The sequence below is a fragment of the Gandjariella thermophila genome (assembly GCF_005405885.1).
Lineage (GTDB): Bacteria > Actinomycetota > Actinomycetes > Mycobacteriales > Pseudonocardiaceae > Gandjariella > Gandjariella thermophila.
Window position 1 is genome coordinate 1 of sequence record NZ_BJFL01000014.1, and the last position, 55935, is coordinate 55935.

Below are 55935 nucleotides of genomic sequence, written 5' to 3' on the forward strand. Positions count from 1 at the left end.
ATGCGGCTGCTGGCCGAGGCGGGCGCGCTCGTCTACACCTGCGCGCGGAACTACATCGAAGCTGGCGCTGCCAGCTTTGGCGAAGCCCTGCGAGCCGGGACGCCGGTCATCGCACTGGCCTGGGACCCAGGTACCTGCGCGGAGGCCGCCTTATGCGAACGGAGCGGGTTCGTGGTCCAACTCGATCACGACGACGATGACGAGATCGCGGCGAAAGCGCTCGCGGACGCGATCGAGCAGGTAACGCCCCTCCGTGCGGCCGAGGTACAGGAAATCGGACTTGCCCGGTTTGACCCCGTCCGGCATTTCCAGGCACTTGCCGCGCGGCCATGCTGACGGGACGCCCCTTCGAACTACTGGCCGCGCTCCGGCAAACCTTCCCCCGATGGGACTGCACCCTCGACGGTGACCACGTCACTCTCACCTATGGGCAAGCCTCCTCCGCCTATTACCCGCCGCGGTGCCCGCCATCGTGGTCCGAGATGATCACGACTCTGGCGGACGTCTGCGCCGCCCACGGCGTCCGACGAGGAAACCTGCTGCCCCTGCATGGCTTGGGCGACGCCGAGCTGACGTTCTCGGCTATCCAAGCCCTCGACCCGTACCTCAAGGACGGCCACCGCCACGTGCACGCGCACGGGTTCGTCCCGCAGCCGGTCGTGCGGTTCACAGGCCAGCGCGATGAGCACGGCACGTTGTTACCAGGCTTCGCCACATCGTTCGTCAACGTCTCAATCGTCGAGCCGATCAAGACCGTTCCCGAACATGCGGCCCTGATCGACACATGGATCAGCGCGCTCTCACGCCTCGGTTTCCACGCCCAGCACCTCACCATCAGCGGCAACCTGGTTGTCTGGCAACGCGCCCCAGTCGCGGGGATCACCCTGCGGTTTCATCACGAAGGCCGCGAACTTGGCGACGCCGTGCTGCTGTGGAACAACGAGGACCCATCGAAGCTAGCCACCGACATCGGTTCCGGCCTCGAACGGCTGGCCTGGCTACTCACGCGCCGAACATGGGCCAACGTCGTGTACGGCACCTTGGACGGGCAGGCAGATCTTCGCGTCCTCGACGCCGTACGCACCGCGACCCTCATCGTCGGCACCGGTATCCGCCCCGCACCACGCGGCCCCGGTCACGCCGTTCGCCGCCTGCTCCGTGCCGAAGCCCAGCGCACCGACGGCCTTGGACTCAGTCGGATCGTGCGGTGGGCACACGCCTACTGGAGCGGAATCGAACCGCTACTGGTGCCGTGGCCGGAAGTTTGTCGCATCCTCGACACGGAGGCCCTTGATCACAAGGAGTACACGGACCGCAAGTCCGTGGGCAACTCATGTCGGCAAGTCATCGGCAACTTATGAGTTGCCGACCGAGTTGCCGCGAACAAGGAACAACATCGCTGGTCACGCCGCTGTAAGGACGGAACGCTCGTCCCCCAACTTCCTGGGGATAACTACCCCTCGGGCCGAGAGAGGTGGGAGCGGGGCGAGTAGCGCGAGGCCCGGAGTCCCACGACGACGCGGGCGCACCGGGCTCACTTCCAGCCGTATCCGCAGATCGACCAGCACCGGCGAGCCTACCAAGCTGCGCTGCTCCGGCCGAGCGAACTTTCAAGCGTCGGTGTCCAAAATCGGTCGTCAATTGCCTCTCCTGTAGTGCTTGGGTTTCCTGGCACACTGGAGGAGGCCGGTGATCATGCTCGCGCGGCGGGCGATCGGCAGTCACCACACCATCAGACCCAAGTGTGTTATTGGTCACATTTTTCTTGATCGCTGTCCTATGAGGGCCGTTTTTCCGGACTTCAGGGGCGTCCAGGGTTCCTCTGACCGATGGGTGGTGTTGATGGCTGACCGCAGACACAACGAGGCTCACCGTCGCGCGGCTCGCGCGGCGGGTGGGGCTGCGGATGGGGCGACGGGTGCGGTGCGTCCCAGGGCCGCAGGGGCATCCGCAGGGGGCCTTGTCCCTCGCTCCGCAGGTCGGGGCGGGGACACGGCGCGCGGCGCGGGTGTCCGACTGATTGGTCACAATCAGTCTCCTTTCACGTCTGCCGCGCGGGGGCGTCGCCGCAGGGCGGCGGGCGGAGCACCGGACGGGGCGCTGTGGGCCACGCTGACGCCTCGGGATCGTCTGGTATTGGAACTGGTTGCTGAACATCATGTTCTGACCACGGAGCAGCTTCGTGCGCTGGTGTTTCCGTCGATCTCGCGCGCACAGCATCGCTTGCTGCACCTGGCTGATCTGGGCGTGTTGTGGCGCACGCAGCCGTATCGCGCCGAAGGTGGCTCGAAGCCGTTTCACTACCTGCTGGGCTATCGCGGCGTCGAGCTGCGCGCCGCCCACAACGGCACGAGTCCGCCGCGCCCAGCGGCGCACGCGGATCGGCTGCGCCGCATCCTCGAATCGCCCAGGCTGGGTCACCTGTTGGGGGTGAATCAGTTCTTCGCTGAGCTGGCCGACTACTCGCGTCGTGTCGGGCTTGGCGCGTTCGCCGCCGGTGAGCGGGGTTTCGCCCGCGAGGGCTTGCACACGTGGCGCTCCGAGGAGTCGATTACTGAGTTCTACGGCAACAAGATCACCCCGGACGGCTACGGCTGCTGGCACGAACACGGCCGGTGGCTGGGGTTCTTCCTGGAACACGACACCGGCACCGAACCACTGCGCCGTGTCGCGGACAAGATCGACCGCTACACCGGGTCCGGCAAGCCCTACACCGACCGTCTGGATGTGGCGCGGCGGTTGGCGGGCATGGTGCTGATCTGGACCAGCAGCGCCCGCCGCGAACAGGGCTTGCGGAAAGCCTTGCAGGCCAAGCATTCCTCCGTCCCGGTGGCGACCGCGTCCCGCGAGCATGGCCACCCGGACGGTCCGGCGGGCGAGGTGTGGTCCGTGGTCACCGTCGTGCCCGAGCAGGCCCGGCGGGTGCGGTTGGGCGAGCTGCCCACCGTGATCGGCGGCACCACCGACGACGGCACTCCCAGGGTGCTGGCCGAGTTGGCCACCCGTCCGCCGTCGCCGCTCGACGATGACGATGACGACGAGGGCGCCTACCTCGACGGCGTCACCGACGAGATGCGTGAGGCCAACCGGCGCGGGATCGACGTCGGCGACCTCGTGCTCACCGACCCCGATCCCGACGAGGACACCACGAGCCACGGGACGCCCGCGCGGCAACCGTGGCAGCGGCGGCGTCCCGCCTGACTCCTTGACAACTCGACACGATCGTCTGTGCTCTCTGGTCGACCCGCCCCATGTGTCTCGCCCCGCGCGAGACCCCAGCCGAGACCATGATCGAGACACCGAGACCGGGAAACCGAGACGAGACACCGAGTCTCGCCCCGGTCTCGCCGGTGGTCTCGCTGATCGTGGGCGGTGAGAGCCCAGAACTCCGGCCGGTGATCGCTGGCCCCGACGGGTGCCCGAGTGCAGTCGGGGAGTCGAAGCCCACCGGCCTTGTTCCAGCCTGGCACCGCCAGCCACCACAGCGCGCGTCATGGCGCGTGCCCGCACCCCTGGAAAGCCTGACACGGCACGGGGTTCGGGTGATCCGGCTGGCGTTGTGCCCGCTGCGTCGACGGTTGCCCATGCTGCCGACCAGCCGCCCGCGACCTCCCGCCCACGATGCGGGCTCGCGGGCACCCGGAGGTGCCTATGTGCCCCCACAACCCCGAAAACCGCCACGAGCACACCGACAACACAGGTGATGCCCACGGCAACGTCGTACCGCTTCACCACAGCACAGCCCGCGCCGGCGTTACGGTGGAACGGATCGAGACCGAGCCGATGACCGCCGAAGAATACCGCCGCGCGGTCATCGCACTCGCCGCTTTGATCAATGAATGGATACAACAGGAAGACACCCCGCCAGACGACGAAAAAGCCGCCTAAAACCAGAGAGCGTTATTCAGAGCCCTTACCAGCCAAGTCGGTAGAACTCCAGTGCGGTGACGATTCGGATGACATTCGGAAGCTCGGCGAGGCGCCCTCGAAAGCCGGTGGCAAGTATCTTCCAGTTCTTGACATGGGCGATGCATCGTTCGACGGCAGAGCGCAGTGAGGAGATCACCCTGTTGTTTGCCTTGTCGCCGATAGAGAGCTCGCCACCCTTGGGTTTCTTGCGAGGCGTGATTGCGTGAGTTCCCTGGTAGGCAGGGTCGGCGATGACTGGGACATCGGCCAGAAGATCTTCCCAGCCGCACTCAGTAAACGATTTTCGGTCATGCATTGCCCCAGGCAAGGGTATCGATATTCCCAACAGGCCTCCGTTGGTATCGGCGGCAACCTGAATGTTGAGTCCGGCCCGGCGGCGCTTGCCAGAGTAGTTGTCCTCGTGACCTGCGCGGTTGCCGGTGGGCACATCGGTTCCGTCGACCAGGACGAGTCGGCCGCGGATCGCCTCTTCGAGGTTCGGAACGTGCAGGCACAACGCCTGCCCGATCAGCGGAAGTATGGATCGATAAACTCTCGATACGGTCGACTGGCTGACTCCGAACAGGTCGCCCACAGCCGCCTGGTTCAGATTCTGCCGGACGTATACCAAGGTGAGTACGACAGCGCGATACAGTCCCACCACCGGAGGCCAGACTTGCTTTTTATTACAGGAGACGATCTGCCAAATGCGAGCAACAAGCTCCTCGATCTGGTCGGCAGCAAGTCCTGTAGTAGACTGGTAACGCAACGGCCCCGCCTGTAAGTCGTGTTCTGTGGTAGGAAAACGATCTTACCTGATCGGGGTCGTTGCCCTACTTTGAGGTGATCAAGCCGGCCTGAATAACGCTCAGACATATCACCTTCCCAAGATGACCACGACAAGGGATAATACAATCATGCGCGATACCCGCTGTGACCTGCGTTGTTAGTCGGTTCTTAGTCAGCTCTTGTCGCCACGAAAACAGTTTTGTTCACGGCCGATCCGGGCCAGCTAAAAATGGCCCGGATCGGGCATCGAAAAGGAACACTGAGGGAGTTTTTTCATGGGGCGATCGAGCACCGCGCGACGCACCAAGAATGCGGCGATGACGCTGGATGATCTCGACACGGTCCGGGTCGGGGTCTACATGCGGCGTTCCACCGACGACGAACACCAGCCCTACTCCATCGAGGCCCAAGACGAGCGATTGAAGTCCTATGTGGAGCCTCAGCCCGGTTGGCATGTGGCCATGCGGTTTTCCGACGACGCCTCGGGCGCGACCACCGAGCGGGATGACCTGCAACGGGCACTGGCCGCCGCGCGAGCGGGGTTGATCGATGTGCTGCTGGTCTACCGGGTGGACCGGTTCTCCCGGAACTTGCGGGACATGGTGACCCTGCTCGATGAACTCGACCAGTGCGGCGTGGTGTTCCGCTCCGCCACGGAGCCGTTCGACACCTCCACGCCGATGGGGCGGATGCTGGTGCAGATGCTGGGCATGTTCGCCCAGTTCGAACGCGACACCATCATCGACCGCGTGATCAATGGGATGGAACGTAAAGCCGCCAAGGGCCTGTGGAAGGGCGGCAGGCGGCCGTTCGGCTACACCGTCGCCCACGACACTCACCGGCTCGTGCCCCACACCGACGAGTCGCCGATCGTGCGGTTGATCTTCCGGCTGTACACCTACGACCGGTTGGGCTCGAAGGTCGTCGCTCGTGTGCTCAACGAGCGAGGTCACCGCACCACCACCGGCGGCACCTGGTCCGCCTACCAAATCCTGCGGGTCCTCTCGAACCGCGTCTATATCGGCGAACTGTCCTTCCGGGAGATCACCGTGAACGACTGCCACACACCCCTGATCGACACCGAGACCTTCGAAGAAGCACAACGCCTGCTCGCCGAACGCGGCGAGGACCACGCCCACCGCCGCGCCAACGGCTCCGACTACCAGCTCACCGGACTCATGCGCTGCCCGAAGTGCGGCAAAGCCATGATCGGCACCCGCGCGACCGGCAAGAACAAGGTCTACCGCTACTACACCTGCTTCACCCGCTCCCGCTACGACACCACCAAATGCGACGGGCACCGCATCAACGCCGACGCCGTCGAGCAAGCCGTGCTCGGCGCACTCGCGAGCTTCTACCGCGACCACCACGCGCTCATCGCCGACGCCGTAGCCGAAGCCCAGCGGCAACACCGCGCCGGGCACGACACACAACAAGCCGAACTCGCCAGCGTCGAAACCAAGATCACGGAGACCAACGGCAAGATCGACCGCTACCTCACCGCGTTCGAAAACGGCACCCTCGATGAGGAACTGGTCGGCCAACGCCTCGCCGAGCTGCGCGCCACCAGCAAGCAACTACACGCCCGCCGCGAAGAACTCGCCTCCGCTCTCGACGCCGAGCCCACCGTCCCCGAAGCGGCCACGCTCGCCAAGATCGCCGATCACATCACCAGGGTCATCGACCGGGGCAGCGACCAGACCCGCAAAGCTCTGATCGAAACCCTCATCGCCGAAGTCAAGATCACCAGCCCCAGCACCGTCATCCCCAGGTACCGCATCCTCCAACCCAGCACCGACCACGACACAGCAGCAGCCACAAACAAGGCCCTGACCAGCGACAACGCGCCAGCCAGGGCCTCGAAGGAAGGTGTTCGTGCAATGACTAATTTGGTGGGGCAGGTGGGACTCGAACCCACGACCTGACGGATTATGAGTCCGCTGCTCTAACCTGCTGAGCTACTGCCCCCCGGAGCGGGTCGCGTGACGATGACCGCGCTGGGCAGAGTACCGCCGTGGTGGGAGCGGCGTTCGCTCAGGGGCTCGATCGGCCGGTGGCGTCTCGACCGGCCAAGCCGGCCATCCCCGGCCGGTGAGGGGAGCCCGCAGATAGCGGCGAGGGCCCCGTCCGGAGTGGACGAGGCCCTCGCGCCCGGGCTCCTCCGAGTGGACTCGAACCACCAACCCTGCGGTTAACAGCCGCATGCTCTGCCAATTGAGCTACGGAGGAACGCTGCCGTTGCGGCCGGGCTCTCGGCCCGGCCGTGCACAACTATAGCGCACCCGTTACGGGGCTTCGTTCACCCCCCGGGCACCCGCGGGTGGACTGGGGGAGGATGGCCGTGGGTACACGTTGATCGGAGAAGGGAGGACCCATGAAGACCTTCCTGCTGGGCGCCGCCGTCGGCTACGTCCTCGGGACGCGGGCCGGCCGCGAGCGGTACGAGCAGATCGTCCGCGCCTACCGGGGCGTCGTGGACCACCCGGCGGTGCAGGGCTGGGCCGGCGTGGCCCGGGCCAAGGTGGGCGAGTGGATGGGCCGCCCGACCGAGAGTGCGCACGGGGACGCCGCGGCGCGTGCCCGGCGCCGGCCGACCACGCCGGAACCGGTCAGGTGACCCTCGCCACCACGAAGACTCGCCGGAACGGGAACCATGTGGTGCCGTCCGCCCTGGGCGGGTAGGCCGCCCGGAGCCGGGGCGCCAGCTCTGACTGGAAACGTTCCCAGCGCCGGTCGTCCAGGGCCGCGCGCACGGGGCGCAACGCGGTCCCGCTGATCCAGCGCAGCACGGGGTCGTCGCCGGAGAGCCGCTGCAGGTAGGTGGTCTCCCAGGCGTCGACCTCGCAGCCGGCGTCGGCGAGCAGGTTGGCGTACCCCTCCGGGTCGAGCACCGGGTCCGGGTCGCGCAGCACGGCACTGGCCAGCTCGGCGCTCCACTCGGGTGACGCGGCGAGTTCCCTGGTCAGGGCGTGCGAGGCGGCGTGGAAGTTGCCGGGCACCTGGATCGCCAGCCACGCCCCGGGCGGCAACGCGCCGGCCCACCCGGCGAGCAGCTCCTGATGCCCCGGCACCCACTGCAACACCGCGTTGCTGATCACCACGTCGGTGTCCGGGTCGGGGTGCCAGGAACGCAGGTCGGCCACCTCGGCGTCGATGCCGAGTTCGCGGGCCGCGGCCACCATGTCCGGCGACGAGTCCAGCGCGGTCAGCCGGGCCTTCGGCCAGCGCTCGGCGAGCAGCGCGGTGAGGTTCCCGGCGCCACAGCCGAGGTCGACCACGTGCCGGGGTGCCGGGGCGTCGATCCTGGCCAGCAGTTCGTGGAAGGGCCGGGCGCGCTGGTCGGCGAAGCGCAGGTAGGTGCTCGGGTCCCACATGGTGACCTCGCTGGTTCTTCCGGGGCGCGACGTGACGGCACCACTCAAACCGTACGTACGTACTTTAAACCGATTGGTCAGGGAACACTACTGGTGCCGGCGCTGCTCACGGGCGGCGCGGTTGATCGTGTCGCCCACCTCGCTGGCGATCCGGCGCACCAACTCCACGTCGGTGCCCTCGTCCACGCGCACTTGGAGCACGATCCCGTCCCGGCCGGGCACCCGGCGCTGCACGAACCACGCTCCCCCGCCGGGCAGTTCCTGGTGGTGCCGGGACCGGATGGACTCGGTCACCCGGCGCTGCACCACCTCGGGCACCCGTCCCGGCTCGGCCAGCACGAACCGGGCCACCGGCAGGTCGCGCAGCAGCACCGCGCTGCCCGCGGTACCGGTCTCCTCCGCCTCGGTGACCTCGAGCGCGCCACCACTCCAGGTGGCCTTGCTGATCAGGTGCCAGCCGAGCCGCCGGTAACCCTCGCCGTGCGGCAGCCACAGCCCGTGCGAGGTGGCCACCAGGTGCCCACCGCCGCGCAGGCCGGCCACCCCGATCACGTACTCCTCGGCGGCCAGCTCGCCGGTGAAACCCTCCGGGAGCGCCCGACCGGTGGCCCGGTCGACCAGCCGGCGCCACCACGAGATCACTCCAGGCCCCCCATGGCCTGCTCCAGCAGCGCCTTGCGGTACTGCTCGAGCGCGACCAGGTCGCCGAACAGCGTGTGGTACTCGTCCGCCTCGTCCAGCGGGGACATCCGCTGCAGCCGCGACTTCAGGTCGGCGATCTGCCGGGACACCAGGTTCTCCTGCAGCCGGGCCAGCACGCCAGCCACGTACCGGGCGTCCGGCTCCCGCTTGGCCTGCAACGGTTCCACGGCCAGCTCGGTGACCACGGAGCGCACCACGTCGTGCTGGCACCGCTGCGCCACGGCGTCCACAAAGGATGACCCGGCCAGGCCGCATGAGGTGCCGCCGGCGGCCAGCACCGCGCGGTGCACGGCCAGGTACGCGGGGTGCGTGAAGGCCTCCTCGGCCAGCGCGTCGTAGTACGGCCCGGCCAGGCCGGGCACCTGCAGCGCGGCCTTGAGCGCCTCACGCTGCGCCCACAGCCGCGGGTCGTCCCGCTGCGGCCGGGGCGGGCCGTTCACCTCGACGGACAGCGCGCCCTGGTTGGGGTCCTTGGGCTGGGCCTTCCGCCGGCGCGGCGTGGCCGGCGCGCCCCCGCCGGCGACCTCGCGGACCCGGCGCACCACGGTGGCGATGTCCTCCCAGCCCACCCAGCCAGCCAGTTGGCGGGCGTACTCGTCCCGCAGCGACACGTCCTTGATCTGCGCCACCAGCGGCACGGTGCGGCGCAGCGCCTCCACCCGGCCCTCAGCCGTGTCCAGGTCGTGCTCGGCGAGTTGGGCGCGCACCGCGAAGGCGAACAGCGGCTGCCGGCGGGCGACCAGGTCGGCGACCACCTGATCGCCCTTGGCCTGGCGCAGGTCGCAGGGGTCCATCCCACCGGGGGCGACCGCGATGTAGGTCTGCGCGACGAACTGCTGGTCGCCCTCGAACGCCTTGAGCGCGGCCTTCTGCCCCGCCGTGTCCCCGTCGAAGACGAAGATCACCTCGCCGCGGAAGAACGAGTCGTCCAGCAGCAGCCGGCGCAGCACCGCCATGTGCTCGTCGCCGAACGCGGTGCCGCACGAGGCGACCGCGGTGCGCACCCCGGCCGCGTGCATGGCCATCACGTCGGTGTAGCCCTCGACCACCACGGCCTGGCGCTTCTTGGCGATCTCCCGCTTGGCCATGTCGATGCCGAACAGCACCTGGGACTTCTTGAAGATCGGCGTCTCGGACGTGTTGACGTACTTGGCCTCGATCGGGTCGTCGTCGAAGATCCGCCGCGCGCCGAAGCCGACCACGTCGCCGCCGAGGTCCTTCAGCGGCCACAGCAGCCGGCGGTGGAACCGGTCGATCGGGCCCTGCCGGCCCTCGCGGGCGAGCCCCGCCTGGTACAGCTCGTCCAGCTCGAACCCGCGCCGGATCAGGTACTTGGTCAGCCGGTCCCAGCCGGACGGGGCGAAGCCGCAGCCGAACGTGGTCGCCGCGGCCTCGTCGAAGCCGCGCTCGGCGAGGAACTCCCGGGCCTTCACCGCCTCCGGGGTGCGCAACTGCTCGGCGTAGAACTCGGCGGCCGCCCGGTGCGCCTCCAGCAGCCGGGTGCGGGTGCCCCGGTCGCGCTGCACGGTGGTGCCGCCGCCCTCATAGGTGAGCCGGTAGGACACCCGGTCGGCGAGCCGCTCCACCGCCTCGACGAAGCCCATGTGCTCGATCTTCATCACGAAGGCGATCACGTCGCCGCCCTCGCCGCAGCCGAAGCAGTGGAAGGTGCCGTGGCTCGGCCGCACGTTGAACGACGGCGTCTTCTCGTCGTGGAACGGGCAGACGCCCTTCAGGGCGCCGCCGCCGGCCCGGCGCAGGGATACGTACTCGCCGACGACGTCGTCGATCCGGTTGCGTTCCCGCACCTCGGCGATGTCGCTCTCCCGGATCCGTCCAGCCACGTCGATCGAGTCTAGGCGGCACCGCCGACCGGCCGCGCGCGGCGTGCGCGACACTGGAGCGCGTGTCCGTCACCGACGACCTGCTGGCTCGGCGGTTCACCGAGCATCGGGCGCACCTGCTCGGCGTGGCCTACCGGCTCACCGGGACGCTGGCCGACGCCGAGGACGCGGTGCAGGAGGCGTGGCTGCGGCTGTCCGGCCTGGACCCCGCGGCCCGCGCCGAGATCCGCGAGCTGCGTGGCTGGCTGACCACCGTGGTCAGCCGGATCGCGCTGGACCGGCTGCGCTCGGCGGCCGCGCAGCGGGAGCGGTACGTCGGGCCGTGGCTGCCGGAGCCGGTGGTCACTCCGCTGCCCGGTCAGCCGGGCGAGGACCCGCTGGACGCGGTGGTGCGCGACGACGGGGTGCGGCTGGCCGCGCTGGTCGTGCTGGACCGGCTGACGCCGGAGCAGCGGGTGGCGTTCGTGCTGCACGACGCGTTCGGCCTGCCGTTCGCCGAGATCGCCGAGGTGCTGGGCTGCGAGGTGGCGACCGCGCGGCAGTACGCCTCGCGCGCCCGGCGCGCGGTCGCCGACGCCGACCCGCCGTCCCGGCAGTCGCTGCGGGACCAGCGGGCCGTGGTCGAGGAGTTCATCGCCGCGGTGAATGCCGGCGACGTGCCCGCCGTGGTCCGCCTGCTGCACCCGGACGTCGCGGTCGTCGGCGACGGCGGCGGCAAGGCCAAGACCGCGCTGCGGCCCCTCCACGGCGCCGACAAGGTGGCCCGCTTCCTGCTCGGCCTGGTCCGCAAGTACGGAGTGGTGCCGCACCTGGCCGGCCGCCCGGTGCTGGTCAACGGCGACATCGGGCTGGCGCTCCCCGGTACGCCTGGGGACGGCGAGCACCCACCGCTGACCAGCCGGGTCACCGCGTTCACCGTCCGGGACGGCCGGATCGCGGCGATCTACGACATCGCCAACCCGGACAAGCTCACCCGCGTGCGTTTCTAGCGGCGGGCCGGCCGGACGTCGCGGGCCGGGCGAGCGTTGCGGGCCGGCTGGACGTCGCGTAGCGGTGCGACGCCGCCGGTCGCGGGCCGTTCGGCGCACCGGACGAGCCGGCGGCCCGGGCGCGGGACAGCGCCGAGGGGTTAGGGTGCGACGACGCGGGCGAGGAAGTAGACGGCGCCGGTGCCGGCGTGCCGGACCAACACCAGGAACGGCCGGTCCACCCGGACCACCACGGGCGGTTCCTCGCGGATCACCGCGGCCATCCGGAACATCACCGCGGTGGCCGCGGCTCCCTCCAGGCCCTGCTCGTCGATCCGGAGCACCGCCTCGTGGAGCACCGCGTCCACGTACGCCCGCTCGCGGACGAACAGCCCGCCTAGGTCCGCGGCCTTGGTGAACAGCCGCCGCACCCCGAGCCGCCCCAGTGCCTCCTGCAGCGAGGCGCGCTCGGCGACCCGCAGCCGGGGCAGGGCGAGATCCACCCGGGCCGGGCTGGGCGCGTCCAGCAGGTCGGCCAGCCGGGCGGTGTCCAGTTCCGGCTCGGCGGTGGCCAGGTCGCCGTCCGGCAGCAGCACCACGGCGTCGACACCGCCCACCGCGGGCAGGGTGACGGCCTGCCAGCCGTGCCGGGCGGCGTAGCCGAGTTTGGCGGTGAGCCGCATGGTGGGCACGTCCCGGCGGCCGTCCGGCGCGTGGAACGGCTGCGGTGCGGTGGCGTGCTCGGGGAACCGGTTCCGCCAGCCGGTGCGCAGGTAGAGCGCGTTGACCAGGGCGGACAGCGTGTCCGGGCCGACGGCGCCGGGCGGGACGAGTTGCCGGATCAGGCCTCGGGTGGTTTCCGCCACCGAGTCGTTGATCAGCGCGCGGGCCGCCTCGGGGTCGTCGGCGAACGGGGCGGTGCGCGCCGCGCCGTTTGGCCATGCGGCGAGTTCGTCGCCGAATTCGGGGCGCACCGCCAGCCCCTGGGCCGCCCACAGCGTGTTGGCCACGGTCAGCGCCGGCGTCTCGGCGCCGTGCTCGCCGGGTAGCTCGGCGGCCGCGCTCAGCGCGTCGGCGAGGGCGCGCGGGTCCGCGCCGGGCTCGCCGAGCAGGGCGGTGACCAGCTCGTCGCGGGTGGCGCCGCGGGCGGCGAACGCGGTCAGCCCGAGGGCGCTGGCCACCGAGTACGGCGACCAGCACGCGGTGCGCGTGGGGTCGGGGGCGAGCGACCGGTGCAGCGCCAGCACGAAGGCGAGGTGTGCGCGTCCGGTGGTCTGCGCTGCTCGGGTCACTCCGGCTCCCCTCGTTCCTACCGGCTGGCGTCCGGTAGGTGCACGTGTTCCGGTGGCGGGGGTGGCTGCGCCGCTCCGGAGCCCTGCGGGCCGGACGGGCGGGGCCGTCGGGGTTCCCGCACCCCGGCGCCGCCGTCCTCGCCGTTCCAGCCGTCCCAGCCGTGCGGGAAGCCCGGTCCGCGCCTGCGCCGCCCACCGACTCCGGCCGGCACCCGCCGGCGTCGTAACACCCGCGCCAGCAGGCGCCTGAGCTTCCGGTCCACCCCGCCCATGTGTCGAGTGTGCCACCGATCACCCGGCCGGGCGCGGCGTTCACCACGGGCGGACAACGAGCGGTCAGCGGCCGACGAGGGCGGCGTGCCAGTTCACCGCCTGGGCGTCGGTGAGCAGCGCGACCTGGTCGATCACCACGCGCAGCCGGGCGGCGTCGTCCGCGGCAGCCTCCCACGCGGGCAGGAACGCCGGCTGCAACGCGTCCGGTGCGCGCCGGCACAGCGCCGCCACCAGTTCGGCGAGCAGTTCCCGCTGGCGTCGCTGGGCGGCCAGCCGGCGCTCGTCGCTCATCACGTAGCGCAGCGCCACCGCCTTGAGCAGGGCCACCTCGGCGGCCGCCTGCGCGGGTACCACGAGCCGCGCGGCGTAGCGGGTGAGCGGACCGTCGCCGAACGCCCGCCGGGTGCCGGTGACCGCCGCGGAGACGAACCGGCCGACCAGCTCGCTGGTCAGCCGCTTCAGCGCCACCTGCGCGCCCAGTGAGCCGTCGTACTCGGCGGCGGCCAGTTCGGCCACCACCGGCAGCCGGAGCAGGTCCAGCGCGGCGGCCTCCAGGCCGGCGGCCGCCTCGGTGGAGAAGTGCCGGGCGGCCAGTTCGGCCACCGCGGCGCGTTCCTCGGCGTCGGCGAGCATGTGCAGCGAGATGCGGCCGGCCAGCACGCCGTCCTCGACGTCGTGCACCGAGTACGCCACGTCGTCGGACCAGTCCATGACCTGGGCTTCCAGGCAGCAGCGGCGGTCCTCGGCACCGTCCCGCACCCAGGCGAAGATCTCCGCGTCGTCCGGGTAAACCCCGAACTTGACCATGCCCGGGGTGCGCGGCCACGGGTACTTGGTGGCCGCGTCCAGGCTGGCCCTGGTCAGGTTCAGCCCGTAGCCGCGGCCGTCCGGGCCGAGCACCTTGGGCTCCAGCCGGGTGAGGATGCGCAGCGTCTGCGCGTTGCCCTCGAACCCGCCGCACGGCTCGGCGGCCTCGTCGAGCGCGGCCTCGCCGTTGTGCCCGAAGGGCGGGTGGCCGATGTCGTGCGCCAGCCCGGCGGTGTCCACCACGTCCGGATCGCAGCCCAGCTCCGCGCCGATGCCCCGGCCGATCTGGGCCACCTCCAGGGAGTGGGTGAGCCTGGTCCGGGGCACGCCGCTGACCTCGGCCCCCTCCCCGGGGCCGACGACCTGGGTCTTGCCGGCCAGCCTGCGCAGCGCGGCCGAGTGCAGCACCCGGGCGCGGTCCCGGGCGAACGGGTTGCGCCAGTCGCTGGCGGTGCCCGGGAACGCGCCGGCCTTCGGCGGCTCGTCGAACCGCCGTTCCGCGTCGTGCTCGGTGTATCCGGTGCGCATCGGCTGCATCGGCTCAAGGGTAGGGAGCCGCACCGACGCCGGTGCCTGGTTCCACCGCACGGCGCCAGGCCGGACCGCTCAGCCGAGGCCGGTACCGATGTCGTCGGCGGGCGCCCGGGTGACCCGGTAGTACAGCAGCGCGGCGGTCTCCCGCAGGATGTAGCGCATCTGCGTGTCCCGGGTCTGCACGATCGGCCCGCTGTGCGTGGGCGAGGTCCACGCGACCAGCCCGGAGTCGTCGGCCATGGTGCGGGCGCGCAGCGAGTGCCACGGGTCGCTGACGAGCACGGTGGTGCGCCAGCCGCGCGGCCTCACCGCCGCGGCGACCGCGCGCAGGCTGCGCAGCGTGTCGCTGCCCTCCTCGACGGCCAGCACCCGGTCCTTGGGCACGCCCTGCGAGATTAGCCACCGCATGCCGGCCTCCGCCTCGGTGTAGGCGTCGCCCTGCTTGCGGCCGCCGACGGTGACCAGGTAGCGGACCACCCCGGTGTCGTAGAGTTGCTTGGCGTGCTGCAGCCGCGCCCGGAGCACGTCCGAGGGGCGGCCGTCGTACTGGGCGGCGCCGAGCACCACCGCGGTGTCGGCGCGCTGCCGGTCGTCGGTGCGGGCCACCTGCCAGACACGCACCGCCGTCCCGCCGACCACCACCGCGGCGACCAGCACGGAACCGAGCAGCAGGCGCAGCACGTACCGCCGTAACCGGAATCCGGGAGAGGGAGAGCGCTTGCTCACAGCACACCATCGTGGCAGAAGCGGTTCTCAGGCCGGCGAAACCTCCCCCGCCCGGGACACCTACAGCCAGCCGCGCTCCTCGGCCAGCCGGGCCGCCTCGGCCCGGGTGCGCGCGCCGGTCTTGCCGATCGCCGAGGACAGGTGGTTCCGCACCGTGCCCTCGGAGAGGTGCAGCAGCCTGGCCACGTCCGCCACGGTGCCGCCGTCCCGGGCGGCGAGCAGCACCTCCCGCTCCCGCTCGGTCAGCGGGCTCACACCGCTGGCCAGCGACTCGGCGGCGAGGGCGGGATCGACCACGCGCAGCCCGGCGTGCACCCGGCGCACCGCGTCCACCAACTGCTCGGGTGGCGCGTCCTTGACCACGAACCCGACCGCGCCGGCCGCCATGGCGCGCGCCAGGTAGCCGGGCCGGCCGAACGTGGTGCACACCACGACCCGGCAGGATGGCAGTGCGCGGTGCAACTCGGCGGCCGCCGCCAACCCGTCCTTGCCGGGCATCTGCACGTCCAGCAGTGCCACGTCCGGGTCGCTGCGCCGGGCCGCGTCCAGCACGTCCGACCCGGAGCCCACCTCGGCGACCACCTCGATGTCCGGTTCCAGGTTGAGCATCGCGGCCAGCGCGCCGCGCACCAGGGCCTGGTCGTCGGCGAGCAGGACGCGGATCATGCCAGGCCCAGCCGGGGCTCGGCGGCCGGCGCGGCCTCGCGCTCGGCGGCCGGCGGCACGCTGGCGCGTAACCGGAACCCGCCGGCCGGCAGGCGCCCGGCCTCCAGCGTGCCGCCCACCGCAGCCAGCCGCTCCCGCAACCCTTCGAGGCCGTGCCCGGCACCCAGCGAGTCCACTGTGGACGTCCCGCCGGGGCCGTTGTCCCGGATCTCCAGCCAGGTCCGGCCGAGCCGCACCTCGCAGCGCGTCGCGCCGCTGTGCCGCAACACGTTCGTCACTCCCTCGCGCAGCACGTAGCCGAACACCGGTTGCAGCGCGGCCGGCACGTCGTCCACCGCGTGCGGCAGCACCGGTTCGACGCCGGCCGCGCGCAGCGCCGCCCGCGCCCCGGCGACCTCGGCGACCAGCGACGCCTCCCGGTAGCCGGACACCGTGGCCCGCACCTCGGTGAGCGCCTGCCGGGCAAGCTGCTCCACCTCGCGGACCTCGGCCGCCGCCCGCTCGCGGTCGGCTCCGGCCTCCAGCAGCCGCCGGACCAGGCCGGCCTTGACGGTGATCGTGGTGAGGCTGTGCCCGAGCACGTCGTGCAGGTCCCTGGCGAACCGGGCGCGCTCCTCGGCGACCGCCAGCCGGGCCACCTCGTCCCGCGCCGCACGCAGCTCGACCACCGTCCGCACCAGCTCGCCCATGAACACCAGGGACACCGACACCGACAGCAGGGTCACCAGCTCACCGCCGTGCACCGCGAGCGTGTCGGTGGCCAGCGTCCAGCCGACCAGCGCGGCCAGCACGGCGCCGTCGACCAGGACCGCCCACGGGACCGGCAGCATCACCGCGGCGACACCCATGGCGTAGATCATCAGGATGAGGGAGTCCTGACCGAACAGCGCGAGTAGCCCGAAGCCGAGCGCCAGGTGCGCGACCGAGCCGACGATCTTGACCCACACCGGGCGGGGCCACAGCAGCGGTGGAGCCACCAGGTAGGCGGCCCCGTACCCGCCGAAGACGGCGCCGATCAGCACGGCCCGCGGCAGCGATCCGGCCTCGGTGACATGCTGCACCGCCGAGGGGACGAGGAAGAGCGAGAAGAACCCGCCGGGTATCAGCCAGCGGAGGCGGCCGCGCCGGGACGCCAGGCCGACGACCTGCCGGCATTGCTTGTCGGACACGGCACTCACCGTAGAACCTTTCTCCGACGCCTCCGGTGGGCGCGCGGCTGACGCGCGCCCACCGGGAAGGTCACACCCTGGCCGTGTCGGCGCGGTAGCGCCGGGCCGCGACCAGGGCCAGGCCGACCGTCCACACCCCCAGCACGAGCACGGTCTGCATGGTGACGCCCTGGTGGCCGACCGCGTCCCGCCCGATGCCGCCGTACCAGAAGCTGGGCAGCACGTGCGCGAGCCGGTTCAGCCAGGTCGGCATCAGCTCCGGCGGGAACCACAGCCCGCCCCCGATGCTGAGCAGCATGAACGTGGCGCTGCCTATCGGCTGCACGCTGTCCGGGGTGGACAGCTGGCCGATCAGCACGCCGAGCACGGCGAACGGGAGCAGGCCCAGCCAGGTGCCGATGACCAGTTGCGCCCATGCGGCGGCGTCCAGCCGCACCCCGGTGGCGGCCCCGACCGCGCAGACCAGCAGCAGCGGGCCGACCGAGACGAGCATGCCGACCAACGCCTTGGTGACCAGGTAGGCGCCGCCGGACAGCGGGGTCAGCCGCAGCTGCCGCTGCCAGCCGGCGCCGCGCTCGGTGGCGATCCGGGTGCCGGTGGACACCGCGGCGGTGAGCGCGCCGAACGCGGCCATCCCGGCCATGATCCACGCCCTGGTGGCGGCCTGCTCGGCCGCGCCGCCCTGGTTGCCGTAGAGGTTGGAGAACAGCAGGTAGAACACGACGGGAAAGCCAACCGTGAAGATCAGGAAGCGGGGTGCGCGGATCACCCGCCGGGTCTCCAGCGCGAGGTACTTGATGTTCACCGGTGCTCCTCCGGGTTACCGGTCAGCGCGAGGAAGGCGTCCTCCAGGCCGGCCGAGGTGATCTCGATGTCGTGCGCGTCCGGGTAGGCGGCGAGCAGCGCGCGCACCGTGGCGTCGGAGTCGGCGCAGTGCAGCACGGCGCGGCCGGCGCGCAGTTGGACGTTGGTCACCCCGGGCAGGCCGGCCAGCGCGGGCTCGGTGGCGCCGGGCACCACGGCGCGCACGGTGCGGCCGGAGACGGCGGCGCGGACCTGCGCCACCGAACCGTCGGCGACGATCCGGCCGGCGCGTATCAGCACCACGCGGTCGGCGTAGTTCTCGGCCTCCTCCAGGTAGTGCGTGGCGAACAGCACCGTGCGGCCGGTCTCGGTGTACGCGTGCATGGCCTGCCAGAAGCCGCGGCGGCCCGCCACGTCCATGGCCACCGTGGGCTCGTCCAGCACCAGCAGGTCGGGGTCGCAGACCAGCGCCACCGCGAAGCGGACCCGCTGCTTCTCGCCACCGGACAGCCTGCCGCACCGGCGCCGGGCCAGGTCGGCCACGCCCGCCCGGTCCAGCGCCTCGCCCACCGGCATCGGCGCCCGGTGCAGCGCCGCGACCAGGCCGACGGTCTCCGCCACGGTCGCGTCGTCGAGCAGCGCGCCGGCCTGCAGCATCGCGCCGACGGTGCCGCTGGTAACCGCGTCCCGGGGCTGCTGGCCGAACACCCGTACCTCGCCGGCGTCGGGCCTGGTCAGCCCGAGCATCATGTCGACGGTGGTGGACTTGCCGGCCCCGTTCGGGCCGAGCAGGGCGACCACCTCGCCCGGGCTGATCACCAGGTCGATCCCGGCCACGGCGCGAACCTCGCCGTAGTGCTTGCGCAGGCCGGCCAGCGCCACCGCGGCGCCGCTGGCCACCGCGCCGGGTGTGCCGGCCTGCTGGGTTCTCGTCGTCATGGCAGCAACGATGCCGCGCGGCCGTCGCCCGGTCGGAGATCAGTCGTCACGACTCGACCATGACAACTGTCATTCCACCTGACTCGGTGACACCGGGCCTGAGATGATCACGTCATGTCAGCCGACGAACCGACGATCCTGGCGACCTCCGGCGGGTGGCGGGCGGGCCGCTGGGTGCAGATGGAGTTCGGCCCGCTGATCCGCTACGCACTCCAACTGTCCGGTGTGGAGGGTCGAAGGCCGAGGCTCTGCCACGTCGGCACGGCCGGCGGCGACCAGCTCTCGACCAACGCCCGGGTGTCCGAGGCGGGCCGGGTCGCCGGGGTCGAGGTGAACCACCTGAACCTGTTCCCCATGCCGCCCACCGCCGACCTCGACGACTTCGTCGGCTCGCACGACGTGGTGTGGGTGAACGGCGGGTCGGTGGCCAACCTGCTCGCCGTGTGGCGGGTGCACGGGCTGGACGCCGTGCTGCGCCGGGCGTGGCGGGCCGGAGTGGTGCTGGGTGGGGTGTCCGCCGGCTCGATCTGCTGGCACGTCGGCGGCGCCACCGACTCCTTCGGCCCCGACCTGCGGGTGGTCACCAACGGGCTCGGGCTGCTGCCCTACGGCAACGGCGTGCACTACGACTCCGAGGCGGCCCGCCGGCCCACCGTGCACGCCGCGGTGGCCGCCGGTGAGCTGCCCCGCACGTACTGCACCGACGACGGCGCCGGCCTGCTCTACCGGGGCACCGAACTCGCCGAGGCGGTGGCCGAGCGGCCGGAAGCGGGCGCGTACCTGGTGGAGCGGGACGCGGCCACCGGCTCGGCCGTCGAGCACCGCCTCGACGTGCGCCGGCTGGCGTAGCTCAGCAGCCGAGCAGGCGGCCGGCCAGGTACTCCTCCAGCTTGTCCATGGCCACCCGCTCCTGGGTCATGCTGTCCCGCTCCCGCACGGTCACCGCCTGGTCGGACAGCGACTCGAAGTCGACGGTGACGCAGAACGGGGTGCCGATCTCGTCCTGGCGGCGGTACCGGCGGCCGATCGCGCCCGCGTCGTCGAACTCGACGTTCCAGTGCCTGCGCAGCGCGGCGGCCAGGTCGCGGGCCTTCGGCGACAGGTCGGCGTTGCGGGACAGCGGCAGTACCGCCGCCTTCACCGGGGCCAGCCGGCGGTCCAGCCGCAGCACGGTGCGCTTGTCCACCCCGCCCTTGGAGTTGGGTGCCTCGTCCTCGGCGTAGGCGTCCAGCAGGAACGCCATCATCGGCCGGCCCACGCCGGCGGCCGGCTCGATCACGTAGGGCCGGTACCGCTCGCCGGTGTTCTGGTCGAAGTAGCTGAGGTCGGCGCCGGAGTGCTCGCTGTGCGTGGTGAGGTCGAAGTCGGTGCGGTTGGCGATGCCCTCCAGCTCACCCCATTCCTGGCCGCCGAAGTGGAACCGGTACTCGATGTCCACGGTCCGCTTCGAGTAGTGCGACAGCTTCTCCTTGGGGTGCTCGTACAGCCGCAGGTTGTCCCGGTTGATGCCCAGGTCGGTGTACCAGGCCAGCCGCTCGTCGATCCAGTACTGGTGCCATTCCTCGTCGGTGCCCGGCACGACGAAGTACTCCATCTCCATCTGCTCGAACTCGCGGGTGCGGAAGATGAAGTTCCCCGGGGTGATCTCGTTGCGGAACGACTTGCCGATCTGGCCGATACCGAACGGCGGCTTCTTCCGCGCGGTGGTGAGCACGTTGACGAAGTTGGTGAAGATGCCCTGCGCGGTCTCCGGCCGCAGGTAGTGCAGACCCTCGTCGGACTCGACCGGCCCGAGATGGGTGCGCAGCAGCCCGTTGAACATCTTCGGCTCGGTGTACTGGCCGCGGGTGCCGCAGTTCGGACACGGCACCGGGCCCAGGTCACCCTCGGCGACCTCCTTGCCGGAACGCTCGGCGTACTCCTCGACAAGCTGGTCGGCGCGGAACCGCTTGTGGCAGGACACACACTCGACCAGGGGGTCGACGAAGGCGTCCACGTGGCCGGAGGCCACCCACACCTCGCGCGGCAGGATCACCGACGAGTCGATGCCGACGACGTCCTCGCGGCCCTGCACCACGGACTTCCACCACTGCCGCTTGATGTTGTCCTTCAACTCGACACCGAGCGGACCGTAGTCCCAGGCCGACCTGGTACCGCCATAGATCTCTCCGCAGGGGAACACGAAGCCGCGGCGCTTGCACAGGTTGACAACGGTCTCGATGCGATCGGCGGGCACAGAAGCTCCAGAGGACTAGTGCACGGTGTGGGAGGCTGTCAAGCCTAACCGGTCGCCCTCGTCACCCCCGGACGAGGGGATTCGCTCTTCCCGGCATACCCCCCGGTGGGGTGACGTGCGGGTGCGAGGATGGTACGTCGAGGCCGGCAGCGTCCTGGCTGGCCTGGAGGAGGGAGGCGGCGTGGCTCGCAGGCCGTTCCGGCGCACCCCGCTGCTGCCCGGGCACGGGCCGCTGGCGCGGGTTCCTCCCGTCGCCGCGTTCCTCGCCGTGCTGGTGCTGTTCGGCCTGGGAGTGTGGCTGCGGGGGCCGGTGGGCGCCGGCCTGCTCGGCGTGCTCGCCCTCGGTCTTTCGGGCATGCTCGTCACCACCTGGCGACTGCTCAGCCCCGCCCAGCGGGTGGCCAGGGTGTTCGTCCTGCTCGTCCTGCTCGTGGTCGCCGCCTCGCTGCTGCGCTGACCCGGGGCGAGGGCGCGAACGCCTAGGATGGGGGGGAACGACTCGGTCGCGCTGCCCGCGCAGCGGAGGTGCTGGAGAGGACGATGCGCATCGTGAACCCCGACGCCGCGCCGCCGGGCCACGATGAGCAGGTTCACCCGCCGGGCCGGCCCACGGCGAAACCCGCCCCGGCGCGCTCGCCCCGCACGCTGACCGCCGCCGGTGATCTGCTCCGCGCGCTCGCCGCGCCGGTGCGCATCGCCATCGTGCTGCAACTGCGCGAGGGTGAGCGGTGTGTCCACGACCTGGTGGACGCCCTCGCCGTGGCGCAGCCCCTGATCAGCCAGCATCTGCGAGTGTTGAAGGCGGCCGGCGTGGTGTACGGCGAGCGGCACGGCCGGGAGGTGTTCTACCGGCTGGTGGACGAGCACCTGGCGCATATCGTGCTGGACGCCGTGACGCACGCCGAGGAGGGTGGTTCGGCGACGCACCGGGCCCAGGCCGCGACCGCAGACCGAGTCGACCGGACGGAGGGAACGTGACCACCAGCGAGCGCCGTACTGCCGCGGTGCCCGGGGTACGGGCCACCCGGCAGCGCGCCGCCGTGTCCCGGCTGCTCGACCAGATCGACGACTTCCGCTCCGCCCAGGAGCTGCACGAGGAGCTGCGCCGGCGGGGCGAGGGCATCGGGCTGACCACCGTGTACCGGACGTTGCAGTCGCTGTCCGACGCCGGCGAGGTGGACGTGCTGCGCACCTCCTCCGGCGAGGCCATCTACCGCCGCTGCTCCAGCCACCACCACCATCACCTGGTCTGCCGTGGCTGCGGCAAGACGGTGGAGGTGGAGGGTCCCGCGGTGGAGCGCTGGGCCGACAAGGTCGCAGCGGAGCACGGGTTCTCCGAGGTCAGCCACACGCTGGAGATCTTCGGCCGGTGCGCCGACTGCGGCCCGGAGTAGCTAGTACTCGTACGGGTCGGCCGGAGCCGGCACCGGGTGCACGTCGGTCGCGGTCAGCGTGGGCACGTACTGGTTGCCCTGGGTGGCCGAGCCGGGCACCAGGGTGCCGACCACGTCCACCCACTCGTCGTTGCGCAGCACGGCGGTGTCCACCCCGGCCAGCCGCGCCTTGACCGGCCAGGCGTCCGCCGCGCAGCAGGTGATCACCAGGCGGGCCAGGTAGGCGGCGCCCGCCGGGTCGCGCACCACGAAGCCGGTGAGCCGCACGGCCCGGTTGTCCAGCGCGTTCGTGCCGTCCCACGCGCTGCGGGTGACGAAGTCGGTGATCTTCATCGGGACGACGTCGCCGGCCGGTAGCGGCGGGAACGCGGTGGACTTGGCCGGGTCGCCGGCGGCCGGCGGGCGAGGCGCCGCACGGTTCACCGTGTCCGCCCCCAGCGCGGGCGGGCTGACCAGGAAGATCGCCATCACCGGCAGCAGGAGCAGCCACGGGCTGCGCGGCGGCCGGCCGAGGTGCGCATTCCCGCCGTGTACACCGTGGTCGTGGTGCCCGTGGCCGGCTTCCGCCGGAACGGCCCCGCCGGCGCGGCGGGCGGTGCGGATGTCCCGGCCGATTGCCACCGCGGCGAGCACCAGCATCACCGTGCCCGCCGCGATCAGCCACGGCTGCAGCGCCGGCTTGACGTAGCGCAGGTAGGTGCCGTTGACCGCGATCTTCAGCAGCGCGCCGCCGAGCAGCACCAGCACGATGTTCTGCGTCTCCCGCCGCACCGCACCTCCCCGTGGACCGTCAGGACAGGAAAACCAGGCCGGCGGCGAGCGCGCAGCCCACCGCCACGACGAACACCAGCGGCGCGAATCGCACCGCGAACGACCGGCCGAAGGTGCCGGCGTGCAGGGCGATCAACTTGACGTCCACCGCCGGACCGACCACCAGGAACACCAGCCGGGGCAGCAGCGGCAGCGCGCCCAGCGAGGCGGCGACGAACGCGTCGGCCTCGCTGCACAGCGCGAGCACCACCGCCAGCAACGCCATGACGAGCACGCCCAGCGCCGCCTGGCCGCCCACCGCGGCCAGCCAACCGGACGGCACGAGCACGTTCAGCACGGCCGCGGTCAGCCCGCCGATCACCAGGTAGCCGCCCGACTCGACCAGGTCGTGCCGGGCCGTCTCGGCGAACACCGCCCAGCGGGACCCGCCCTCGGTGGCCGGCAGCCGGCGCAGCGCCCGCTCGGCGATCCACTCCGGCCGGCCCAGCCGGGCCCACAGCCAGCCGGTGACCACCGCGGTGGCCAGCGACCCGACGAACCGGGCGAGCACCATCTCCGGCCGCCCCGGGAACGCCACCGCCGTGGCGACCAGCACGATCGGGTTCACCGCGGGCGCCGCCAGCAGGAACGCGACGGCCACCGCGGGCGGCACGCCCTGCTGCATCAGCCGGCGGGCCACCGGCACCGAGGCGCACTCGCAGCCGGGCAGCGCCACCCCGGCGGCGCCGGCCACCGGTACCGCCAGCGCCGTGCGCCGCGGTAACACCCTGCGCAGCACCGCGGCCGGCATGAACGCCGCGATCGCCCCGCTGACCAGCACGCCGAGCACCAGGAACGGCATGGCCTGCACGCATACCGCGACGAACACCGTCGACCCGGTGCGCAGCGCGGGAACGTCGAGCACCCGGTTCAGCCAGCCCTGCAGGGCCAGAGCGAGCACCAGCAGCGCGCAGAGCACCTCCAGCGAGGTGATCCGCCGCCGCACCCGGCTCGGTTGGGCCCGCGTCGCGGTGGTCACGGCATCGATGGTGCCAGTACGGGCGGCCAGCCCGCCGGCACTCCGGCGGCGGGTCCCCGCCGGCCGCCGCATCGGGCGATGCGTACCACCGACCTTTTCGTCAGCCGCCGACGCCCTCGAGGAGTTCGGTGCGGAGCTGGGAGGCGTTGGACACCACCAGCATGAGCAGCGTGCCCAGCGCGGTGCTGTCCAACCCGTCGGCAGGGAACGCGTAGCGCAGGGTGACGTCCATCCCGTCCTCGGAGTGCACCACGCCGAGCGTGCCGAACAGGCCCTGCCCGGCGCGTTCCGCCGCCGAGGCGGCCAGCTTCGGGTCGTCCGGCAGGTCCCAGGCCACCACGCAGGTGAGGCTCAGCACGATCAGCCCCTCGGCGAGCTGCATGGCCTGCACCGCGCACGGCACCTCACCATGCCGGAAGGTGAGCGCGCCGTCGTCGTCGACGTGCACGTCGACGAAGCGTTCCAGCGCCTCGCGCGCCAGGGTGAGCAGGGTCGCCGTCCGCGCGGCCTCTTGCGTCATGGGGTTCCTCCAGCCGTGTCGGCACGCTCGGCGGCCCCGTCCGAGGACCGCTCGGTGGCCCGGTCGATGGCGCCGCCGAACCTGCGGTCCCGGCGGGCGTAGATCTCGCAGGCCTGCCACAGGTCCCGGCGGTCGAAGTCGGGCCACAGGATGTCCTGGAAGACCAGTTCCGCGTATGCGGCCTGCCACACCATGAAGTTCGACGTGCGCTGCTCGCCGGAGGGCCGGATGAACAGGTCCACGTCGGGGATCTCCGGCCGGTAGAAGTGCCGGGCCACGGTGCGCTCGTCCACCCGCTCGGGGTTGATCTTCCCCGCCGCGGCGAGCCGGGCGATCTCCTTGGCCGCGTCGGCGATCTCGGCGCGGCCGCCGTAGTTGACGCACATGGTCAGGTTCAGCACGTCGTTGTGCCGGGTGTAGTCCTCGGCGATGCTCAACTCGTTGACCACGCTGCGCCACAGCCTGGGCCGCCGACCCGCCCAGCGGATCCGCACCCCCATCTCGTTCAGCTCGTCCCGCCGGCGGTGGATCACGTCCCGGTTGAAGTTCATCAGGAAGCGCACCTCGTCCGGGCTGCGTTTCCAGTTCTCCGTGGAGAACGCGTACAGCGACAGCCACTTCACACCGATCTCGATGCAGCCCTTGGCCACCTCGAGCACGACCGCCTCGCCGCGCTTGTGCCCCTCGATGCGCGGCAGCCCGCGCTGGTTCGCCCACCGGCCGTTGCCGTCCATCACGATGGCCACGTGGTTGGGCACGAACTCGGGCGGGATGGCCGGGGGTCGCGCGCCGGAGGGGTGCGGGTCGGGCGGCCGGATGGCCGTGCGCTCGCCGCCGCCCCGCCGCTGCCGCTGCCTGCGCAGCATCGTCGTCGGTTCCTCCTCGGTGCACCCGTGTGACTGACCCGGCCCATCCTGCCGCACGCCCGGTCGGCACTCGGTCAGGTGGTCTGCTCCTCGACCCGGCCCTGCCGGTCCACCAGCGGCAGCGACCGGAGTTGCCGCTCCATGTGCCACTGCAGGTGGGCGGCGACCAGCCCGCTGCACTCCCGGCGCGCACGGTCGCCGCTGGCCTCGGCGACCGCCCAGTCACCGTGCACCAGGGCGTCCATCAGCCGCAGCGTCTCGGTGGCCGGGGACGCCGCGCCCGCCGGCCGGCAGCGCGGGCACACCGAGCCGCCGGCCGGCACGCTGAACGCCCGGTGCGGGCCGGGAGCGCCGCAGCGCGCGCACTCGGTCACCGCCGGTGCCCAGCCCGCGTAGGCCATGGCCCGCAGCAGGAACGCGTCCAGCACCAGACCGGCGTCCCGCTCGCCGCCGGACAGCGCCCGCAGCGCCCCGGCGAGCAGCAGGTACAGCCGCAGCGCCGGCTCGCCCTCCTCCGGGACCAGCCGGTCGGCCGTCTCCAGCACCGCGCAGGCCGCGGTGTAGCGCGGGTAGTCGTCCACCAGCCCGACGCCGAACGCGTCCACCGTCTGCACCTGGGTGATGATGTCCAGCGTGCGCCCGGTGTAGAACTGCACGTCCACGTGGCCGAACGGCTCCAGTCGGGCGCCGAAGCGGGACGTGGTCCGGCGCACTCCCTTGGCCACCGCACGCACCTTGCCGTGCCGGCGGGTGAGCAGCGTGATGATCCGGTCGGCCTCGCCGAGCTTCTGCACCCGCAGCACAACCCCGGTGTCGCGGTACAGGCTCACCGCCTCATCGTCCCACCTCGCACCGACAACCGGCGCGTCACACCCGCAGCGCGGCGAACGGCGGGAACGGCAGGTCGCGCAGCACCCACCAGGCGATGGTCGCCGCGACCAGAGCGGCCGCGGCGATCCGACCGGTCCGGCCGGCTGGCCACACCCGCGCGGCGCGACCGGCCTCCCAGCGGGCGGTGGCGACCAGCAGCGCGCCGATGAACGGCAGCATCACCAGCACGGCGAACGCGTTGAACCGTAGCGCCGCCGGCAGATCGGCGTGCAGCAGGGCGCCGATGGCCCGGCTGCCGCCGCAGAACGGGCAGTCCAGCCCGGTGAGCATCCGGAACCAGCACGGAACCGGCAGCAGCCCGGTGCCCAGTGCGAGCCCCGTGCCGAGGGCGAAGCCGAGCAGCGCGGGGGTGACGCGCAGCGAGCGCCACCCCCGGACCGCCGTGCCGGCCACGCTCATCGCGTGGAGATCACCACGGTGTGCGCGGCCCGGTCGTGCCAGCCCTGCCGCCGCTGCTCGTCGAAGAACGGCGAGATTTCGACGATGAACGTCACGATCCAGCCCAGGCAGGGCACGATCGACGGTCCGCTCATCGTGCCCCACCGGGCGAACGCGGAACCCCACCCGGGGACCTGGCCGGTCGACTCGCTGACGACCTTCACTCCGGCGGCCAGCTTGCCCACCGTGGCGCCGGTCAGGGCGATCATGGTGACTTCGTAGGCTGCCGTGACGACGAGTGCGGCGATGATCGACATGAAGATCGCCCCGAAGATCTGGGGAAGCAGTTCGGTCGGCGGCGCGCCGGTCCGCTGGATCTGGTCGGCCTTCGCCGCGATGCCCACCGCAAACAGTCCGCCGACCAGCTGCGAGACCAGCCACGCCACCACGCCGACGATCAGCCCGTCGAGCAACCGGGCGAGGAACCGGTTGCCCATCGAGGCGATCGGCACCGTACCGAGGTTCGGGATCTCCGTGTAGATGCCACCGGCGCGGTACTGCAACCCCGCAGGCGGCGCCGGGTAACCAGGCTGCTGGCCATATCCGGGCTGCCCCGGCTGACCGTAGCCGGGCTGGCCCGGATAGCCCGGCTGGGCTGGGTAACCCGGCTGTTGCGGGTAGCCGGCCTGCGGGTACGGCGGGTGGTCGTACCCGCCGGGCGGAGTTCCGGGCGCCGGCTGGCCGAAGCCGCCCGGCGGCGTGCCCTGGCCGGGTTGCTGGCCGTAGAAACCGGGCTGGTCAGAGGGATTCGTCACGAAGGTGCCCCCCACGAGAGGTCGAAAGGTACACAGCGGCCGTTGGCTCGTCCGGTCATCCGGTGGACGAGCGGAGCGAAACTGTACCTACGGGATCACCGTGAAGGGTCCGAAACGGGCAACTCGCGATCCGACCGTGATCCGGCTGCTACGGAGCTCGTGGGGAAGCTCACCCACGGGTCAGAAACCCAGGCGGCGGAGCTGTTTGGCGTCGCGCTGCCAGTCCTTGGCGACCTTGACGTGCAGGTCCAGGTACACCCTGGTGCCGAGCAGCGCCTCGATGTGGCGGCGCGCCGTGGAGCCGACCTCCTTCAGCCGCTGGCCGCGGTGGCCGATGACGATGGCCTTCTGGCTGGGCCGCTCCACGTAGAGCAGGGCGTGCACGTCCAGCAGGTCGTCGCGGCCCTCGCGGGGCAGCATGTCCTCGACGGTCACCGCGATCGAGTGCGGCAGCTCGTCCTCGACGCCCTCCAGCGCGGCCTCCCGGATCAGCTCGGCGACCAGGGTGGCCTCCGGCTCGTCGGTCAGCTCCCCCTCCGGGTACAGCGGCGGCCCCGCCGGCAGCCGCGCCACCAGCAGGTCGGCGACCACGTCGACCTGGAAGCCGTCCACCGCGGACACCGGCACCAGCTCGGCGAAGTCCATCAGCTTCTGCAGCGCCAGCAACTGCTCGGCCACCCGGTCCCGGGGCACCAGGTCGGCCTTGGTCACCACGCCGACCACCGGGGTGCGCCGGCCCAGCTTGGCCAGCTCGGCGGCGATGAACCGGTCGCCGGGGCCGATCTTCTGGTCAGCCGGCACGCAGAAGCCGATCACGTCGACCTCCGCCCAGGTGGCGTGCACCAGGTCGTTCAGCCGCTGGCCGAGCAGGGTGCGCGGCCGGTGCAGGCCGGGTGTGTCCACGATGACCAGCTGCGCGTCCGGCCGGTGCACGATGCCGCGGATGGCGTGCCGGGTGGTCTGCGGCTTGCTGGAGGTGATCGCCACCTTCGAGCCGACCAACGCGTTGGTCAGCGTCGACTTGCCGGCGTTCGGCCGGCCGACGAAGCAGGCGAACCCAGACCGGAAGCCGTCGGCGGAGCTGGTCATCGGCCCATTGTGCCGGCTCAGCGGACAGCCTCCCGCACGGTGCCGTCCGGGCCGGCGCGGAACACCGGGGCCGACGCGGTGAGGTCGTGCACGGCGGCCAGCGAGTCGGGGTCCACCTTGTCGGCCTCGGTGACCACCGCGGCCGCCTCCAGGCCGGGCGCGCCGCTGGACACCGCGGCGGCGACCGCGGCCTGCAGCGCGGACAGCCGCAGCGAGGGCAGCGCCACGGTGGCGGCGACGTAGGTGCGCCCGTCCGTGTCCCGGACCGCCGCGCCCTCGGCCGCGCCGGTCCGGGCCCGCGCGGACCGTGCCAGGGTGACGATCTTCGCGTCCTCCGGGTCCAGCTCCGCGCCCCGCTCAACCTCGGCCACGCTCGCCGCTCCTCTCTCGCCTGTCCCGATCGTTGTTGCCCCGGTTGCCGTTGGATCGCCGCTGAAGTGTGGCCGCGTCCTCGGCGGGGCGTTCGGTGGTTCTGCGTACCACGACCGTGGTGATCCGCATGCGGCCCCGCCGGTCCTTGCCACCCTCGGCGCGCAGCCGCAACCCGGCGATCTCCGCCTCGGAGCCGGGTAGCGGCACCCGGCCGAGCCGCTGCGCGAGCAGCCCGCCGACCGTTTCCACGTCGTGGTTCTCCAGGTCCAGCTCGAACAGCGCGCCGAGGTCCTCCACCGGCAGCCGGGAGGTGACCCGCACCGAGCCGTCCGGAAGCCGCTCCACCGGCGGCCGCTCCTCCAGGTCGTACTCGTCGGTGATCTCGCCGACGATCTCCTCGAGGATGTCCTCGATGGTCAGCAGGCCGGCGGTGCCCCCGTACTCGTCCACCACGATGGCCAGGTGGTTGCGGGAGATCTGCATCTCCTTGAGCAACTCATCCAGCCGCTTGGAGTCGGGCACGAAGCTGGCCGGCCGCATCAGCGTGCCCACGGTGGGCCCCTGGTCGCGCAGCTCCTCCAGGTTGCCGAACTCGACCGCCACCCGGACCAGGTCCTTGAGGTTGACCACGCCGACGATCTCGTCGACGCTTTCCCCGATCACCGGGATCCGGGAGAACCCGGTGCGCAGCGACAGCGCGAGCGCCTGCCGGACGGATTTGCCCTGCTCGATCCACACGATCTCGGTGCGCGGCACCATCACCTCGCGGGCGATGGTGTCGCCCAGGTCGAAAACCGAGTGGATCATCTCCCACTCGCCGGCGGCGACCACCCCGCGCTGCTGCGCCATGTCCACCATCTCGCGCAGCTCGACCTCGGTGGAGAACGGACCCTCGGGGAAACCGCGGCCCGGGGTGATCAGGTTGCCGACCACGATCAGCAGCCGGCTCAGCGGCCCCAGCACGCGACCCAGCACCCGCACCGGGCCGGCGGCCAGCAGGCTCACCGCGTACGGGTGCTGCCGGCCGACGGTCCTCGGCCCCACGCCGACGAAGACGTAGCACACCACGAGCATGGCGAGCACCGCGAGCAGCACGGCCAGCCAGCCCGGCCGTACCGCGCCCAGGAACATCACGGTGACCAGCACGGTCGCCGCCAGCTCGCAGGCCAGCCGGAGCAGCAGCAGGAGATTGATGTGCCGGGGCCGCTCGTCGAGCAGCAGCACGAGCTGATGGGCGCCCATCCGGCCGTCCCGGTGCAGCGCGTCGACCCGCGCGCGGGACACCTCGCCGAGCGCCGCCTCGGCCCCGGCCAGCGCGCCGGCGGCCAGCACCAGAAGGACCGCGACGATCACCAGGCCGGGGCTCACGGGCACCACGGCCGCCTCGGTGCGTGCTCCCTGGGGTGCATGTCCCTACTGCGGGGCGCCGGCGGACCCGCCCGGCGGGCCGCCCTGCCCCTGATCGCCGCCCGCGCCCGGCTCGCCCAGGCCGACGGTGCCGAGCAGCCGCGCGTCCGCGGTGCGCTGCGCCGCGCGGCGTTCCGCCTCGCGCCTGGCCTCCCGGTAGTCGCTGAGGATCCGGTTCTGCAGGGTGAACATCTCCCGTTCCTCGGCGGGCTCCGCATGGTCGTAGCCGAGCAGGTGCAGCACCCCGTGCACGGTGAGGAGGTGCAGCTCGTCCAGCAGCTTGTGCCCGGCCTTGCGGGCCTGCTCCCGGGCGAACTCCGGGCACAGCACGATGTCGCCGAGCAGGGCCGGGCCCAGCCCGGCGGCGTCCGGCCGGCGCGCCGAGTCCAGCTCGTCCATGGGAAAGGCCATCACGTCGGTGGGGCCGGCCAGGTCCATCCACCGCTCGTGCAGGTCGGCCATCACGTCCAGGTCGACCAGCAGCACGGACAGCTCGGCGAGCGGGCTCACGCCCAGCCGGTCCAGCGCGAACCGGGCCGCCGACACGATCGACTTCTCGTCGACCGCCAGACCCGACTCGTTGGCGATCTCAATACTCACAGTGCCTTCTCCGCGACTCTGCGCAGGCGGCCGGAGGGCGCTCCGTGGACGAGTTGGCCGCCGCGGCCCGGCGCGCGCATCAGGGAGCCTCCCGGCGGTCCCCGCGCTCGCGCGCGGCCCGGGGACGGTCCACCCGGCCGTCCCCGGTGTCGCGTTCGGCGTCCCACCGGGCGTAGGCGTCCACAATGTCCCCGACCAGCTTGTGCCGGACGACGTCGTGGCTGGTCAGGTTGACGAACTGGACGTCGTCGACGTCCGCGAGGATCTCCCGGACCACGCGGAGCCCGGACGCCTGCCCACCCGGCAGGTCGACCTGCGTGATGTCGCCGGTGACCACGATCTTGGAGCCGAACCCCAGCCGGGTCAGGAACATCTTCATCTGCTCCAGCGTGGTGTTCTGCGCCTCATCCAGGATGATGAACGCGTCGTTGAGGGTGCGGCCGCGCATGTACGCCAGCGGCGCCACCTCAATGGTGCCGGCCTGGGTGAGCCGGGGAATCGACTCCGGGTCGATCATGTCGTGCAGCGCGTCGTACAGCGGCCGCAGGTACGGGTCGATCTTCTCGTACAGCGTGCCGGGCAGGTAGCCCAGCCGCTCCCCGGCCTCCACCGCCGGCCGGGTGAGGATGATCCGGTTCACCTGCTTGGCCTGCAGCGCCTGCACCGCCTTGGCCATCGCCAGGTAGGTCTTGCCGGTACCAGCCGGGCCGATGCCGAACACCACGGTGTGCTCGTCGATGGCGTCGACGTACCGCTTCTGGTTCAGCGTCTTGGGCCGGATGGTACGGCCCCGCCGGGACAGGATGTCCAGGCTGAGCACCTCGGCCGGCGACTCGGCGGCGCCCATCGCCAGCATCGACACCGTGCGCCGCACGGCGTCCGGGCCGACGTGCTGACCCCGCTTGGCGAGGGTGACCAACTCGGTGAACACGCGCTCCGCGAACGCGACGTCGGCCGCGCTGCCGGTGAGGGTCACCTCGTTGCCGCGGACGTGCACGTCCGCGACGAGCATGTCCTCGGCGGCCCGGAGGTTCTCGTCCCGCGAGCCCAGCAGCGCCAGCATGGCCCAGTCGGGGACGGAGAACCGGAACTGGGCCTCGACGGCCTCGTCCTGGCCTGGCTGTGACAATCCGTTCTTGTCTCCGGTTGGGGTGGTTACGGTGTCGTGCTCCGACCGCGCGGCTGCGGATCGGGCCGCTCCACCCGATGCGGTACCGGCCACGTGCCCTCGGGCCTACTTCCTGCGCCTGTGCGCTAGCTCAACTGACTGATGGGACAACACCGATGCTAGTCGCCGACTACGACCCCGCGCACCGGAGATGACCTCCCCGGACGCGCGGCGTGAGCCGGCCGTCACCCGGCCGATCCGGCGTCCCCGGGGGACCCGCCGGCCAGCGCACCCAGCCAGGTGCCGCCGAGCAGGTGCAGGTGGGCGTGGAAGACCGTCTGGCCGGCGTCCCTGCCGGTGTTGAACAGCGTCCGGTAGCCGCCTTCGGCGATGCCCTCCGCTTTGGCCACCTCCGCGGCCGTGGTGAACAGATCGGCCAGCAGTTCCGGGTCGGCCGCCGCCAGGGTGGCCACGTCCGGGATGTGTGCCGTCGGCACGATCAGCACGTGGGTGGGCGCCTGCGGCTTGATGTCGCGGAACGCCACGGTGGTGTCGTCGCGGTGCACGACGGTGGCCGGCACCTCACCGGCGACAATCTTGCAGAAGAGGCAGTCGGCGTCGACCGTGTCCACGGTGCTCATGGGGGCAGGCTAGTACGCGAGCCGGAAGGAAGGTGGCTGCGCCGCGGTGGGATCTGGGGGTCATCCCACCGCGGCGCAGCGCCGCCGGACCGAGGGGGGAGGTGTCCGGCGGGGTCTCGATGGCCGCTCCCCGGGAGCGCCGCGCGATGCCGCGCCCCCGACGGGTTCGCGACCCGTCGGGCACAGAGCGTAGCTCTTCGGCGGCGGCCTTGGCCATAGGTCCCTCAATTGGATCAGCAGATCGGGCAGGTGGCCTGGACCACGGCGAAAACGCTTACGAAAACACCTACCGGGCGCTTGCCGGGCCGGCGGTCACCCACCGTCGGGTGAGCACGCCGAGCGCACCCAGCGCGACCGCGGCCGCGGTGGACGCGCGGAGCACGGTCGGCCCCAGCCGCACCGCCCGCGCACCGGCCGCGGTCAGCGTCGCCACCTCCTCGTCAGTGATGCCGCCCTCCGGTCCCACGACGAGCAGCAGGTCACCGCGCTCGGGCAGGTCCACCGAGGTCAGCGGTTCGGTCGCGGCCTCGTGCAGCACCAGCGCGCCGGCCGCCGCGGCGACCCGCTCGGCCAGCACCGCCGTGCCGACCGGCTCTTCCACCGCCGGCAGCCACGCCCGCCGGGCCTGCTTGGCCGCCTCCCTTGCGGTGCTCCGCCAGCGGGCCAGCGCCTTGGCGCCGCGCGGCCCGTCGTCCCAGCGGGCCACGCAGCGGGCCGCGCGCCAGGGCAGCACGGCGTCCACGCCGGCCTCGGTGGCCAACTCCACGGCCAGCTCGCCCCGGTCTCCCTTGACCAGCGCCTGCGCCAGCACGACGCGGGGCTCGGGCGCCGGCTCCCGCCAGTGCCGCCGCACGTCCAGCCGCAGCGCGTCCCGGTCGGCGCGGGTCACCGCGCACCGGGCCATGCCGCCGCGGCCGTCGGAGAGGACCAGTTCCTCGCCCGGCCGGATGCGGCGCACCACGGCGTGCCGGGCCTCGTCGCCGCCCAGGACCGCGGAGCCCGTCCCGGGCAGGTCCTCGACGAGGAAGACCGGCAGCCCGGTGACCACCGCGGTTACCTGCCGCGGCCGGCGCCGCGCAGCCGGGAGAACAGCCCACCGCCGGTGCGGCCGTTGGTGGCCACCTCGGGCTCCTCCTCGCCGCGCAGGGCGGCCAACTGGCGGAGCAGCTCGGCCTGCTTGACGTCCAGCTTGGTGGGCACCATGACGTCCAGGTGCACGTGCAGGTCGCCGTGGCCGTCCACCCGCCCGGAGGACCGCAGCCGGGGCAGCCCGCGGCCGGAGAGCACCAGTTCGCTGCCCGGCTGGGTGCCCGGCTCGATGGTCAGCTCCTCGGTGCCGTCCAGGGTGCGCAGCGGCACCACGGTGCCCAGCGCGGCCGCGGTCATCGGGATCCGCACGGTGCAGTGCAGGTCCGCGCCCTCCCGGTGGAAGACCTCGTGCGGCAGTTCCTCGACCTCGACGTAGAGGTCGCCGGCCGGGCCACCGCCCGGGCCGACCTCGCCCTGGCCGGAGTGCCGGACCCGCATGCCGTCGGTGACGCCGGGCGGCAGCTTGACCGTGATCGTGCGCCGGGCGCGGACCCGGCCGTCGCCGCCGCACTGCTGGCACGGGTTGGGGATGACCTCGCCGAGGCCCCGGCACACCGGGCACGGCCGGGCCATCACCACCTGGCCCAGGAAGGACCGCTGCACCGACTGGACCTCACCCTGGCCACCGCAGGTGTCGCAGGTCTGCGGCGAGGTGCCCTTCTCGCAGCCGGAGCCGTGGCAACGGTCGCAGAGCACCGCGGTGTCCACGGTGAGCTCCCGGGTGGTGCCGCTGTAGCACTCCTCGAGGGTGAGCTGCATGCGGATCAGCGCGTCCGAACCCGGCTGCACCCGGCTGCGCGGACCGCGGCGGGTGGCGCCACCGGTGGCCGCACCGAAGAAGGCGTCCATGATGTCGCCCAGACCGAAACCGGCGAACGCGTCGCCCATGCCGCCGGAGCCGCCGCCGGCGGTCTGCATCGGGTCGATACCGCGGTCGACCATGTGCCGCTTGTCCGGGTCGGAGAGCACCTCGTAGGCGAGCGTGACCTCGCGGAACCGCTGCTGGGCTTCGGGGTCCGGGTTGACGTCCGGATGCAGTTTGCGGGCGAGCTTGCGGTACGCCCGCTTGATGTCCTCCGGCGTCGCGTCCGGGCTCACCCCGAGGGTGCCGTAGTAGTCCGTGGCCACCGTCTCCAGTCCTCCTGCCGCGGCGCACCGGGTTGCCTGCGGTCTGCCGTATCAGCCGTGTCAGCGTCACAACCGGGCGGGGCCGCCCGGCCGCGTGCTGGCCGGACGTTCAGCGTCCGGCCAGGATCTCCCCAACGTAGGTGGCGACGGCGCGGACGGCTGCCATGGTCCCCGGATAGTCCATCCGCGTCGGCCCCACCACGCCCATGCCACCGAGCAACGTCCCGTCGCTGCCGTATCCGATGGACACGACCGACGTGCTGCGCATCTCCTCGGCCTCGTTCTCTCCCCCGATCTTCACCGTAATAGTGCCAGGACTGTGCACCGCGGCGAGCAGCTTCAGCACGACGACCTGCTCCTCCAGCGCCTCCAGCACCTGCCGTAGCGAGCCGGGGAAGTCGGCGAAGTTGCGGGTCAGGTTCGCGGTGCCGCCGAGCACCAGGCGCTCCTCGGGATGCTCGACCAGCGACTCGATCAGCGCGGTACTGATCCTGGTCATCGGCTCGCGCAGCTCCGGCGGAGCCTGGTCGGGCAGCTCGGCGACCTTCACCGACGCGTCCGGCAGCCGCTCCCCGCTCAGCGCGGAGTTCAGCACGTGCCGGATCTGGCTGACCGTCTCGTCGGTCACCACGTCGCCGAGGTCGAGCACGCGCTGGTCCACCCGGCCGGTGTTGGTGATCAGCACCAGCATCAGCCGGGCCGGCGTGATGGTGACCACCTCGACGTGCCGAACGGTGGAGCGGGTCAGCGTCGGGTACTGCACGACCGCGACCTGCCTGGTGAGCTGGGCCAGCAGTCGAACGCTGCGGCGCAGCACGTCGTCCAGGTCGAGCGCGCCCTCCAGGAACGTCTTGATCGCCCGCCGCTCCGCCGGGGACAGCGGCTTCAGTTCGCTCAGCCGGTCAACGAACAACCGGTAACCCTTGTCGGTGGGCACCCGGCCGGCACTGGTGTGCGGCTGGGTGATGTAGCCCTCCTCCTCCAGAGAGGCCATGTCGTTTCGCACGGTGGCGCTCGAAACGCCGAGGTTGTGCCGCTCGACGAGCGTCTTGGAACCGACCGGCTCGTGGTTCGACACATAGTCGGCGACGATCGCCCTGAGCACCTCGAGCCGGCGCTCATCCGCGTTCACGGCACGTCACCTCCCTCTCCAGTGTCGGCCCGTGGCACGAGCCTCACCATAAGTTTACGAAGAAACGAACCTCTCAGCGGACGCCAGCGCTGCCGATCAGGACGTTCGCCACAGCCAGGGCGCGCGGATGCGGCAGCACAGATGATCGCCGGCGTTCGGCCGGTTCTCGATCGGGCGATCATCCGGCGGCGGCCCGCCCGTGGGACACCGGGGACGCCGGCGGCGCGGTCAGCCAACGAGCCGGCGAACCACCGCGTCGGCGAGCAGGCGGCCACGCGCGGTGAGCACGCAGCGACCGGGCGCGCCGTTCGTCGAACCCAGGGCCACCGGGTCGAGCAGCCCCTCGGCCGCGGCGGTGCGCGCCTCGCGCCGGCCGCCGGCGTCCAGCACCTCCACCGGGAGGCCGTCGGCCAGCCGGAGCTCGAGCAGCACCCGCTCCAGCCGCCGGTCGTCGGCGGAGAGCACCTCCCGGGCGGCGGCGGGCGAGCGTCCCTCGGCGAGCGTGGCCGCGTAGCGGGCCGGGTGCTTGAGGTTCCACCAGCGCACGCCGCCGACATGGCTGTGTGCGCCCGGTCCGGCGCCCCACCAGTCCGCGCCGAGCCAGTAACCCAGGTTGTGCCGGCAGCGCGCGCCGGGCGAGGCCGCCCAGTTCGACACCTCGTACCAGGTCAGGCCGGCGGCGGTGAGGGTGGTGTCGATGATCTCGTACCGGTCGGCCAGCACGTCGTCGTCGGGCGCCGGCAGTTCCCCGCGGGCGACGCGCCTGGCCAGCGCGGTGCCGTCCTCGACGATGAGGGAGTACGCCGAGACGTGGTCCACGCCGGCGTTCAGGGCGGCGTCCAGCGAGGCGCGCAGGTCGTCGTCGGTCTCGCCGGGGGTTCCGTAGATGAGGTCCAGGTTGACGTGCTCGAACCCGGCCGCTCGCGCCTCGCCGGCGGCGGCGACCGGCCGTCCGGGGGTGTGCCGGCGGTCCAGGGTGGCCAGCACGTGCGGCGCGGCGGATTGCATGCCGAGCGAGACGCGGGTGTAGCCGGCCGCGCGGATACCGGCGAAGAACTCCGGCGAGGTGGACTCCGGGTTCGCCTCGGTGGTCACCTCGGCGCCGCCGGCGAGGCCGAAGGCGTCGCGGACCGCGTCGAGAACGTCGGCCAGCCCGCCGGCGCCGAGCAGCGACGGCGTTCCCCCGCCGACGAACACGGTGTCGGCCGGCGGCGCCTGGCCGAGGACCCGCGCGGCCAGGCCGAGTTCGGCGCGCAGACCGTCCAGCCAGGACGCGGGCGAGGCGGCGGAACCCAACTCGCCCGGCGTGTAGGTGTTGAAGTCGCAGTACCCGCAGCGGGTGGCGCAGAACGGCACGTGCACGTAGACGCCGAACGGCCGGGAGCCGAGGCCGCGCAGGGCCTCCGGTGGCAGGGAGCCGTCGGCCGGGGCCGGCTCACCAGTGGGAAGGACGGACGCCACGTGCCCAGTGTCCCTCAGTGCTCGTTCCTGAACGCGCACCGCGATCGCGTCGCCGGGGCGCGATCGGGACCCGGCACTCCGATCGTGCCTGATCGCGGGGCTTCGCCATGGCGCGTTCCCATACTCGTCATCGCAGGTCAGTCCAGTTCCGGAACAGGCTGTCGGGGCCGTGGCCGCCTCGCGCCTCCGTGGGTGTCCGCCGCGTCACCACGTCGCGGACGCCGTTGGCGGCCGGCTGTCGCGGCCGACAGGCGAGTATTCCGCAGCGATACAGCGGGCGACTGCCCGTAACCGACATAGTGTGGACGCCCTGTCCCACGTTCTGGTACATCCCGGATTCGACCGGCTGGTGGATCCGTGATGCGCGTCCCAGCATCCGGATGGAGGTGGACCGTCCGGGGGTTCGCCTGGCAGTCTTGCTGGCATGACTGCGACTGGAGTGCGCCTCGTGGCTCGCCGCCACGTTGACTACCGGCGCGTCTCCAGCGCCATGTGCCGGCGGATGGGTTAGCCCGCCGCCGCTTCTGTCATGACCAGCCGGCGCCGGGCGCGCCGCTGGGAATCCCTCCCCGCCGGGGGCCTGCTGCGGCGCGCACCAGCGCTCCGAATGCCACGGAGGACGCAGCATGGTTCCCCCGACCGAAGCCCCTCAGCGCACCCGAGCGCGTCGGGGCGAGGGGCAGTGGGCGCTCGGCTACCGCGAACCGCTCAACCCCAACGAGCGGAGCAAGAAGGACGACAACCCGCTCAACGTCCGCGCACGCATCGAGAACATCTACGCGCACCAGGGCTTCGACTCGATCGACCCCGCCGACCTGCGCGGCCGGTTCCGCTGGTACGGGCTGTACACGCAGCGTAGGCCCGGTATCGACGGTGGGCGTACGGCCGTCCTCGAGCCCGAGGAACTCGAAGACCCGTACTTCATGATGCGGGTCCGCATCGACGGCGGGGCCCTGACCACCGAACAGCTCCGCGTGATCGGTGAGATCTCCCAGACCTTCGCCCGGGACAGCGCGGACATCACCGACCGGCAGAACGTTCAGCTGCACTGGATCCGCATCGAGGACGTGCCGGAGATCTGGCAGCGGCTGGAGGCCGTCGGCCTGTACACCACCGAGGCCTGCGGCGACTGCCCGCGCGTCGTGCTCGGCTCGCCGCTGGCCGGGATCGCCGCCGACGAGATCATCGACGGCACCCCGGCCATCCGGGAGATCGCCAAGCGCTACATCGGCGACCCCGAGTTCTCCAACCTGCCCCGCAAGTACAAGACGGCGATCTCCGGCTCGCCCCGCTGGGACGTCGAGCCCGAGATCAACGACGTCTCGTTCGTCGGCGCGGTGCACCCGGAGCACGGCCCCGGCTTCGACCTGATGGTCGGCGGGGGTCTCTCCACCAACCCCAAGCTGGCCGTCCGGCTCGGCGCCTGGGTGCCGCTGGACGAGGTGGCCGAGGTCTGGGCCGGGGTCACCCGCGTGTTCCGCGACTACGGCTACCGGCGGCTGCGGCACCGTGCCCGGCTGAAGTTCCTGGTCACCGACTGGGGCGCGGAGAAGTTCCGCGAGGTGCTGGAGAACGAGTACCTGCACCGCAAGCTGATCGACGGTCCGGCGCCGAACCCGCCGGAGGGGCAGCGCGACCACATCGGCGTGCACCCGCAGGTCGACGGCAAGTTCTACGTCGGCGTGAAACCGGTGGCCGGGCGGGTGTCCGGCGCGACGCTGGTCGCCGCCGCCAAGGCCGCCGAGCGGGTCGGCTCCCAGCGCCTGCGCACCACCGTCCACCAGGGACTGATCGTGCTGGACGTGGACGAGGCCGACGTGCCCAGCCTGGTGCACGAACTCTCCGGTCTGGGCCTCGCGGCGGAGCCATCGCCGTGGCGGCGCGGCGTGATGGCCTGCACCGGCATCGAGTTCTGCAAGCTCGCCATCGTCGAGACCAAGGCGCGGGCCGCGAACCTGGTCGCCGAGCTGGAGCAGCGGCTGGCCGACGTGCAGGCACGGCTGGACCGGCCGATCACCGTCAACCTCAACGGCTGCCCCAACGCCTGCGCCCGCACCCAGGTCGCCGACATCGGGCTGAAGGGCCAGATCGTCACCAACGACGCCGGCGAGCAGGTCGAGGGCTTCCAGGTGCACCTGGGCGGTGGCCTCGCCGCGGACGCCGGTTTCGGCCGCAAGGTGCGTGGCCTCAAGGTCACCGCCGACGAGCTGCCGGACTACGTCGAGCGGCTGGCCCGCCGGTTCCTGGAGCAGCGCACCGAGGGCGAGCGCTTCGCCCACTGGGTCGCCCGGGCCGACGAGGGTGATCTCAAATGACCGAGCGAGCCGATCCGTTCTACTGCCCGTACTGCGGCGAGGAGGACCTCACCCCGCAGCCGGAGCCGCTCGGCGCGTGGTTGTGCGCGGCGTGCCGGCGGGTGTTCACCGTCAAGCTGGCGGGCCTCGCGCTCACCGCGCATTCGGAGGTGTCGAAGTGACCACCACGACCAGGACCGACGAGCTGCGGGCCATCGCCGAGGCGGCCTCGGTGGAACTGGCCGAGGCGACCGCCGAGGAGGCGCTCGCCTGGACCGCCCGCACGTTCGGCGAGAACTGGATCGTCGCGTCGAACATGCAGGACGCCGTGCTGATCGACCTGGCCACGAAGGTCAGGCCGGACGTCGACGTGCTGTTCCTGGAGACCGGCTACCACTTCGCCGAGACCATCGGCACCCGGGACGCGGTGGCCACCGTCTACCCGGAGATCACCATCGTCAACGCCGAGGCCGAGCAGTCCGTGGCCGACCAGGAGGCCGAGTTCGGCAAGCTGTACCAGACCGAGCCGGACCGGTGCTGCTTCCTGCGCAAGGTGGTGCCGCTGCGGCGCACGCTGGCGAACTACGACTGCTGGGTCACCGGCGTGCGCCGGGTGGACGCGCCAACCCGCGCGAACACCCCGATCGTGCAGTGGGACGAGCGCAACGGTCTGGTCAAGGTGAACCCGATCGCGCCATGGAGTGACGAGGAGTTCCGCCGATACATCGATGAGCACGGCGTGCTGGAGAACCCGCTGGTCTCCGAGGGCTACCTGTCCATCGGCTGCGCGCCGTGCACCAGCAAGCCGCTGCCGGGGCAGGACCCGCGCAGCGGCCGCTGGGCCGGCAAGACCAAGACCGAGTGCGGGCTGCACGGGTGAACTTCGAGGAGCTGCGATGACAAGCACCGTGACCCAGGCGTCCGGGGTCGGGTCCGCCGTGGACGACCTGGAGGCGCTGGAGTCCGAGGCGATCCACATCTTCCGCGAGGTGGCCGGCGAGTTCGACCGGCCCGTCGTGCTGTTCTCCGGCGGCAAGGACTCCACGGTCCTGGTTCACCTGGCGCGCAAGGCGTTCTGGCCGGCGCCGGTGCCGTTCCCGCTGTTGCATGTGGACACCGGGCACAACTTCCCCGAGGTGATCGAGTTCCGGGACCGGCTGGTCGCCGAGCACGGGCTGCGGCTGGTGGTGGCGCACGTGCAGGACTGGATCGACGACGGCCGGCTGGCGGAGCGCCCGGACGGCACCCGCAACCCGCTGCAGACCGTGCCGCTGCTGGACACCATCGCCGAGCACCGCTTCGACGCGGTGTTCGGCGGCGGCCGCCGGGACGAGGAACGCGCCCGCGCCAAGGAGCGCATCTTCAGCCTGCGCAACGCCTTCGGCCAATGGGAGCCGCGCCGGCAGCGTCCCGAACTGTGGAACCTCTACAACGGGCGGCACCGCCCGGGGGAGCATGTCCGGGTGTTCCCGCTGTCCAACTGGACCGAGCTGGACGTGTGGCGCTACATCGCCAGGGAGGGTATCGAGCTGCCGTCCATCTACTACGCGCACGAGCGCGAGGTCTTCCGCCGGGACGGCATGTGGCTCACCTCGGGGCCGTGGGGCGGTCCCCGCGACGGCGAAACCGTGCAGCGCAAGACCGTCCGCTACCGCACGGTCGGGGACGGTTCGTGCACCGGCGCGGTGGAGTCCAACGCGGCCACCGTCGCGGACGTGATCGCCGAGGTGCAGGCGAGCCGGCTCACCGAGCGCGGCGCCACCCGGGCGGATGATCGGCTGTCCGAGGCGGCCATGGAGGACCGGAAGCGGGAGGGCTACTTCTGATGTCGGACTTGCTCAGGCTGGCCACCGCGGGCAGCGTGGACGACGGAAAGTCCACTCTGGTCGGACGGCTGCTACACGACACCAAGTCCGTGCTCGCCGACCAGCTTGACGCGGTGCAGCGGGCCAGCGCCGACCGCGGCCTCGAGGTGCCGGACCTGTCCCTGCTGGTGGACGGCTTGCGGGCGGAGCGGGAGCAGGGCATCACGATCGACGTGGCGTACCGGTACTTCGCCACCCCGCGCCGCTCCTTCGTGCTCGCCGACACCCCGGGCCACGTGCAGTACACCCGGAACACGGTGACCGGGGCGTCCACCGCCCAGCTCGCCGTGCTGCTGGTGGACGCGCGCAACGGGGTGGTCGAGCAGACCCGCCGGCACGCCGCGGTGCTCGCGCTGCTCGGCGTGCCGCACCTGGTCCTCGCGGTCAACAAGATCGACCTGGTGGACTACGACGAGTCGGCGTTCCGGCTGATAGCCAAGGAGTTCACCGCGCACGCCACCGCGCTCGGGTACGCCGAGTCGTCGGTGCGCACCATCCCGGTGTCCGCGCTGCACGGGGACAACGTGGTGGACCGCTCCGCGAACACCCCGTGGTACGACGGGCCCACGCTGCTGGAGCACCTGGAGACGGTGCCGGTGCAACCGGACCCCCACGAGGTGCCGTTCCGCATGCCGGTGCAGTACGTGATCCGGCCGCGCAGCGCGGAGTACCCGGACTACCGCGGCTACGCCGGCCAGGTCGCCGCCGGCACGGTCAGCGAGGGCGACGAGGTGGTCGTGCTGCCCGCCGGTCTGCGCACCCGGGTGACCCGCGTCGACACCATGGACGGCCCGCTCGCCGAGGCCAGGGCCGGCCGCTCGGTCACCCTGCTGCTCGCCGACGACCTGGACATCTCGCGCGGCGACATGATCGTGGCCGCGGAGAGCGTGCCGCAGCCCACCGACGAGTTGGACGCCACGCTGTGCTGGCTCGCCGAGAAGCCGCTGCGGCCCGGTGCGCGGGTGCTGGTCAAGCATGGCACCCGCACCGTTCCGGCGATCGTCACCGACCTGGCTTCCCGGTTCGACGAGCAGAAGCTGTCCTATGCGGACGCTCCGGGGTCGTTGCAGCTCAACGACATCGGCCGGGTGCTGCTGCGCACCGCGGAGCCGCTTCCGGCGGACGACTACACCACCAACCGCCGCACCGGCGCGTTCCTCGTGATCGATTCTTCGGACGGCGGCACGCTCGCCGCCGGTCTGGTCGGCGCCGCCCTGCCGGTGCCCGACGACGCCGGCCGCCGGCCGGCCGCCGACGAGCAGGCCCTGCTGACCCCCGGCCCGTAACAGCCAGCATCGACAGGAGGACCCCCGACCGTGAGCCCCGCCCGGCGCAGGACACGCGCCCTGACCATCACGATCGCCGCGCTCGCCGTGCTGTCCGCGCTGGCCGGTTGTACCCGGGCACACCGGGACGAGGCCGTGGCCGGCGACCAGGGGCCGGCCACGGAGCTGCGGTTGGGGTTCTTTCCCAACGTCACCCACGCCGCCGCGCTGATCGCCAACGGGAAGGGCTTCTTCACCAGGGAGCTGGGCGCCACCAAGCTCACCGCGCAGCAGTTCAACGCCGGCCCGGAGGAGGTCACCGCGCTGCTCTCCGGGTCGCTGGACGCCGCGTTCATCGGCTCGGGGCCGGCGATCAACGCGTTCGCCAAGTCGAACGGCCAGGACGTCCGCCTGATCGCCGGGGCCACCTCCGGCGGCGCACAGCTCGTCGTCAAGCCCGGCATCACCAGCCCCGAGGCGCTCAAGGGCAAGACCATCACCGCCCCGCAGACCGGTAACACCCAGGACATCGCGCTGAAGAAGTGGCTGGCCGGCAAGGGGCTGGCCATCGGCAACGGCCCGGACCAGGTGCACGTCACCGCGATGGACAACCCGCAGACCTTCGACGCGTTCCGCTCCGGCCAGGTCGACGGCGGCTGGCTGCCGGAGCCGTGGGCGTCGCGGCTCGCGGTGGACGCCGGGGCGCAGGTGCTGCAGGAGGAGAAGGCGCTGTGGCCGGGCGGGAAGTTCCCCACCACGGTGCTGATCGTGCGCACCCAGTTCCTGCAGGAGCACCCGGCCACGGTGGAGGCGCTGCTGCGGGCCACCCAGGACGCGGTGGACTTCGCCGGCGGCAACCACGCCGAGGCCGAGACCGTGGTCAACGACCAGCTCAAGAAGTTCACCGGTAAGGGGCTCAGCCAGCCGGTGCTGGACCGGGCGTTCGCCGACATCGAACTCACCGCCGACCCGCTGGCGGCGCAGTTCCCGCAGCTCGCCAAGGACTCGGTGACCGCGGGCGTCACCAAGACCGCCCCCGACCTCACCGGCTTCGTGGACGTCACGCTGCTGAACAGGGTGCTGCGGGCAGCCGGGAAGCCGCAGGTCGACGCCGCGGGCCTGGACAAGAAGTAGCGACCACGAATCGCTGAACTGGGAGGGACGGCCGCAATGACCGCCACACTCGAAGCCCCGGTGCCGAGCACCGACACCGACCTGGCCGTGCGGCTGGGCGGGGTGCGCAAGGTGTTCGGGCACGGTGCCGCCGCCGTGACCGCGCTGGACGGGGTCGACCTCGAGGTCGGTGCCGGCGAGTTCGTCTGCCTGCTCGGCGCCTCCGGGTGCGGCAAGACCACCCTGCTGAACCTGGTCGCCCGGCTGGACGAGCCGACCGCGGGCGACATCGAGCTGCGCACCTCGCGCCCGGCGGTGATGTTCCAGGAGGCGGCGCTGATGCCGTGGCTGACCGCGGCGCGCAACGTGGAGCTGCCGCTGCGGCTGGCCGGCGCGGGCCGGGCCGAGCGGCGGGCGCGCACCGCCGAGCTGCTGGACCTGGTCCGGTTGAGCGGGGCCGGGAACAAGCGGCCGCACGAGCTGTCCGGCGGCATGCGGCAGCGGGTCGCCCTCGCCCGCGCCCTGGCGTCCACTCTGGACGGTCGAGGCTCCGGCCTGCTGCTGATGGACGAGCCGTTCGCCGCGCTGGACGCGATCACCCGGGACGTGTTGCAGGGCGAGCTGCTGCGGGTGTGGCGGGCCACCGGGTCGGCGGTGCTGTTCGTCACGCACGACGTGCGCGAGGCCGTCCGGCTGGGCCAGCGGGTGGTGCTGCTGTCCTCCCGGCCCGGCCGGGTGGTGCGCGAGTGGTCCGTGACCGGCCTGGCCCCGTCCGAGGAGCAGCAGGTGGTGGACGAGGTCAACGCGGCACTCCGGGAGGTGATCAGCAGCCATGCCGCGGCCTGAGGACGCCGAGACCACCGTCGGCCTCGCGTCCCCGCAGCCGTCGCCCCAGCCGTCCCCGGACGGCGAACTGGACTCGGTCGGCGCCGGGCTGGACGCGCTGGACGCGCCGACCGGGCCTCGGCCGGTCCCGGCCTGGCGGCGGTTCGCCCGCGCCGCCATGCCTCCGGTGGTCGCCATCGTCGTGCTGATCGCCGTCTGGCAGGCGCTGTGGGCGGCGGCGTTCTGGCCCGAGTACAAGCTCCCGGCGCCGCTGGCGGTGTGGCAGGAGTTCTGGTCGCTGGTGCCCTCCGGGCAGGCGGCCAGCATCCTGTGGACCTCGCTGCACCGGGCGGTGTTCGGCTTCCTCATCGCGGTCGTGGTGGCCACCCCACTCGGCCTGGTGATCGCCAAGGTGCCGTTCGTCCGCTCGGCGATCGGCCCGATGGTCACCGGTCTGCAGAACCTGCCCTCGGTGGCCTGGGTGCCGGCCGCGGTGCTGTGGTTCGGGCTCAACGACGCGGCCATCTACTGCGTGGTGCTGCTCGGCGCGGTGCCCTCGATCACCAACGGTCTGGTCGCCGGGATCGACCAGATCCCGCCGATCCTGCCCCGGGTTGGCAAGGTGCTCGGCGCCGGCCGGCTGGCCGCCGCCCGGCACATCCTGCTGCCCGCCGCGCTGCCCGGTTACCTGGCCGGGCTCAAGCAGGGTTGGGCGTTCTCCTGGCGGTCGCTGATGGCGGCCGAGCTGATCGCGGTCGGCCCGAAACTCGGCTTCGGCCTCGGCGCCTACCTGGAGCAGGGTCGGGCGCTGAGCGAGATGCCCAACGTGATCGCCGCGATCCTGCTCATCCTGATCGTCGGCATCGCCGTCGAGCTGCTGGCGTTCCGACCCCTGGAGCGGGCGGTACTGCGCGCCCGCGGCCTCGGTGGGCTGCCGTGATCGACCTTCCCACCGGCGCCGGCCGACCGCCACTTGTCGCGGTCGCGCACGGCAGCCGCGATCCCCGGTCCGCGGCGACCGTGACGGATCTGCTCGACGTGGTGCGCGCGCTGCGCCCGGAACTGGACGTGCGCATCGCGTTCCTGGACCTGTCCGCACCCCGGCTGGGCGACGTGCTGGTGGCGTTGCACGGCGAGGGGCACCGCGACGCGGTCGTGGTGCCGCTGCTGTTGGGCAGCGCCTACCACGCGCGCGTGGACGTACCCGGCGCGGTGACCGAGGTGCTTCGCCGCTGCCCCGATCTGACGGTGCGGATCGCCGAGGTGCTCGGGCCGGATCCACGGCTGGAGTCGGCCGCACTGCGCCGGCTCGCCGAGGCCGGCGTGCTGCCCGGCGACCCGGGCATGGGCGTGGTCCTCGCCGGCGCCGGCTGCTCCTACCCGCCGGCCAACGAGGCGGTGGCCGAGGTGGCCAACCGGTGGTCGAGCGGCGCGGGCTGGGCCGGCGCGGTGGCCGCGTTCGCCGCGTCCGCCGAGCCGGACGTGCCGGCGGCGGTGCGGCGGCTGCGCGCGGCCGGTGCCCGCCGCTTCGCGCTGGCCTCCTGGTTCCTCGCCCCCGGCCTGCTACCGGACCGGGTGACCGACCAGCTTCTCGACGCCGACCCGGACGCGGTGCTGGCCGCGCCGCTGGGCAACGACCCCGAGGTGGCCGAGGTGGTGCTGCACCGCTACGCCGACGCCCTCGCCCGCCCCGCAGCCGCCTAGCGAGCGATCCCCCGGGTGCTACCGCACCGACCCGATGCCGATCCACATGCACGTGAGGTCGCGTGGTGACGTCGGTGGCTGATGTGACGGCGTTTCGATGGCTGACATGGCCGGAGACGCCCGCAACCCCCACGCTGGTGGGATCCCCAGGCACCACCTGAAACAGATTGTCCCGGCTAGACTCGCGTCAGAAGCAGTGGAGGGGAGGGTGCTGGTGACCGCAGCGCTGGACCACCCGATCGGCCCGAATACGATCGACGACTGGCTGGCCGCCGACGCGCCAGCAGACGGCGGTCGTCTTGAGCTGATCTGGGGGTACTGGGTCGTGACGCCACCACCGACCGGCCAGCATCAGTGGGCCACCGACACCCTGTGCCACTCCTTGCGGCAGGCGGTGCGCGCCGCTGGCCGTTCGGACCTGTTCCCGGTGACCGGGATCGGCGTGGAAATATCCACGGCGCTGCGCACGGCGCTCATTCCTGATGTGGCCGTGCTCAACCGCCGCCCGGTGGGCACCAACTTCCCCGCTGACGCCCTGGAACTGGTGGTGGAGGTGTGGAGCCCCGGGAACTCCCGCAGTGAGCGGGAAACGAAGCTGGCGGCGTACGCGGGGGCGGGCGTGCCTTTCCTGTGGGAAGTCGCCGACGGGAAGCTGCGTGCCTGCCGACTCGAGGGTGGCCGGTATATGGAAGAGCCGCTGGCCGGCTCCGGTTTGGTACGGGTGACCGGGGCGCCGGTGCCGGTGGACATCGATCTGGGCGAGTTGGCGCCCTGAGTGCCCAGCCACGGCGCGGTTAACCTGCACCCCATGGCTGACGAGTTGGTCCACGACGAGGTGCACCGCGGCGTCGCGACGATCACGCTGGACTCGCCGCACAACCGCAACGCGCTGTCCGCCCAGTTGCGTCGCGAACTGACCGAGCGCCTGGACGCCGCCATCGCGGACAGCGCGGTGCGCGTCGTCGTGCTCACCCACACCGGGCCGGTGTTCTGCTCCGGCATGGACCTCAAGGAGGCCAGCGGCGCCGGGGCCGAGCGGCAGGGCGTGAACGAGTTCCCGGCGATCCTGCAACGCATCTGGACGTCGCCCAAGCCGGTGGTGGCCCGGCTGGCCGGGCCGGCGCGGGCGGGCGGCGTCGGGCTGGTCGCCGCGTGCGACATCGCGGTGGCGGCGCACTCCGCGACCTTCGCGTTCAGCGAGGTGCGCATCGGCGTGGTGCCGGCGGTGATCTCGGTGACCGTGCTGCCCCGGCTGCTGCCGCGCGCCGCGCACGAACTGTTCCTCACCGGCGAAACCTTCGACGCCGAGCGGGCCGCGGCCATCGGGCTGGTCAATTCGGCGGTACCCGCCGAGGACCTGGACGCCGAGGTCCGCCGCTACACCGACATGCTGGTGCTCGGCGCGCCGAACGCGCTGGCCGCCACCAAGGAGATGCTTCGCCGCACGCGGGCGGACAGCCTGGCCGCGGACTTCGCCGCGATGCTGGAGTTCTCCGCGAAGCACTTCGCCGGCGCCGAAGGCCAGGAGGGCATCGCCGCGTTCCGGGAGAAGCGCAAGCCCAGTTGGGTGCCCGCCGACTAACTGGACGGGTCGACCACCCGAAAGGGCCGCATCATCTCGTTGTCCTGCCGTTCCAGCGTGGAACAGCGGTAGGTGTACTCGGCGGGCAGCCGGGTACCGGTGGCCGGGTGGCCGAACACGGCGTGCGGCACGTCGAAGGTGGCGATCACGCGGGTCACCATCCCGCCGTAGGTCTTCACCGTGTCCTTCCAGCCGGCCTCCTCGGGGGCGGGCGGTACCGGCGCGCCCCGCACGTAGTCGCCCACCCTCGGCCGGGTGGCCCGGTTCCGGCCGGCCGCGGCCCAGCGCAGGCAGGCGGCGGTGTACCGGGGCACGTCCAGCACCCGCCGGTCCAGCACCTGGAAGCGCACCAGGTCCAGGTGCACCGGCAGGGCGGCGGCGGTGAGGTTGGCGAACTGCCACACCTCGGTGGTGCCCGCCCGGGGTTCCTCCTCGACCGGTTCGAAGAACCACCGCTGGTTGAGCAGGGCGTGCAGCGTGTCACCGGTGACGGGATCGGCGTCCTCGCCGAGCACCACGTCGCGCACCCGCACGCCGGGCGCGGCCACCAGCGGCGGGATCGGCGGCGGGGCGAGCCGGTCGGGCGCGGTGGAGCGCTCCGGCTCAGAGCGCTCCCGGCCCACCCGGAACAGCATGATCTCGGGCAGTTCCGGGCCGCCCCCGCCCGGGTAGGGCGCCGGGGCGCTGTTGGCCAGCCTGACCTGCCCGCCGGCGACCTCGGTGAAGTCGACGATCACATCCGCCCGCTCGCCGGGGGCCAGCAGCATCATGGTCATCCGCACCGGCTGGGTGACCAGCCCCTGGTCGCCGGCGATCAGCCAGAACGGCAGCCGCCCGGAACCGTCGTCGAAAGACAGGTCGTACCACCGCGCGTTCGAGCCGTTGACCACGCGCAGCCGGTACCGCCGCGGCTCCACGTCCAGGAACGGGTAGGCCCGCCCGTTGACGACCGGGGTGTCGCCGAGGAACTCGGGCACCCACCGCGGGTGCCGGTCGCTGGTCCCGACTGCCGGATAGCTGAGCGACCCGTCCGGGCGGAAGGTGCGGTCCTGGATCAGCAGCGGCACCTCGAAGGCGCGCCGGGGCAGCCCGAGCAGATCCTCGATGCCGTCCCGAACGAGGTAAAGCCCGGCCAGCCCGGCATAGACGTTGAGCCGGCTGACCGCCATCGCGTTGTCGTGGTACCAGAGGGTCGCGGCCGGCTGCGTGTTGGGATAGACGTAGACGGCCTCATTGGTCCTCGGCCGGTGCCAGGACGCGTATTTGGGGCCGTGCTCGCCGTCCGGCGTGAACCAGGACAACGGATGGCCGCTGAACTGCGCGGGAACGAACCCGCCGTGCAGGTGCGTGGTGCACCAGACGTTGCCGGGCGGAAACTCGGGAAAGGTGTTCGGGCTTCTCCCGCCCGGCGGATCGGGCGCCACCCCCGGCAGGTTCTCCCACAGTGTCACGTCCACCGATTCCCGCAGCAGGTGGCTGGTCGGTAGCTGGTTCACGAATCGAACGACGACCGGCCGCTGGCTGTGCGCGTCGATGGTCGGCCCGAGATACCCCATGCCGACGGGATACCGCCGGTCCAGCGGGTTCACCGCCCAGTACCCCCAGGTCCGTGCCACCCCCAGGTCACGGTGGAACTGCCAGGAACGCTGCCGTATCGACATCTCGTAGTACGCCGCACCCGGAAAGTCGATCAGGTTCGCGGGTACCACGGGCGGTATCGGCAGTGGGTCGACGTATTTGGCGAGCGCCGGGGAAGAAACGCTCGCCGGGCCGGTAGGCGCGGTCCCCATACCGTTACCGCCGGGGACCTGGGGCATGTCGGCTCTGGTAATCCGCTCGGTCATGGCCCTGCCTCCTCGACAAGCCGGGCACCAGGGGATGCGCGCTATCGATTAATCAGCGGGTTACGAATGACCCGCGCCGCCGCCAGTTCAGAGTAATTCGCTCTCCACAGGCTTTGCCCGCGGTCCCGGATAATCAAGCAAGGGCCATGCCACCGAGTGAGCTGTTTAGCTCGTCCGGGCGGACACCGTTCAGTCCTCCGGGCGGTCAGTGCACGGTGACGACCACGCGGAGCGGGCGGTCCGGGCCGCCGCCAGCGGCGACCGCGTCCCGGAGTGTGGCGGTCACCCCGTCGTAGCCGGCCGGGTCGCCGTCCCGCAACACCTCCGGGTGAGACCAGACCAGCACGTGCTCCCCCGCCGGCAACCAGGACAGGTCGGTGAGGCAGTCGTACAGGGCGTCGAGGTTGCGGCCGAAGTAGCTCGGGAAGGACAGCGCCCGCGCGATGGCGTCCAGCGCGGCCGCCTTGCCCGGCATGGCCAGGCCGTCCACCCGGTGCGGGTGCGCGCCGCGCCGCTCGGCCTCGGCCACCGCCTCGCGGGCGGTCGTCTCCCCCGCCGGCTCCATCCCGTGCCCCCTTCCGCGGCTGTCAGTGCCTGTTCCGAGAACGCGCGCCGCGATCGTGTCGCCGGGGCTCGCAGGTGATATGGCACACTCCGGTTTGTCCTGGTGGCTTGCCCCACCCCCACGATCGCAGGGGCTTCGCCCCGGCGCGTTCCGCAACTCAGCATCGCAGGTCGGTCCAGTTCCGGAACAGGCTGTCAGTGTGCCGGGTCGACCGCCACGAACGTCTGGTAGTGGTCCCCGGTGTAGTACAACTCGTGGTGCGCCCCGGTGATCAACCGCCGGCTGCCGCGGTCGTCGCTGCCCGGCGTCGGCACGGTGTACTCGTGGTAGTAGCCGGACGGCTCGCCGGGCAGCCGATGCTCGCGGTTCTCGAACACCACGCCGTCGTGCGAGGACGGGAACGGCCCGCCCCGCTGGATCAGCGCCCAGGTCTGCGCCGCCTGCGGCGGTAGCGACGACAGCGGGCGCACCGGAATCCCGGTCCGGCCGGGCGCGGTGGCCGGCGCGGATGCCGGCGGACGCTCCTGCTGCCCCGTACCGCGGGTCAGGTCCCGGGCCAGCCACCCGCCGATCACCAGCGCGACCAGACCGATCAGCGCGATGGTGACGCGCCTGCGCGAGGAGGTCACCGGCAAAGCTTACGAATCATCCTCATGTTCGGCGGGAAGGGTCCCTGAGCCGCCCGGCCAGCGGCGAAGCCCGGTCCACCACCCGGTCGATCAGCCACGCCCCGCCCAGGCACAGCGGCAGCAGCACGAGCATGACCAGCGCGAACTGGAGCGGGAACGCGATCTGGGCCACCCACAGGGCCACCCCGTCCCACCAGTCGAGCACCGCCTGCAGCACGCCACCGAGCCTACCGGTCGCCGTTTTCGAGTGAGCGGTTTCATGGCGGACGTTCCGACGCGGTGGGTAAGTTGCCGGCATGTTCGCCGTGTACGCCGCAGAACCAAACCGTGAGGATCCGCTGGCCGCGCTGGTGGTCGGCGAGCGGCCGGAGCCGGAGGTGCCGGACGGCTGGGTGCCGGTGTCCGTGCGCGCCGCCAGCGTGAACATGCACGACCTGTGGACGCTGCGCGGCGTGGGCATCAAGCCCGAGCAGTTCCCGATGATCCTCGGCTGCGACGGCGCGGGCGTGCTGCCGGACGGCACCGAGGTGGTGATCCACTCGGTGATCGGCGACCCGAACTGGGTGGGCGACGAGACGCTGGACCCCAGGCGCACCCTGCTCACCGAGAAGCACCAGGGCACCTTCGCGGAGACCGTGGTCGTCCCGGCCCGCAACGCGGTGCCCAAGCCGGCCGGGCTGTCCTTCACCGAGGCCGCGTGCATGGGCACCGCCTGGCTGACCGCGTACCGGATGCTGTTCGTCAAGTCGGGCCTGCGGCCCGGGCAGACCATGCTGGTGCAGGGCGCCTCCGGCGGCGTGTCCACCGCGCTGGTCGAGCTGGGCCGGGCGGCCGGCATGCGGGTGTGGGTGACCGGGCGGTCGGAGGAGAAGCGCAAGCTGGCCGAGCGGCTGGGCGCGCACGAGACGTTCGAGCCGGGTACCCGGCTGCCGGAGCGGGTGGACGCCGTGTTCGAGACGGTCGGCAAGGCCACCTGGTCGCACTCGATGAAGTCGCTCAAGCCGGGCGGCACCGTGGTCATCTCCGGCGCCACCAGCGGCGATGCCACCGCGGCCGAGTTGCAGCGGCTGTTCTTCCTGCAACTGCGGGTGGTCGGCTCCACCATGGGCACCCGGGACGAACTGGTCGACCTGCTGCGGTTCTGCGAGCAGTCCGGGGTGCGCCCACAGATCGGCGCCGAGCTGCCGATGGACCGCGCCGAGGAAGGGCTGCGGAACATGCTCGAAGGCGAGACCGCCGGCAAGATCGTCCTGACCCGCTGACTCCGGTCCAGCGGCGCACCGGGGCAGCACGTACGCCCCGGCCGACCGCGCCGTGCCGCTCGGCCGGCTGCTCGTGGTCCGGTCGTCGCTGCGGACGCCAGCTCGGCACCTGACCTTGGTTAGCGCGAAAACTGCGCTGTTGCTGCGCTACAGTAGCGTTATGGCGACTATCCAGGTACGGGACCTTCCGGACGACGTAGCCGAGACATACCGTCGGCGGGCGCAGGCGGCCGGCAAGTCACTGCAGTCCTATATGCGTGAGCAGTTGATCGTGATGGCGCGGCGACGCGACAAGGCTGAGCTCATGGCCGCGGTCGAGCAGGCGCTGGCCGCCGACCCAGGACCCGGGCTGAGCGAGGACACCATCCATTCCGGCTTGCGGGAGCTGCGGGGTGAGTGAATATGTCGTGGACGCATCTGCCGTAGTCAGCGCTGTGGGCCGCAAGGATGCCGTCGGCATCGCTGCGCACAAACGGATCGCCGAGGCGACCTGCCACGCGCCGCACCTGCTCGACGCCGAGGTCGGACACGTCCTCCGGCGTGGTGAGCGTCGCGGCGAGATCAGCGAGGCCACCGCGCGTGCCGGGCTGCGCGCCCTGTCGGAAATGATTGACTATCGCTACCCGCACACGGGAGGGATTGCGGACAAGGCCTGGGAACTGCGTCACGCAATCAGCTTTTATGACGCATTGTACGTAGCGCTGGCCACGGTATTGGACGTGCCGCTACTCACCGGCGACGGCCGCCTCGGCAAGACACCCGGTCTACCGTGCGAGGTAGCTCTTGTCGGCTGACCGTCGCGTGCAGCCGGTGTGTGCCTGACGTCAGCGATCCCGGGCCAGGATGATCGACCGCGCTGGTGGCCGCTCGGAGACCATGGTCGGGTCTGACAACCGGGGCGCGGGGATTTGGTCGAGTTGAACAAACCGCTTCCGGTCGCGTGCTCCGTAGGGTTCGCCCAAACTTTGGGAGGACTCGGAGGCATGGCATGACAACTGCGGGACTCGGGCCGGGTACCGGGGTGTTCCGTCGCAAGCCGATCGAACAGATCAGCGACACGCGGACGGACGGTGACCTCAGGCGGACGCTGGGGCTGTGGCAACTGACCGCGATCGGGATCGGCGGGATCATCGGCGCGGGCATCTTCTCGCTGGCCGGCGCGGTGGCCAACGGCTCGGCCGGGCCGGCGGTGCTGGTGTCGTTCCTCATCGCCGGGATCGCCAGCGCGGCAGCCGCGTTCTCGTACGCGGAGTTCGCCGGGCTGATCCCCAAGGCGGGTTCCGCCTACACCTACGGCTACGCCGTGCTCGGCGAGATCGTCGGCTGGTTCATCGGCTGGGACCTGCTGCTGGAGTACACGGCGATCGTGGCGGTGGTCGCCATCGGCATCTCCGGGTACTTCGGCTTCCTGCTCGACCAACTCGGCGTGCATCTGCCGGCGTGGATGCTCGGCGCCCCGGGCACCGGGCCGGGTCACCGGATCGACCTGTTCGCCGCCGTGCTGTGCCTGCTCATCGCCTACCTGCTCAACCGGGGCATCAGGAGCGCGGCCCGGTTCGAGACCTTCGTGGTGGGATTGAAGGTCGCCGTGGTGCTGGTGGTGATCGTGGTCGGGTTCGCCTACGTCAAGGGCGGCAACTACACGCCGTTCTTCCCGTTCGGCGTCGGGGGCGCGGTGACCGGCGCGGCCACGGTGTTCTTCGCCGTGTTCGGCTACGACGCCATGTCCACCGCGGCGGAGGAGTCCCGGGACGCGCACCGGCACATGCCGAAGGCGATCGTCTACTCGCTGGGCATCTCGATGGTGCTCTACGTGCTGGCCTGCCTGGTGCTCACCGGCATGCAGAAGTACACGGACATCAACCCGAAGGCCGGGTTCGCCAACGCGTTCGCCTCGGTCGGCCTGTCCGGGGTGGCCAGCGTGATCGCGGTCGGCGCGATCGTCGGCATCCTCACCGTGATGTTCACGTTCATGCTCGGCGTCACCCGGGTCTGGTTCTCGATGAGCCGGGACGGGCTGCTGCCGCGCTGGTTCGCGCACACCCACCCGGAGCGCAAGGTGCCGCACCGGGTCACCTGGATCGTGGGCGTGGTGTCCGCCGTGATCGCCGGCGTGCTGCCGATCAAGGAGGCCGCCGAACTGACCAACATCGGCATCCTGCTGGCGTTCGTGGTGGTCTGCGTCGCGGTGATCGTGCTGCGCTACCGCCGGCCCGACCTGCCGCGCACGTTCCGCTGCCCCGGTATGCCGATCGTGCCGGCCATCGGCGTGCTGTTCTCCCTGTGGCTGATCACCTTCCTGGAGCCGGTGACCTGGCTCCGGTTCGCGGTGTGGTTCGCCATCGGCATGGTGATCTACTTCGGCTACAGCCGGCGGCGCTCGCTGCTCGCCAGCGAGCACGAGGTCACGCCCACCCGCTGACGGCTCAGCCCAGTCGCGTGTTGGCCCGGGACAGCGCGTCCCGGGCCTGCTCGTGGAGGCGGCGCACCACCTCGGCGGCCGGCGCCGGCTCGGCCAGCCGGTAGGTGGTGCCGGCCCACAGCGACATGGCCTCCGGGTCACCCAGCCTGCCGGCGGCGCCACGCACCGGCCGGGTGAGATGGTGCAGGTTCGGGTAGGCGGCCGGCGCGTGCGGGCCGTGCTCGGTCATGAACCGGTTGGCCAGGCCCCGCGCGGGCCGGCCGGTGAACGCCCTGGTCAGCGCGGTGGTCCTGGTGCCGTCGCGGAGCGCCTCGCGGTGCGCGGCCTGGGTGCCGGCCTCCGGGCAGCCCAGGAACGCGGTGCCGAGCTGCGCGGCGACCGCGCCGGCGACCAGCACCGCGGCCACGTCCGCGCCGTGCACCAGGCCACCGGCGGCGATCAGCGGCAGGTTGGTGTCGGCCGCGGCCAGCCGCAGCAGTGCCAGCACCCCGTACAGCTCACCGCCGCCGGGTGAGCCGTCGTCCACGAACACGCCGCGGTGCGCGCCCGCGTCAGCGCCCTGCACGCACAGCGCGTCGGCGCCCACCCTGGCCGCCTGCCGCGCCTCGGCGGGCGTGGTGACCGTGACCACCACCTCGGCGCCGGCGGCGTGCAGCCGCTCCACGGTGCTGCCGTCCGGGCAGCCGAAGGTGAACGACACCACCGGTACCCGCCGGGCGAGCACCAACTCCAGCTTGGCCGGGTAGGCGTCGTCGTCCCAACTCGGCGCGCCCGGCTCCACCCCATACCGGCTGGCCTCGGCGCCGATCCGCCGCCGGTACGCGGTGAGGTCGGCGTCCGAGCGGGTGCCCGG

The 55935-nt window shown here is 72.0% G+C and carries 62 protein-coding genes and 2 tRNA genes (1 of these 64 only partly in view); 27 read left to right on the plus strand and 37 right to left on the minus strand.

The window, feature by feature from the left end:
* The 4 genes from FFT21_RS29170 to FFT21_RS14865 all read left to right on the plus strand — a co-directional run.
* Positions 1-336: glycosyltransferase (locus FFT21_RS29170; protein ID WP_192909550.1), on the plus strand; the 336-nt coding region annotated here is incomplete at its 5' end.
* A 146-nt stretch (positions 337-482) separates the two neighbouring features.
* Entirely contained in the window at positions 483-1361 is an 879-nt protein-coding gene (locus FFT21_RS14855) for a hypothetical protein (protein WP_137814461.1), read from the plus strand.
* A gap of 775 nt (positions 1362-2136) precedes the next feature.
* A complete protein-coding gene (locus FFT21_RS14860) occupies positions 2137-3201 on the plus strand; it encodes a replication-relaxation family protein (protein WP_225978426.1) in 1065 nt (354 codons plus the stop codon).
* A gap of 450 nt (positions 3202-3651) precedes the next feature.
* Entirely contained in the window at positions 3652-3888 is a 237-nt protein-coding gene (locus FFT21_RS14865; protein ID WP_137814462.1) for a hypothetical protein, read from the plus strand.
* Between the two features lie 25 nt (positions 3889-3913).
* Here FFT21_RS14865 and FFT21_RS14870 read toward each other — a convergent pair whose 3' ends face one another.
* Complete coding sequence (locus FFT21_RS14870; protein WP_137814463.1) at positions 3914-4678, minus strand: transposase family protein; 765 nt, start codon at positions 4676-4678, stop codon at positions 3914-3916.
* A 295-nt stretch (positions 4679-4973) separates the two neighbouring features.
* Here FFT21_RS14870 and FFT21_RS14875 point away from each other — a divergent pair, with 295 nt between their 5' ends.
* On the plus strand, positions 4974-6623 hold the full coding sequence (locus FFT21_RS14875; RefSeq protein WP_137814464.1) for a recombinase family protein: 1650 nt from the start codon (positions 4974-4976) through the stop codon (positions 6621-6623).
* Here FFT21_RS14875 and FFT21_RS14880 read toward each other — a convergent pair.
* A tRNA-Ile gene (locus FFT21_RS14880) sits at positions 6589-6666 on the minus strand. The two genes, FFT21_RS14875 and FFT21_RS14880, sit on opposite strands and share 35 nt — an antisense overlap.
* Before the next feature lie 188 nt (positions 6667-6854).
* Positions 6855-6927 (minus strand) — tRNA-Asn (locus FFT21_RS14885).
* A gap of 145 nt (positions 6928-7072) precedes the next feature.
* Between FFT21_RS14885 and FFT21_RS14890 the strand changes: the two genes are divergently transcribed.
* Positions 7073-7315 carry a hypothetical protein gene (locus tag FFT21_RS14890; protein WP_137814465.1) on the plus strand — a complete coding sequence of 81 codons (243 nt, stop codon included), beginning with the start codon at positions 7073-7075 and terminating at the stop codon, positions 7313-7315.
* On the opposite strand, the gene FFT21_RS14895 is transcribed toward FFT21_RS14890, so the two are convergent.
* The 3 genes from FFT21_RS14895 to dnaG all read right to left on the minus strand — a co-directional run bounded on the left by FFT21_RS14895 (position 7308) and on the right by dnaG (position 10618).
* On the minus strand, positions 7308-8072 hold the full coding sequence (locus FFT21_RS14895) for a trans-aconitate 2-methyltransferase (RefSeq protein WP_137814466.1): 765 nt from the start codon (positions 8070-8072) through the stop codon (positions 7308-7310). The two genes, FFT21_RS14890 and FFT21_RS14895, sit on opposite strands and share 8 nt — an antisense overlap.
* Before the next feature lie 87 nt (positions 8073-8159).
* Positions 8160-8711 (minus strand): hypothetical protein, encoded by a 552-nt coding sequence (locus FFT21_RS14900; RefSeq protein WP_371856806.1) that lies wholly within the window; start codon positions 8709-8711, stop codon positions 8160-8162.
* Positions 8711-10618, minus strand: a complete 1908-nt coding sequence (gene dnaG, locus FFT21_RS14905) for a DNA primase (protein ID WP_137814467.1) — start codon at positions 10616-10618, stop codon at positions 8711-8713. Before dnaG ends, FFT21_RS14900 begins: the two co-directional genes overlap by 1 nt.
* Before the next feature lie 53 nt (positions 10619-10671).
* Between dnaG and FFT21_RS14910 the strand changes: the two genes are divergently transcribed.
* Positions 10672-11607 (plus strand): sigma-70 family RNA polymerase sigma factor, encoded by a 936-nt coding sequence (locus tag FFT21_RS14910; RefSeq protein ID WP_371856807.1) that lies wholly within the window; start codon positions 10672-10674, stop codon positions 11605-11607.
* A gap of 140 nt (positions 11608-11747) precedes the next feature.
* On the opposite strand, the gene FFT21_RS14915 is transcribed toward FFT21_RS14910, so the two are convergent.
* From FFT21_RS14915 to FFT21_RS14950, 8 genes are all read right to left on the minus strand, one after another.
* Positions 11748-12878, minus strand: a complete 1131-nt coding sequence (locus tag FFT21_RS14915) for a serpin family protein (protein WP_137814469.1) — start codon at positions 12876-12878, stop codon at positions 11748-11750.
* Positions 12879-12895: 17 nt separating this feature from the next.
* On the minus strand, positions 12896-13150 hold the full coding sequence (locus FFT21_RS14920; RefSeq protein ID WP_137814470.1) for a hypothetical protein: 255 nt from the start codon (positions 13148-13150) through the stop codon (positions 12896-12898).
* 64 nt (positions 13151-13214) lie between these two features.
* On the minus strand, positions 13215-14486 hold the full coding sequence (locus tag FFT21_RS14925) for a deoxyguanosinetriphosphate triphosphohydrolase (protein ID WP_137814567.1): 1272 nt from the start codon (positions 14484-14486) through the stop codon (positions 13215-13217).
* A 78-nt stretch (positions 14487-14564) separates the two neighbouring features.
* Positions 14565-15218 carry a YdcF family protein gene (locus tag FFT21_RS14930; protein WP_137814471.1) on the minus strand — a complete coding sequence of 218 codons (654 nt, stop codon included), beginning with the start codon at positions 15216-15218 and terminating at the stop codon, positions 14565-14567.
* Between the two features lie 60 nt (positions 15219-15278).
* Positions 15279-15884, minus strand: a complete 606-nt coding sequence (locus FFT21_RS14935; protein ID WP_137814472.1) for a response regulator transcription factor — start codon at positions 15882-15884, stop codon at positions 15279-15281.
* Positions 15881-17053: a sensor histidine kinase gene (locus tag FFT21_RS14940; protein ID WP_137814473.1), complete on the minus strand. Its 1173-nt coding sequence runs from the start codon at positions 17051-17053 to the stop codon at positions 15881-15883. The genes FFT21_RS14935 and FFT21_RS14940 overlap by 4 nt, the downstream gene beginning before the upstream one ends.
* Before the next feature lie 70 nt (positions 17054-17123).
* Positions 17124-17858 carry an ABC transporter permease gene (locus FFT21_RS14945; protein WP_137814474.1) on the minus strand — a complete coding sequence of 245 codons (735 nt, stop codon included), beginning with the start codon at positions 17856-17858 and terminating at the stop codon, positions 17124-17126.
* A complete protein-coding gene (locus tag FFT21_RS14950) occupies positions 17855-18796 on the minus strand; it encodes an ABC transporter ATP-binding protein (RefSeq protein WP_137814475.1) in 942 nt (313 codons plus the stop codon). Before FFT21_RS14950 ends, FFT21_RS14945 begins: the two co-directional genes overlap by 4 nt.
* 114 nt (positions 18797-18910) lie before the next feature.
* On the opposite strand from FFT21_RS14950, the gene FFT21_RS14955 reads away from it, so the two are divergent.
* Positions 18911-19645 (plus strand): Type 1 glutamine amidotransferase-like domain-containing protein, encoded by a 735-nt coding sequence (locus FFT21_RS14955; RefSeq protein ID WP_137814476.1) that lies wholly within the window; start codon positions 18911-18913, stop codon positions 19643-19645.
* A 1-nt stretch (position 19646) separates the two neighbouring features.
* On the opposite strand, the gene FFT21_RS14960 is transcribed toward FFT21_RS14955, so the two are convergent.
* Positions 19647-21032 (minus strand): glycine--tRNA ligase, encoded by a 1386-nt coding sequence (locus FFT21_RS14960; protein ID WP_137814477.1) that lies wholly within the window; start codon positions 21030-21032, stop codon positions 19647-19649.
* Positions 21033-21147: 115 nt separating this feature from the next.
* On the opposite strand from FFT21_RS14960, the gene FFT21_RS14965 reads away from it, so the two are divergent.
* The 3 genes from FFT21_RS14965 to FFT21_RS14975 all read left to right on the plus strand — a co-directional run bounded on the left by FFT21_RS14965 (position 21148) and on the right by FFT21_RS14975 (position 22426).
* On the plus strand, positions 21148-21489 hold the full coding sequence (locus FFT21_RS14965; protein WP_225978428.1) for a hypothetical protein: 342 nt from the start codon (positions 21148-21150) through the stop codon (positions 21487-21489).
* An 83-nt stretch (positions 21490-21572) separates the two neighbouring features.
* Positions 21573-22010 (plus strand): ArsR/SmtB family transcription factor, encoded by a 438-nt coding sequence (locus FFT21_RS14970; protein ID WP_137814478.1) that lies wholly within the window; start codon positions 21573-21575, stop codon positions 22008-22010.
* On the plus strand, positions 22007-22426 hold the full coding sequence (locus FFT21_RS14975; protein ID WP_137814479.1) for a Fur family transcriptional regulator: 420 nt from the start codon (positions 22007-22009) through the stop codon (positions 22424-22426). Before FFT21_RS14970 ends, FFT21_RS14975 begins: the two co-directional genes overlap by 4 nt.
* Here FFT21_RS14975 and FFT21_RS14980 read toward each other — a convergent pair whose 3' ends face one another.
* From FFT21_RS14980 to hemW, 17 genes are all read right to left on the minus strand, one after another.
* A complete protein-coding gene (locus tag FFT21_RS14980) occupies positions 22427-23197 on the minus strand; it encodes a TIGR03943 family putative permease subunit (protein WP_137814480.1) in 771 nt (256 codons plus the stop codon).
* A gap of 19 nt (positions 23198-23216) precedes the next feature.
* Positions 23217-24215, minus strand: coding sequence for a permease (locus tag FFT21_RS14985; RefSeq protein ID WP_225978429.1), 999 nt, complete (start codon positions 24213-24215; stop codon positions 23217-23219).
* 100 nt (positions 24216-24315) lie between these two features.
* A complete protein-coding gene (locus FFT21_RS14990; protein ID WP_137814482.1) occupies positions 24316-24735 on the minus strand; it encodes a YbjN domain-containing protein in 420 nt (139 codons plus the stop codon).
* Positions 24732-25601, minus strand: a complete 870-nt coding sequence (locus FFT21_RS14995) for an isoprenyl transferase (RefSeq protein WP_137814483.1) — start codon at positions 25599-25601, stop codon at positions 24732-24734. Before FFT21_RS14995 ends, FFT21_RS14990 begins: the two co-directional genes overlap by 4 nt.
* A 74-nt stretch (positions 25602-25675) precedes the next feature.
* A complete protein-coding gene (gene recO, locus FFT21_RS15000; protein ID WP_137814484.1) occupies positions 25676-26431 on the minus strand; it encodes a DNA repair protein RecO in 756 nt (251 codons plus the stop codon).
* Between the two features lie 37 nt (positions 26432-26468).
* The gene (locus FFT21_RS15005) at positions 26469-26891 is read right to left on the minus strand and encodes a DUF2752 domain-containing protein (RefSeq protein WP_137814485.1); all 423 of its coding nucleotides are present in this window, start codon (positions 26889-26891) and stop codon (positions 26469-26471) included.
* The gene (locus tag FFT21_RS15010) at positions 26888-27685 is read right to left on the minus strand and encodes an RDD family protein (protein ID WP_137814486.1); all 798 of its coding nucleotides are present in this window, start codon (positions 27683-27685) and stop codon (positions 26888-26890) included. The genes FFT21_RS15005 and FFT21_RS15010 overlap by 4 nt, the downstream gene beginning before the upstream one ends.
* A gap of 180 nt (positions 27686-27865) precedes the next feature.
* On the minus strand, positions 27866-28774 hold the full coding sequence (gene era, locus FFT21_RS15015; RefSeq protein ID WP_137814487.1) for a GTPase Era: 909 nt from the start codon (positions 28772-28774) through the stop codon (positions 27866-27868).
* Positions 28775-28791: 17 nt separating this feature from the next.
* Entirely contained in the window at positions 28792-29145 is a 354-nt protein-coding gene (locus FFT21_RS15020) for a cytidine deaminase-like protein (protein ID WP_137814488.1), read from the minus strand.
* Positions 29132-30520, minus strand: coding sequence for a hemolysin family protein (locus FFT21_RS15025; protein ID WP_137814489.1), 1389 nt, complete (start codon positions 30518-30520; stop codon positions 29132-29134). Before FFT21_RS15025 ends, FFT21_RS15020 begins: the two co-directional genes overlap by 14 nt.
* A 39-nt stretch (positions 30521-30559) precedes the next feature.
* Positions 30560-31153 (minus strand): rRNA maturation RNase YbeY, encoded by a 594-nt coding sequence (gene ybeY, locus FFT21_RS15030; RefSeq protein ID WP_137814490.1) that lies wholly within the window; start codon positions 31151-31153, stop codon positions 30560-30562.
* Positions 31154-31232: 79 nt separating this feature from the next.
* Positions 31233-32282 carry a PhoH family protein gene (locus FFT21_RS15035; RefSeq protein WP_225978430.1) on the minus strand — a complete coding sequence of 350 codons (1050 nt, stop codon included), beginning with the start codon at positions 32280-32282 and terminating at the stop codon, positions 31233-31235.
* Between the two features lie 224 nt (positions 32283-32506).
* The gene (locus FFT21_RS15040) at positions 32507-32902 is read right to left on the minus strand and encodes a histidine triad nucleotide-binding protein (protein ID WP_137814491.1); all 396 of its coding nucleotides are present in this window, start codon (positions 32900-32902) and stop codon (positions 32507-32509) included.
* Positions 32903-33188: 286 nt separating this feature from the next.
* Positions 33189-33950 carry a 16S rRNA (uracil(1498)-N(3))-methyltransferase gene (locus tag FFT21_RS15045; protein ID WP_137814492.1) on the minus strand — a complete coding sequence of 254 codons (762 nt, stop codon included), beginning with the start codon at positions 33948-33950 and terminating at the stop codon, positions 33189-33191.
* Between the two features lie 5 nt (positions 33951-33955).
* A complete protein-coding gene (gene dnaJ, locus FFT21_RS15050; protein WP_137814493.1) occupies positions 33956-35119 on the minus strand; it encodes a molecular chaperone DnaJ in 1164 nt (387 codons plus the stop codon).
* Between the two features lie 109 nt (positions 35120-35228).
* Positions 35229-36251: a heat-inducible transcriptional repressor HrcA gene (hrcA, locus tag FFT21_RS15055; RefSeq protein WP_137814494.1), complete on the minus strand. Its 1023-nt coding sequence runs from the start codon at positions 36249-36251 to the stop codon at positions 35229-35231.
* A 228-nt stretch (positions 36252-36479) separates the two neighbouring features.
* Positions 36480-37712, minus strand: coding sequence for a radical SAM family heme chaperone HemW (hemW, locus tag FFT21_RS15060; protein ID WP_137814495.1), 1233 nt, complete (start codon positions 37710-37712; stop codon positions 36480-36482).
* Positions 37713-38136: 424 nt separating this feature from the next.
* Between hemW and FFT21_RS30705 the strand changes: the two genes are divergently transcribed.
* The 12 genes from FFT21_RS30705 to FFT21_RS15115 all read left to right on the plus strand — a co-directional run bounded on the left by FFT21_RS30705 (position 38137) and on the right by FFT21_RS15115 (position 48360).
* The gene (locus FFT21_RS30705) at positions 38137-38223 is read left to right on the plus strand and encodes a putative leader peptide (RefSeq protein ID WP_371856808.1); all 87 of its coding nucleotides are present in this window, start codon (positions 38137-38139) and stop codon (positions 38221-38223) included.
* 115 nt (positions 38224-38338) lie between these two features.
* Positions 38339-40027 carry a nitrite/sulfite reductase gene (locus FFT21_RS15065; RefSeq protein WP_137814496.1) on the plus strand — a complete coding sequence of 563 codons (1689 nt, stop codon included), beginning with the start codon at positions 38339-38341 and terminating at the stop codon, positions 40025-40027.
* Positions 40024-40188 carry an Insertion element protein gene (locus FFT21_RS15070; RefSeq protein WP_137814497.1) on the plus strand — a complete coding sequence of 55 codons (165 nt, stop codon included), beginning with the start codon at positions 40024-40026 and terminating at the stop codon, positions 40186-40188. The genes FFT21_RS15065 and FFT21_RS15070 overlap by 4 nt, the downstream gene beginning before the upstream one ends.
* Complete coding sequence (locus FFT21_RS15075; protein WP_137814498.1) at positions 40185-40886, plus strand: phosphoadenylyl-sulfate reductase; 702 nt, start codon at positions 40185-40187, stop codon at positions 40884-40886. Before FFT21_RS15070 ends, FFT21_RS15075 begins: the two co-directional genes overlap by 4 nt.
* Positions 40887-40902: 16 nt before the next feature.
* Positions 40903-41832: a sulfate adenylyltransferase subunit CysD gene (cysD, locus tag FFT21_RS15080; protein WP_137814499.1), complete on the plus strand. Its 930-nt coding sequence runs from the start codon at positions 40903-40905 to the stop codon at positions 41830-41832.
* The gene (locus tag FFT21_RS15085; RefSeq protein ID WP_137814500.1) at positions 41832-43157 is read left to right on the plus strand and encodes a sulfate adenylyltransferase subunit 1; all 1326 of its coding nucleotides are present in this window, start codon (positions 41832-41834) and stop codon (positions 43155-43157) included. The genes cysD and FFT21_RS15085 overlap by 1 nt, the downstream gene beginning before the upstream one ends.
* A 30-nt stretch (positions 43158-43187) precedes the next feature.
* Entirely contained in the window at positions 43188-44270 is a 1083-nt protein-coding gene (locus FFT21_RS15090; RefSeq protein WP_137814501.1) for an ABC transporter substrate-binding protein, read from the plus strand.
* A 36-nt stretch (positions 44271-44306) separates the two neighbouring features.
* The gene (locus tag FFT21_RS15095) at positions 44307-45095 is read left to right on the plus strand and encodes an ABC transporter ATP-binding protein (protein WP_137814502.1); all 789 of its coding nucleotides are present in this window, start codon (positions 44307-44309) and stop codon (positions 45093-45095) included.
* Positions 45082-46014, plus strand: coding sequence for an ABC transporter permease (locus FFT21_RS15100; RefSeq protein WP_137814503.1), 933 nt, complete (start codon positions 45082-45084; stop codon positions 46012-46014). Before FFT21_RS15095 ends, FFT21_RS15100 begins: the two co-directional genes overlap by 14 nt.
* A complete protein-coding gene (locus FFT21_RS15105; protein ID WP_137814504.1) occupies positions 46011-46778 on the plus strand; it encodes a sirohydrochlorin chelatase in 768 nt (255 codons plus the stop codon). Before FFT21_RS15100 ends, FFT21_RS15105 begins: the two co-directional genes overlap by 4 nt.
* A 214-nt stretch (positions 46779-46992) precedes the next feature.
* A complete protein-coding gene (locus tag FFT21_RS15110; protein ID WP_137814505.1) occupies positions 46993-47553 on the plus strand; it encodes a Uma2 family endonuclease in 561 nt (186 codons plus the stop codon).
* 33 nt (positions 47554-47586) lie between these two features.
* Positions 47587-48360 (plus strand): enoyl-CoA hydratase-related protein, encoded by a 774-nt coding sequence (locus FFT21_RS15115; RefSeq protein ID WP_137814506.1) that lies wholly within the window; start codon positions 47587-47589, stop codon positions 48358-48360.
* Here FFT21_RS15115 and FFT21_RS15120 read toward each other — a convergent pair.
* The 4 genes from FFT21_RS15120 to FFT21_RS15135 all read right to left on the minus strand — a co-directional run bounded on the left by FFT21_RS15120 (position 48357) and on the right by FFT21_RS15135 (position 51615).
* Entirely contained in the window at positions 48357-50204 is a 1848-nt protein-coding gene (locus FFT21_RS15120; protein ID WP_137814507.1) for a multicopper oxidase family protein, read from the minus strand. The genes FFT21_RS15115 and FFT21_RS15120 overlap by 4 nt on opposite strands.
* 205 nt (positions 50205-50409) lie before the next feature.
* Positions 50410-50769, minus strand: a complete 360-nt coding sequence (locus FFT21_RS15125; protein ID WP_137814508.1) for a barstar family protein — start codon at positions 50767-50769, stop codon at positions 50410-50412.
* A gap of 194 nt (positions 50770-50963) precedes the next feature.
* Positions 50964-51404 (minus strand): guanyl-specific ribonuclease, encoded by a 441-nt coding sequence (locus FFT21_RS15130; RefSeq protein ID WP_137814509.1) that lies wholly within the window; start codon positions 51402-51404, stop codon positions 50964-50966.
* A 16-nt stretch (positions 51405-51420) separates the two neighbouring features.
* On the minus strand, positions 51421-51615 hold the full coding sequence (locus tag FFT21_RS15135) for a hypothetical protein (RefSeq protein ID WP_137814510.1): 195 nt from the start codon (positions 51613-51615) through the stop codon (positions 51421-51423).
* A gap of 79 nt (positions 51616-51694) precedes the next feature.
* Here FFT21_RS15135 and FFT21_RS15140 point away from each other — a divergent pair, with 79 nt between their 5' ends.
* The 4 genes from FFT21_RS15140 (at position 51695) to FFT21_RS15155 (ending at position 55082) form a co-directional block, all read left to right on the plus strand.
* The gene (locus FFT21_RS15140; protein WP_137814511.1) at positions 51695-52660 is read left to right on the plus strand and encodes a zinc-binding dehydrogenase; all 966 of its coding nucleotides are present in this window, start codon (positions 51695-51697) and stop codon (positions 52658-52660) included.
* A gap of 160 nt (positions 52661-52820) precedes the next feature.
* On the plus strand, positions 52821-53060 hold the full coding sequence (locus FFT21_RS15145; RefSeq protein ID WP_137814512.1) for a FitA-like ribbon-helix-helix domain-containing protein: 240 nt from the start codon (positions 52821-52823) through the stop codon (positions 53058-53060).
* Complete coding sequence (locus tag FFT21_RS15150; protein ID WP_137814513.1) at positions 53053-53454, plus strand: type II toxin-antitoxin system VapC family toxin; 402 nt, start codon at positions 53053-53055, stop codon at positions 53452-53454. The genes FFT21_RS15145 and FFT21_RS15150 overlap by 8 nt, the downstream gene beginning before the upstream one ends.
* Positions 53455-53648: 194 nt before the next feature.
* Positions 53649-55082: an amino acid permease gene (locus tag FFT21_RS15155; protein WP_137814514.1), complete on the plus strand. Its 1434-nt coding sequence runs from the start codon at positions 53649-53651 to the stop codon at positions 55080-55082.
* A gap of 4 nt (positions 55083-55086) precedes the next feature.
* Here FFT21_RS15155 and FFT21_RS15160 read toward each other — a convergent pair whose 3' ends face one another.
* On the minus strand, positions 55087-55935 hold the 3' portion of the coding sequence (locus FFT21_RS15160) for an NAD(P)H-dependent flavin oxidoreductase (RefSeq protein WP_137814515.1). The gene runs 201 nt beyond the window's last position; 849 of the gene's 1050 nt are visible here — the last part of the coding sequence; its start codon lies beyond the right edge, outside the window — the gene reads right to left on this strand; its stop codon occupies positions 55087-55089.

Excerpts from the sequence above, each read along its gene's own strand:
- FFT21_RS14855 (WP_137814461.1), top strand. The coding sequence starts at position 483 with ATGATCACGACTCTGGCGGACGTCTGCGCCGCCCACGGCGTCCGACGA.
- FFT21_RS14865 (WP_137814462.1), top strand. The coding sequence starts at position 3,652 with ATGTGCCCCCACAACCCCGAAAACCGCCACGAGCACACCGACAACACA.
- FFT21_RS14875 (WP_137814464.1), top strand. The coding sequence starts at position 4,974 with ATGGGGCGATCGAGCACCGCGCGACGCACCAAGAATGCGGCGATGACG.
- FFT21_RS14890 (WP_137814465.1), top strand. The coding sequence starts at position 7,073 with ATGAAGACCTTCCTGCTGGGCGCCGCCGTCGGCTACGTCCTCGGGACG.
- FFT21_RS14895 (WP_137814466.1), bottom strand. The coding sequence starts at position 8,072 with ATGTGGGACCCGAGCACCTACCTGCGCTTCGCCGACCAGCGCGCCCGG.
- FFT21_RS14920 (WP_137814470.1), bottom strand. The coding sequence starts at position 13,150 with ATGGGCGGGGTGGACCGGAAGCTCAGGCGCCTGCTGGCGCGGGTGTTA.
- FFT21_RS14925 (WP_137814567.1), bottom strand. The coding sequence starts at position 14,486 with ATGCGCACCGGATACACCGAGCACGACGCGGAACGGCGGTTCGACGAG.
- FFT21_RS14935 (WP_137814472.1), bottom strand. The coding sequence starts at position 15,884 with ATGATCCGCGTCCTGCTCGCCGACGACCAGGCCCTGGTGCGCGGCGCG.
- FFT21_RS14950 (WP_137814475.1), bottom strand. The coding sequence starts at position 18,796 with ATGACGACGAGAACCCAGCAGGCCGGCACACCCGGCGCGGTGGCCAGC.
- FFT21_RS14955 (WP_137814476.1), top strand. The coding sequence starts at position 18,911 with ATGTCAGCCGACGAACCGACGATCCTGGCGACCTCCGGCGGGTGGCGG.
- FFT21_RS14970 (WP_137814478.1), top strand. The coding sequence starts at position 21,573 with ATGCGCATCGTGAACCCCGACGCCGCGCCGCCGGGCCACGATGAGCAG.
- FFT21_RS14990 (WP_137814482.1), bottom strand. The coding sequence starts at position 24,735 with ATGACGCAAGAGGCCGCGCGGACGGCGACCCTGCTCACCCTGGCGCGC.
- FFT21_RS14995 (WP_137814483.1), bottom strand. The coding sequence starts at position 25,601 with ATGCTGCGCAGGCAGCGGCAGCGGCGGGGCGGCGGCGAGCGCACGGCC.
- FFT21_RS15005 (WP_137814485.1), bottom strand. The coding sequence starts at position 26,891 with ATGAGCGTGGCCGGCACGGCGGTCCGGGGGTGGCGCTCGCTGCGCGTC.
- era (WP_137814487.1), bottom strand. The coding sequence starts at position 28,774 with ATGACCAGCTCCGCCGACGGCTTCCGGTCTGGGTTCGCCTGCTTCGTC.
- FFT21_RS15040 (WP_137814491.1), bottom strand. The coding sequence starts at position 32,902 with ATGAGCACCGTGGACACGGTCGACGCCGACTGCCTCTTCTGCAAGATT.
- FFT21_RS30705 (WP_371856808.1), top strand. The coding sequence starts at position 38,137 with ATGACTGCGACTGGAGTGCGCCTCGTGGCTCGCCGCCACGTTGACTAC.
- FFT21_RS15065 (WP_137814496.1), top strand. The coding sequence starts at position 38,339 with ATGGTTCCCCCGACCGAAGCCCCTCAGCGCACCCGAGCGCGTCGGGGC.
- FFT21_RS15070 (WP_137814497.1), top strand. The coding sequence starts at position 40,024 with ATGACCGAGCGAGCCGATCCGTTCTACTGCCCGTACTGCGGCGAGGAG.
- cysD (WP_137814499.1), top strand. The coding sequence starts at position 40,903 with ATGACAAGCACCGTGACCCAGGCGTCCGGGGTCGGGTCCGCCGTGGAC.
- FFT21_RS15085 (WP_137814500.1), top strand. The coding sequence starts at position 41,832 with ATGTCGGACTTGCTCAGGCTGGCCACCGCGGGCAGCGTGGACGACGGA.
- FFT21_RS15095 (WP_137814502.1), top strand. The coding sequence starts at position 44,307 with ATGACCGCCACACTCGAAGCCCCGGTGCCGAGCACCGACACCGACCTG.
- FFT21_RS15100 (WP_137814503.1), top strand. The coding sequence starts at position 45,082 with ATGCCGCGGCCTGAGGACGCCGAGACCACCGTCGGCCTCGCGTCCCCG.
- FFT21_RS15115 (WP_137814506.1), top strand. The coding sequence starts at position 47,587 with ATGGCTGACGAGTTGGTCCACGACGAGGTGCACCGCGGCGTCGCGACG.
- FFT21_RS15120 (WP_137814507.1), bottom strand. The coding sequence starts at position 50,204 with ATGACCGAGCGGATTACCAGAGCCGACATGCCCCAGGTCCCCGGCGGT.
- FFT21_RS15125 (WP_137814508.1), bottom strand. The coding sequence starts at position 50,769 with ATGGAGCCGGCGGGGGAGACGACCGCCCGCGAGGCGGTGGCCGAGGCC.
- FFT21_RS15140 (WP_137814511.1), top strand. The coding sequence starts at position 51,695 with ATGTTCGCCGTGTACGCCGCAGAACCAAACCGTGAGGATCCGCTGGCC.
- FFT21_RS15145 (WP_137814512.1), top strand. The coding sequence starts at position 52,821 with ATGGCGACTATCCAGGTACGGGACCTTCCGGACGACGTAGCCGAGACA.
- FFT21_RS15155 (WP_137814514.1), top strand. The coding sequence starts at position 53,649 with ATGACAACTGCGGGACTCGGGCCGGGTACCGGGGTGTTCCGTCGCAAG.